The organism is Microcoleus sp. Pol10D4, assembly GCF_036701555.1.
Classification (GTDB): domain Bacteria; phylum Cyanobacteriota; class Cyanobacteriia; order Cyanobacteriales; family Microcoleaceae; genus Microcoleus.
Genome location: NZ_JAUBRA010000040.1, coordinates 1 through 57,671, shown reverse-complemented (window position 1 = coordinate 57,671; position 57,671 = coordinate 1). Strand labels below are relative to the sequence as shown.

The window sequence follows — 57,671 nt, the reverse complement described above, 5'->3', positions numbered from 1 at the left end:
CCATCTCCAGCCAGTGCCTTTGAGGAAAACTTGGTCTCAAGTGGTTTGCAACAGAGGGTTTTGGCTTCCGCACGGCTCTTTGGGTCATAGTATTTGCTCGTTGTTGGTAAGGTTGCGAGACTGGGTGGAGCATCGATTTCTATCCTTTTTCAGTTATATGTTTTAGATTATTTCTTGGCACTCTTCTATTTTTACCTTTGTGAGTAAGTTAAGGATGACTGCCATATTATTATGTATTTGGGAGCCTGTGGCGATCGCGCCCAATTCCGGCTGTTAAAAGGTTCGCCCCAACGCGCTCTCTATTTTACAGGAGTTAGCGCGATCGGGTTCGGGCGATCGACAATAGCTGCCCAGGCTAACCGAACAATGCCTAAGACTATTTTAGATTTTAGATTTTAGATTAAAAGTTAAAAAAATGCGACCTACTGAGGGCGATCGTCGTTTGGAGCTTGTCGGGAGTTGCCTTGTTGTTCGCGCATTGGTATAATCTACTCTTTCTCAATTGCCCCTCTCAAATTTACTGTAAAAATTGACCAATGAACTCAGAAAAACCCAGAATTGGCGATCGGCTAAAGTCTATTTTCAGTATCGCCATCTTTATCATTCTCGTACTAGGGGTAGGCTTTTTAAGCGTTAATTTTATTTCAGCTCTCTATGCCAAATTTTCTTAAAATTAGGACTGAGCACGGCCACCCAGAAATCGGTTTTTTTGCGATAATATTTCGTCGCAGCCACAGATTCGCTAAAAAATCCGGTTTCTTTAATCGGAGTGAGTCCCAGACTGTTTGAGATTCCCAACTGCTTCAAGCAGTCTCGAATCTTAAGCACGAGCTCATTTGTTTGAATTGCATTCTCCTTCTTCCTTCTTCCTTCTTCCTTCGGCTATAATTTCAACTGTAAAGATTGTGGTCTGGGTCTAGCCAGACAATATAAAAAACATTTTCACTAAAAAAGCCATGCACCCTGCCGTATTCATTAGCAGATATTTGAAACTGGTAGGGAACATTTACTAGCTCGTCTTCATTGGGAATGCCAAAGCCATTAGGTTGAGTAGTATTTTTCCAAACTATACCATGACAGCGCAGACTTTTACTCTGATTATTGATGATTTCTTGAGCATTCAATTGTGACAAATCGCGCAGCCTTCTCAATAGAGATGCTAGATAATTAGCATCTCTACCACCAATTAAAAACTGATCTTTGTCATCCTGATAATACCTGAAAGAAAAACTAACTCCTTCCGGTATTTGTATTTTCACAACCTCTCTCGGTGCTGAAGATGGCTGACGACGAATATCTGTATCTTGTCTTTTTTTATGCTTCTTCGATGACACGGGTTTTGTAAAAACTTCTCATTGATTCCTTCGTAATAATAGCATGAGAAGGTTCATCTCTTGGCAACTCACCTCTAGCATTAATCCAAGGGTCTTCACGTCGCACCATCAATTCTAACTCATAGGCATCCAGGAAGAAATAATCGTCAGCTAACTCGTCTAAAAACTCTTGTACTTCTTCGGGAAACTCTGGTTTTTCGACTTCTTTCAGAATTGGCTTCCAGTCAAATTGTTCTTTGTATTCATAAAATAAAGCCGGGATAGTCGGCCCGTGCATCCAAGCTTCAAAATCTTCCTCAAACAGCGGTGTATCCTCAAATGCTAAATACCATGCTTGGGCGTAGTACAAGAGTTTTTGTAGCTTGTGGTTGCTGAGATAGGAGCCTACATCATTCGCAAACCAGATGTAGTAATCAGCGAGTTTTGAGGCTGTTGTGACTGTAGTTATTGTGGTCATATAACTCGACTCAATAAGTTTTGTATTCTATGATAGCACAGTCTTAGGTTTTATAATTTTTGGGGTAATGCTCAATAGGCTATGATCTGTTTATTTGCAGTTCAGTTTTTCTCAGGTAAGGTTAAAGTTGATTTTTGATGAAGGTAGGCAATTAGAGATTGTGCAGGCAATTGAGGGGGTGAGAGACGGAATTTTCTGGAAACCAGGAAAAGCAATGTCTCATTTACTCAAAAGGATTAATTTAGGTCATTTCGGGCCGGATGCGACCCTTGAAGAATATAATGGAGTTATCAGTTTAATTGTCAGGGATGCTGATGCTAAAGTTTATGTGTATGTCTACGGATAAACGTTTTATCCGACAGTTACCAGCAGTGTAAATAACACAATAGGGCTGGTAATGATGGGCTTGGATGGAGTTGTAGAAACGGCTTTTCCTCCAAAGGAACCGGAAAGCTACCTGGCTAATTCAATGTTTATTTATGTAGGTTTAGTTAAGGATTTGTTATGAATACTTTGGTAAAAAACTATTGTGTAATGGTTGAATTTCCTGATGTGAGTGGGGCTGAACATTTAGAAATGTTGCAACTTAGAGATGAGTTGGCAAAAGTTGAATCTCAACTGAGTGAGGAAGAGAAAGGTTTATTAGCAAATGCCGATCGACGGTTAGTTGAACAAGCAAGGGAGTTTTATGAGGAGTTGTCGAGATTTGTGGATTTAATGCAGAAGCGCAAATTTGAGGAGATTACACCTCAGCGTTGGTGGTGGTATTTGGATGTTTTGGCATTGTTGCCGAATTTGAGGAAACAAGAGTTGACAAGCGGTGTTGTTTGAAATGTTTATTCACTGTCGATGTTTGTTAAGTGCGATCGTCTAGTTTTGATATACTGCTTTAGTACAGGTGACAAAGTGTAAAGACTTGCTTCTTTTTCAATCAAGCAGCGCCGCGATAGAGATTGCAAGGCGTTTAGCAAATCGGATGATGATATTTGTGCATTTTGTAGCAATTTAGCGAAGTTGACTGGCTGGTTTTCTGTCGCCAACAATGACATAACTTGTTTTTCTAGTTCGGAAGTGCGATCGTACTGCTGCTGTAAAACATCTTTCAAATCTTCGGGTAACAATATAGTATCATCTATTAATAACTCACTCGCGCCGATTCCCAACTCTTGAATCAAAGTCGCCACGCTTTTTAACCATAAGGGATTGCCTTGGTAGCAGTGAATGAGTGCTTCGCAGTCATCGATTTCTGTTAATCCTTTATCTCTGAGAATTTCGGCGTTGCTGATTCACGGTATGAATCAACTTTTCGCTTGATGTTAAAAAACTCACCATACTTGGCTTATAGCAATTGGGAAATCTGAATTCCTACCTGTATTCAGCAACGCCAAAATCCCATCTCTTCTTCTCATCACAATCTTATCAATAGCCACCCTTCCACTGCGACGATTGTACCGAGATTGATCGCCCCTCACGCATCAAGAGCGATCGCCTCTCACAGCAAATACCAAACACTGCGATGATTCTACGAATTGCGATCGCCCTTCGCCCATAAAGATCGATCGCCCTTTCTTGTTTCTGATGAGCGATCGATCGCATAAAATGAAAGATCGATCGCCCTTCACACCAAATACCAAACACTGCAATGATTTTACTGAGATCGATCGCCCTTCACACCAAATACCAAATCGATGTCTGCGGTACAATCAAGATAAAACTTATGATTAATTGTTCAAAATTTCACACGCTCAACTGACTGCTGACTAACTAATGCAAAAACTTGCGGACTTGATATTCGCGACTTTCGGCGATCGCAATTTGCAAATCCCCCATTTGAGCATCCAACTCATCTATTGTGCTTTGTGGCACAGACTTCCACTTCTCCCTAGTTTCCCAGCGAATCAACATCACCACCTCATTTTCCACCGGATCTACCCAAATTTCTTTGCCTAAAAAACCGTCCAAACTTTTTAGTCCCGCCGTCCAAACTTCCTGATCTCGCTGAATAAACTGCTCCCACTTTTCTTGAGGTACTTTAAATTTTAGCCACTCAATTACCATCTTATTTCCTATTTGTAAATAGCTAATTAATCGTTGCCGATCGCAATTTTAATGATCAACTCCGTTCCCTCTCCCGGACGCGAAACACAGTGCAACTTACCGCCGTGCTTTTCTACTACTAAATGCTGGGATATTGCTAGACCCAAACCTGTGCTCGTGTCCTGACCTTTAGTGGTAAACAAAGGGTCAAAGATGCAGTCGAGGACTTCCTCAGTCATGCCAGGGCCGTTGTCACTAATGGCGATCGCAACTTCGTTTTCCCCTACCACGGAGGTCCGAATCCGAATTTCGGGATTGAATATTTCAGAGTTCGGCTTAGCTGAAGACAAGTAAGACTGATTTTGAATTTTACCATAATTTTCGGCATTTCTCCCCCCTTCTTCCAAAGCGTCGATCGCATTTGTCAACAAGTGCATGAACACTTGGTTTAAGTGCCCCGGATAGCAGTGAACTCGCGGCAACTCTCCGTACTCTTTAACTAGAGAAATCCCCGGCCTTCCCCCTTTAGCTTGCAGGCGATTTTGCAATATCAGCAAAGTGCTGTCCAAACCTTCGTGGATATCTGCAGGCTTCATTTGGGCTTCGTCGGTACGCGAGAACAAGCGGAGCGATCGCACGACATCGCGAATCCTTTCAGAACCGACTTTCATTGAATTTAGCAGTTTGGGCAAGTCTTTTTTGATGAAGTCTAAGTCTAATTCTTCTATCAAATCTTGAATTTCCGGCACGGGATGGGGATAATACTTTTGGTAAAGGTCGATCGTTCGCAGCAGTTCTTGAATGTAGCCGGTGGCGTGGCTGACATTGCCCGAAATAAAACTAACTGGATTGTTAATTTCGTGCGCTATTCCTGCTACCAACTGCCCCAGGGATGACATCTTTTCTGTTTGAATCAGTTGAGTTTGAGTTTGCTGCAAAATTAACAGCGTCTGCTCTAATTTAGCCGCTTGTTGTCGCAGGCGTTCTTCGGATTCTTGCAAAGCCACAAGAGACTGTTTGCTGTCTGTAATGTCCAATCCCACAAATACCGCCGCCGTATTGTTATGGTATTTTTGAGCTACTATTAGATAAGTTTTATTTTCTCCTCTGATGCTCGCTGTTACTTCTTGAGATGTTTTCTTTTTATGGTTGGCAAAGAAATCGTATACTAAATCGTTAAATTTGGGACTTGTATCTAAAAAACCTACTTTTTGACCTATAAATAGTTCGGCAGGCATTTTGTAAGCGCTAGCTAAATGTCGATTTACTCCCAAGTAGCGCAAATCGGAACTTACCCAAGAAACTAATCCCGGCACCGCGTCCAAAACAGCTTGAAGTTGCTCTTTTGCCTCTACGAGCGCTGATTCTGCTGCAAGGCGAGCGGAAATGTCGCGGGCGATCGCGCAGCGGTATTCGCAGCCACCGTATTCTAAATAATTGACCTTAACTTCGACGGAAAAACTGACGCCGTCTTTGGTTTTGTAACTGGTTTCAAAAGTGAGGTTGGTTTGCTGCTTGAGTTGGGCCCAGTGTTCTCGCCAATCCGATGCTGGCAACTGCGAATCGATGTCGCTAACTCTCATGTTTAGCAGTTCCGATTGCGAGTAGCCGAAAAGATGGCAAGCGGCTTTATTCGCGTAGCAAATTTGACCGTCGGAGGTACTAAAAAAGATTGTATCAGCAGCATTTTCGAGGGCAATTTGAGTTAGTTGTGGTATTGTTTCTAACTGCTTGCTTTTGACCTCTGACTGAAATTTATTATAGCAATTCGTTTGAGCGGGAGCCTCACCTATCTTAGATGTCAACAAAATCAAACCGCCGATCGCACCTTCGTTATTTTTCCAAGGCTGAAATACCCATCTTACCGACTCGCTGACAGAGCCACTTGCGGTTTTTCCTGATACAGATGCGATCGATCGCCCTGCCACAAACTCGCTGTATTCCAAAACTCCCGTCAAACAAGCCTGGGCATTTTGCTCCCAATATTCCGGGAGATTCGGGAACAGTTCCCAATGAGATCGGCCGAGTGCCTCGCCGTCGCCCCACCCGCAATCTGTTTCCCAGCGACGGGAAACCGACAGATAGCGCATTTCACAATCTACCATTGCCACGGCCTCGGCGGAGCGCTCTACAAACCGCCGAAATCTGTCTTTACTCTCGGACACGGTTGCCTCTGCGGGTTGTTGGGCGATCGGGAAAGTCCCGTCAACGTACCTTCCCAGTCCCTGACTTTTTTGCTGAACTGGCTTAGTGTGCACGGTTTGGGATTTCCTCCATAGCTGTCAAGTTTGAAAAATTCTGTTTGAGACCAAAAATGCTGTTTTTCCCTGATTTCCTCTCTCGGACAATACCCTTAGAGGGTATCACCCATCATTGATATCATTTTTGATGGGGATATGTCTATAGGCATTAGTGTCAGTTTAAGACCAAAGCTAGTGCCCGGTTGCTGTTTGACGATTAGGCATAGATCGCCCTGGCGCCCCCCGAATAATAGTTGGAGGGGACTGGAGTGCTCTGTTGTGTCCCCCGACTATTCCGGGGCGCAAGAGGGCAGCGAGACTAGGCAAAAAACGAGAGAGACAAAGGGTTTTAGGCGATTGTTGACACCAATGTTCTATAGGTACTCAAGAAAGTTTCCCCCAAACTTTGATATTCAGAAAATTTCCTGGTGATTGTTCGGTATTTTATACAAGTTCCAAAAAGAACGCAACTGTAGACCCGTGAGCCAAACCTAGAGCTTCATCAGTCATTCTCAATTCTTTAATTGGAGATTCCACATCGAACATCGTATGAGATCGTGTAGCCAGTACGATCGCCAGATAGCTTGAGAATGCAAGAGAGCGCTCAAACAAATTTGTGCGTAAATTCACTGGTAAAATCCACTCTCCCTTTCCGTAACATTGCAGGATCTAATCGTTCCGTCGTGTTGCAAGTCATCAAAACTACGAGTTTTTGCTGAAATTGAATGCCTTGATCGTCGATGACGCTTTGATACAAAGTTCCGTCCAGCAAACTCAAAATATGTTCAGTTTTGTTAGTGCGTTGGGCCTCTGCGGTCGATCGATCTTGAGCCAAATTATCAGCCTCATTGATAATAATACAAATCCGCTCTAAATAACTCGGTGGCACAAAATTTTCCACAGCATCGTGGTCTAAGATAAAAATCACATAACCCAGCGGCACTAAAATTTCCTTTGCTACCGCTTGCGTCCAAGCAGTTTTGCCCGTTCCCGGTTCGCCACTAACCAAAACAGCCAACTGATTTTGATCCAAAATTGCCTGCTGAACTTTATCGGTAAAACTTTGAACCTCCGCAGAAAACGTGCGAATTGGGAACTGGCTGTGAACCTGTCCGACGCGGCTTTTGTACCCGCCCAGAATCACCGCTAAATTATAAGTTGCCTTGCTAACTAGCGGCGCCATATCTTGGCAAATTAGAGTGTAACAGCGTCTTCCCCTGTCGTAACTGTCAATTTGCAGCCAGCAGCCGAATCGAGTCCAAGAAGCATAAACAGTACCCAAAACTTCCAAGCGTTCCCAGCTAATAAATCGCTCCGGGGGATAAGAAAAATGTCTATCCATAAAAGACTGGGTAATTGCATCGGGTTTCCCTAGCAAATCCATAACTTTGAAAACAGTAATCTCTTGGAGTTTGTTGAGAACGTAGTCGATGGGAATGCTAGCGCGGCTGACCAATTGCACCACCGGCGTTTCGGTAACTAAAACGTCTTTGTAGCGGTAATCCGGGTAAACAGGCTGCGGAGTAATGTAATCCCAAAATTCATCAATTTCGTAGCGAGTATTTTCCGAGAATACATTTAAAATATTTGCCCACCAAGTATATTGGTGTCGTCCCATTGCGTCGGCAATGTCGCTAGCTGCCCCTAAAGTTTTTTGAGCTAGTTCTAATGGGTCGCTAGACGCTAAATGTACCAAGTGTTCCAAATCAAGTTGACGGTAAAAAGGTCGCCAACCCGATCCTAGCAGACCTCTATTTTGAGAATTGTTTTGATAAAAATTGTTTTCGCGATCGCCCATATCTGCCGCACTCATTTTGCAAAACTCCTACTTACTCTTATTTTACAGTTTTTGTGGTACACATTCTACAAAAAAAGTGAAAATTATCAACTTATTTTGAGATAAGCGGGCGGCACAAAATCTACTAGCCAAACTTTGTTTTCCGAGCAGTAAAATGTATGACCATCGCGTTGCATGGCTGCGGCATCTACAGTAAAGACTGCCGGGATGCCATGTCTTGCACCTACTTGGCGCGCCGTCTCGATATTCACCGACAAATGAACATGATGCCGCGACATTTTCCTAATTCCTTGACTGAGAATAGACTCGACGGCTGTGCTACCTGTTCCGTGATATAAAATATCCGGGGGAACCGCGGGTTCTAACTGCAAGTCAACCTCTACGCTGTGTCCTTGGTTGGCACGAATTAGAGTGCCTGTGGAGTCAAAGGAAAAGCGCTGCTTGTCGTTTTGCGCGACTACTTTTTTGAGTTCTGCAAGCTGAAGGGTAAAGTTATTTTTTTGGCACGCATCGAGGAGTTCGCTAACAGGAACCCAGCCACCGGGAGCGAGTTCAATGCCGATGCGCGAGGGGGCGTGACGCAGGTGTTTGCTGAGATATCTGCTGATTTTTTCTAATCGAGAATCGTTCATAGTTTTACTTTATTTATTGAGCTTTTAAATCACCTTTTACAAAATCTCAATAGCGGGTTATCTTGTTGATGGGGTGCGGGTTTGTTGAATCTGTTTGCACTGCCAGAGGGCGCTTGAGTGAACCTGACTAAACAGGTTTCCGGAAAATGCTTCCCGGACGTAAAAAATGGTCTTACGCGCGAATTATAGCGGTAAGGTGCGGCCTTACGCACCTACATAATTAGGTTAGGCGACCGGGAACCAGAAACTGTTCTGGGTGCAATTTTCACGAGTTTTATCTTTTGATAATTATCAAAAAATTTGCCTTCTGCCGAATGCCTTCTACCTTGGAATAACTCCGCCAAAAATAGCAAAATTTAGATAGCGCCAGTGACATCCTACTTCGGCAAAACCAGCTTCTGCAAGCCAGTTTGTCTGCTCTTCCACAGAGGAGGGAATATCTTCTTCTAAATATTTTTGAAACCAGGCTGCATCGTCTTCTCCGTTAGCTTTCATGTACTGCCGCCACAACTGTTCGTATTGCTCAGTCAGCCGGGGAGTAGCACCTGTCACAATATCTCGAATTAGCAAGATTCCCCCTGGATTCATCGAGTGGAAAAGTTTGTGAAATAGCTGTTGTTTACCTGCGCTGTCGAGGTGGTGAATTGCCAACCCTGAAACTACCAAATCGTAACCGCTGCCGAAATCATCTTCGGCAAAGTTTCCTTGCTGCAAGGTCAGCCGTTCTCGGAAAGCGGACAAGTTAGTTTGGCAAGTTTTCAGCATATTTTGGGCCATGTCAAAGGCTAGGACTTTTGCTTGAGGAAATGCTTGCAGAATCATAGCCGACAGTATGCCAGTTCCCGCGCCTAAATCCAGAACTTTTATGTTAGCATTAGTTTCAGAAGGGATGAGCTGCAATATTACATCGTGTTGCTCGCCATAGCGCGGAATGAGGCGGGGAATTAAGCCGTCATAATCAAAGGCTCTTTGTTCAAATTGGTCGCGTACAGCGTCTAAATTCACAGACGATTTTCCTCAAATTGTTAATAGTTGAGTGCGTCAAGCCAGTTGAGCGGTTTTCTTCTCTGAAGGCATATTACATTTGATAATACAAAAAATATACAAACCTGTCAAGATGTTGAAGAAAATAATTTAAAAGAAGTTACGGACGATCGCCAGACAGGGACTTTGTGCGCCAAAACCCGCCCGTGATTTGGGAACTGTCTAGCCCTGCACATATATCTCCTTCAGTGCAGATGAGGCAGAATGCCACACACCCGAAAGCCTGCCGAAGACGAGACTTTGTGCCAGATACTAGGAGTAATTGTGAGAAAAAATTTGACGGTTATGATATCCGTTTCAAACAAAAATGTAACTGTCGGTGTGTGCTCCCCACTATCAATTCCTCAGTAATTCCCCCTAGTAAAATATAAAAGATAACAAGATAAAAAGGAATGAGCCAGCAGCCGATGATCGGCTATATCTGAAAAAATCAGTCCTCAGATTGACAAACTTTAGCCAACTATAAACAAAAATTGAGTTGACTTCCGAGTGGATGTGATACCTACCAATTTTTCAGGAAAATGAAGAGATACAAAATATTACACCAGTCGGTGCGGGAAAGAAAATTGTGATAATGAATCAGGATGCGAGTAGATTAGGTGTCAGCCGTCAGGGGAAGATAGAAGCAATGGAAATCCAACAACGGAGTAAGGATAAGCCCGATCGCCCGCAACAAAACGCGTCCGATCGGCTAGGTCAATTTTCTACGACCAAAGAACTAGATTGGTCGCTACAAGAATGTTTAGATTTTAAAAGAGCGATCGACCGATCGGCACTTGCGATGAGGACTGACGCGCGAGGAATTATCAACTATGTCAGCGAACGAGTTTGCTCAATCACCAACTATTCGCAAGCCGAACTAATCGGCTGCCACTTCGGCATCCTCCATTCGGAATATAAATCTTCGGAAATCATCAAAAATCTGCTATTAACTGTTGCCAAAGGTGAAATTTGGCAAGGAGACATTCAGAATAAAGCCAAGAATGGAAGTGATTATTGGGTGTACGCAGCAGTAGTTCCACTGTTGGACTCTAAGGGAAAACCCTATCAGTATTTGGCGATCGGATTCGACATCACCGATCGCAAAGCCGTTGAAGCAGCCCAAGCCGAAGCCAACCGGGCAAAAGACGAATTTCTGGCGATCGCATCCCACGAACTGCGATCGCCCCTGAGCGCGATTTTGGGATGGGCGCAGCTAGCTCGATCGCGCAATTTCAACGAAGCCACCACCAGCCGGGCTTTGGAAATCATCGAGCGCAACGCCAAATTACAAAACCGACAAATAGACAATCTCCTCGACCTCTCGCGGTTGCTGCGAGGGAAAGTGTGCCTGAACATCGGCCAAGTTCACCTCCCATCTATCATAGAATCTGCGATCAACACCCTCCGTCCCGCCGCCGATGCCAAAAACCTTCGCGTAGAAAAACATTTCGACCCCGCCGTCAGCTACGTTTTGGCAGATGCAGAACGCTTGCAGCAAGTAGTCTGGAACCTCCTTGCCAACGCCATCAAATTCACCCCTGAATCGACACCATACCCAGTTCAAGTGCGGATCGAGTCTACTGAGTCGGGCGTCTTGATTCGGGTCAGCGACAGCGGTTGTGGCATTGACCCCAAATTGTTGCCGCACATCTTTGACTACTTCCGCCCTGCAGACAGCTTCCAGAACAAGGAACAAAATCGGCTTGGGCTCGGGCTCTCAATTGTGCAGCAGTTAGTGGAACTGCACGGGGGAAGTGTTTGGGCTTCGAGTCCCGGTCTCGGTCAGGGGGCGACCTTTGGGGTGCGGCTACCGATTGCCAAGGAAAATGCACAGGACGATCGCACTGCTGCGATCGCCCAAAGGGAAAGCAGACCCGGATCGGTTTCCAAACCCCTAGCGGGAAAGCAAGTCCTGGTTGTCGAAAGCAGCGCCGAAATCCGCCAATTTCTCAAAACAGGCCTCGAAGCATTTGGAGCCAAGGTAACAGCGGTGGGTAGCGCCGCCGAAGCGATGGCCGAGTTGCAACAGTCGCGACCCGACGTGTTGGTCAGCGATATGACGGTATCGGGAGACGACGGCTGCGATTTGATCCGCCGCATCAGAGCAATGGAAATGTCCGAGCACAGGGAACTGCTGCCGGCTGTGGCGCTGACGGGAGGCATCGAGGAAGAAGATTCGGCATCGGCGCTGGAGGCGGGGTTTCAGAGGCATTTGTCGAAGCCGGTGGAAGCGAATCAGTTGGTGAGCGCGATCGCCCAATTGGCTGGACTGACTGGATTCGGCTCCGGAGAGTGGGGTTCGGCAAATGTCCGGGCGACCACACCCCAGGCCCCGCTGCCGGAACCTAACAATTTTGACGACAAAAATCATTGGGAACAATTAACAAGTGACAGCCGAGAATTACCGCTGTTGCTGGTAGTAGAAGACAACAATTTTCTGCAGGCTTACCTCCAAACTTTATTAAGTCCGTACTATCGAGTCGCCGTGGCAAGTGACGGGGTGGAAGGTTTAGAAAAAGCCAAAAGTTTGCAGCCAAATTTGATTGTTAGCGACCAAATTATGCCCAGACAAAACGGACTAGATTTGCTTAAGGAGATTCGGAACACGCCAGAATTGAAATCGACTCCGGTAATCTTTTTGACAGCGCGAGCGGGGATGGAATCTCGGATCGAAAGTTTGGATGCGGGTGCTGACGATTATATCTCTAAGCCTTTTGACGAGAGGGAATTGCTCGCGAGGGTGAGAAATTTGTTGCGATCGCACTCAGCCGAACAGCAGTTGGCGGAACTCAACCGTCAGTTGCAGCAGCAGAAACAGCAGCTAGAAACAGTGAATCGAGCCTTGCATTATTTGGCAAATTACGACAGTTTGACTGAGGTAAGAAACCGCCACTCTTTTAATGAATATCTCGATACGGAATGGCGACGTTTGGCGAGGGAAGAAGCACCGCTGTCTTTGATTATGTGCGACATTGATTATTTCAAACTTTACAACGACACTTATGGTCACCAAGCGGGGGATGAATGTTTGCGGCAAGTGGCGGCGGTGATCCAGCATTCGGTAAAGCGAGCGGCAGATTTAGTAGCGCGTTACGGTGGAGAAGAATTTGTAGTAGTTTTGCCGAATACGGATATTGAAGGTGCCACTTGCGTAGCTGAAATGATCGCACAACAGGTGCGGGGTTTGCACATAGCTCACGCTAAGTCTGCTGTCAGCGAATATGTGACGCTGAGTTTGGGTGTAGCTTGCTGCATTCCGGGGGCGAAGTCGCAGCCGGGGGATCTAATTGCGATGGCCGATGAGTCGCTTTATCGGGCGAAAGAAGCAGGGCGCGATCGGGTTTCGGTTGCCACATTTCAAGGATAATATAATAGTTAAATCAACTTGTATGGTGCGTCTGACATCGATCGTTTCAATTTAAACAAGTTTTTTGGATCAGACGCACCATACCAATGTGATTCCAAAGTTGGGCGAATTCAAATTACTATAAAATAGTTAAACGAGGTCGTGCCATGACAGCAACCTTAGACAAACCAAAAGACCAGCGCCTAATTCACTCCGGGATTGATTGGCAACAATTCAAGCTAATCGAGCAGGGGTTTTCTGATTCCCCCGGCATCCGACTTTTTTATCTCAAAGGTGAGGTAGAAATCTTCGCAGTTTCGCAAGAACATGAAGTCTTCAGCGGTGTCATCGCCCTGTTGCTGGGTACGTATTTTGTAGAAAAAGAAATCGATTTTACTACCACAGGAAGCTTTACCCAGGAAAAAGAAGGAAAAGCCTCCGCACAAGCAGACCAATCCTACTTAATTGGCAAAGCATCGGGAGGCATTGCAGACCTCTCGATCGAAGTTGTATTTACTAGCGGTAACGAAAGCAAGTTGAATCGTTACCAAGCCTTGGGAGTCCCCGAAGTTTGGTTTTGGGAGGATGGAGCATTTTGCCTGTATCATTTGCGATCGCACGGATATGAAAAAATTGACCAAAGCGAAATATTGCCTGATTTAGATATTAATTTATTGTCTCGCTGTCTGCTGATTGCTTCAAGGGTGGAAGCGGTTAAAGAATGGAGGCGAGGCATTTCGGGAGATTAGATGAAAAGTGTTTTGTGAGTGCGACACCGCTTGCAGCCCGAGTTCCAGATTGCAATGCTGGCGATCTCGATCGGGTGGTTAATAAGTGCGTGCGATCGCTGGCATAATCCCCAAAACGCCAGAGATATTTTATTTAAGGTAGATACCGACATCAGATTTTAGCAACTTTTCTAGGAGGTTATTGCCCTATGTCCTCTCAACAACCAAACCCTACGACCACTTCTGACTGGCGCTTGCACTTTGGCAGCCTTTCACAAGAAGCGAAGCATACAGTTAAGGTGCTGTTGTTAATAGCACGAAAGTCTGGCTTTTATAAATTGGAACAAATACTGTCAAATTTGACTAATCTGAATCTGGAAAACAATCAAATATCAGACCTAACACCCTTGCAATCTCTGACCAATTTGACTAATCTGAATCTGGGCAACAATCAAATATCAGACCTCACACCCCTGCAATCTCTGACCAATTTGATAGAGCTGAATCTAGAAAACAATCAAATATCAGACCTGACACCCCTGCAATCTCTAACCAGTTTGAAATATCTGAATCTGTCTCACAATCAAATATCAGACCTAACACCTCTGAAATTTCTGACCTGTTTGACATATCTGAATCTGTCTCACAATCAAATATCAGACCTAACACCCTTGCAATCTCTGACCTGTTTGACATATCTGAATCTGGACAACAATCAAATATCAGACCTAACGCCCCTGAAATCTCTGACGATTTTGACATATCTGAATCTGGACAACAATCAAATATCAAACTTAACACCGCTGAAGTCTCTGGTCACCAATTTGATTAATCTGAATCTAGACAACAATCAAATATCAGACCTCAAACCCCTGCAATCTCTAACCAGTTTGAAATATCTGAATCTGGACAACAATCAAATATCAGACCTCACACTCCTGCAATCTCTGACCAATTTGATAGAGCTGAATCTGGACAACAATCAAATATCAGACCTCACCCCGCTGCACTCTCTGATCGATTTGAAAAAGCTGTCCCTGCCTAACAATGTTTTATCAGACCTAACACCCCTCCAATATTTGTGGAAAGCTATCGCCAATTCCACAGAGCGAGTCGATCGCACTCGTGCCGCAGCCGCGATCGAATTTGCCTACACAGCTCTCGGCAAGACTTGCCCGAAAATTATTTTTTGTTCGAGTCCCCACTCTGCCATCACACAGTTAAAAAAATTGAAATCTCCCACTAATAAAAATGATTTTTTTCAGCGCATTTACAAACAGCTAGAACCAGCCTGTCTGCCGTTTAGGTATATATATTTTTTGTGCGTGTATTATTTCGCACTAACAAGTGAGCAACCACAGCCAAAAACAGCTTTTTTCCAGCTTATTTACGAACAGCTAGAATCGGCATATAAGCCTTTTAACTTAATAAGATATAGTAGTTCGTATTTGCCACAATTAATAGAATGGGAGCGGCAGATCACACAAGAATTGCAACGTGATTTTTGGGAATATTGTAGAGACAACTCAACGTCGATCGTTAATCGGGCATTCCTGTGGGATACAATCTGTGTGGCTGACTTCTGTGTCTCTGTACTTAGAATTGTTCTCAACCCAGATGCACAAAAAGCTTTTGAATGCTTGAAGCAGCTTTTAGTTGAATGTGGCTGGATTTTTGCGTTTGACAAGGTTTGCTATGTGTGCGATCGCCCTTTAAGACTCTCCCTCGACAGCGAACATCGACTGCACGCAGAAGGAGAAAGCGCGATCGAATTTAGTGACGGCTACAAACTCTACTCCTACCACGGCGTCACCTTGCCCGAAAAATACGGAGAAATTCACCCCAATCAGTGGGAATCTACCTGGATTTTAGAAGAAGAAAATGCCGAATTAAGGCGAGCGTTAAGCTGTCAAACATCTAAACTGCATTAACTAAGTTACCTTTATTTTTTACTTTTCGGTTCCATTTTATAATTAGTTCTCCTTCATTTAATAATTTATTTAACAGTGATTCTAGTTTTTCAATGGATTCAAATAATCTATTAGCAACATATTCCTTAGCCGAATGCCATACCAATTCAACTAAGTTGTAGTCCGGGCTATACTTGGGCAGAAACTCTATGATTAGATTAGGCATCTCTGCTGCTATTTTCTGCAAAATCTCTGCTTTTTTATGAAAACTAGCATTGTCCAAAATAATGACAAACTTACAGCCTTTATCTTGAAAATCTTCCGCTAAATTCCCTTGCAATATCCACTCTTCTCTTAAATCTCCATAAAAATTTTTCAGCACTGCATAAAAATTAGCAGAATTTCCAGATGGAATAAAATCTACCCATCTTTTCTTGTCTGAATACCTCACTCCACCCATGACATTAATACGACCCTTTCTTCGGTCTCCTTTTTTCTTTCTTCGAGTCCCTTTTTTACACCAGTTTTTCCTTCTAATTACTCTTAAACTAAATCCACTCTCATCCCAAAACCATACCTGTAGAAGAGCTGGAGATTCTTTGGCTATTCTTAGATACTCAGCTAATTTATCTTTAAATAAACTCCTCTGTACGGTATCTTGCTTAGACTCTAAGCTATATTTAGCCCAGAGGTAAACATACTTTTTTGATTTTAAAATCCTCCTTACTTGGGTACTACTCAACTCGATTCCTGTCTTCTCTCCTAGATATATTGCCAGTCTGGCTGTCGTCCATCTCCCGAATTCATAGCCACATTGTTCCGGCTCTAGTTCAATTGTCTCTAAAAGTAAATTAATGTATTCTTCTGTAGCTTTTCGGTAGTTACCCTTCATTCTCTCATCTTTAAAGCTATCTAAATTATCAGGGTCGCCCTGAATGCTCCAGTAAGCGACTTTTCTTAGAGAACATCCAATTAATTCAGCAGTTTGAGCTTGTGTATTTCCGTTATTTAGTAACAAAAAAATTAAAGCTCTTTGCCGAATGTCTGGATGTTCATGCTCTTTTAATGCTTGTTGCAGAGTTTCCTTTGTCTCGGAACTGAGGAAGTTTTTAGTAGGCATTGACTTTTTATAAATATCCTCATATTATACTATACAATATGCGTTTTAGATGCTGAACAGCTTAGCAGCTTTCCCTTGAACATTGCCAATCTTTTCCTGGCGTTGTTGAATTGAGGTACGATAGAGCGAGTGAGCGATTCACAAAAACCAATTAACTGAAAGTCAAAGCCAATAAAATGTCCTGAAGGTAAGTCAACTCATGTTAATAAAAATGCGCCGAATAAAGGCAAGCAAAATTATATTTGTGTTGACTGTGGCAGGCAATTTAGAGATTGCTATCCAACCCACCCGTGTTACGCGCAAGAAGTTAAATATCAATACCTAAAGATATATGTCAATGGGATGGGTTTTCGTGCGAGCAAGAGAGTCAAAGACCTGCATCACACGACAATAATTAATTGGCTCAAGCAAGTTGGAAAGCTGCTACCATCCGCTTACGATTTAGAGACAATTCCAGAAGTAGGAGAACTAGATGAGCTACAAACCTTTGTCGGATAAAAAAAACACAATCTGGGTGTGGACAGCAGTAGATTACTTTAGACCAGGTATTCTAGGATGGGTATTAGGAGACCGAGCGTCCTAAAATGTTTGAACCTTTGTGGGATGTAGTTAGTAGATGGGGATGCTATTTTTATGTGACGGATGGCCCGAAAGTTTATGCAATGTTTATTCCAAAGAAAAACCAAATTATGTGCCAAACTTACATGGCTTACGGTTGAAGGTGAAAACACAAGATTAAGACAGTATCTGGCTCGGTTAAAACGAAAGACTCTTTGTTATTCTGGCATCAGACAACAAGTTGCTCAGAGCTTCAATTAAACTACTTATTCATTATCTCACATTTAATGATGTTCCCCTTCCCTAATTCAATTAATTATTGCGCTCGAGCATTAAGCTGTTCACCATTTAAATCTCAGAGGCTATCTAAGCCAGTAAAGAGTTTCAGCCTCTGAAATACGCACTTTAAATGCTAAACAGCTTACTCACCGCACGCGATCGCTAAACCATACCCCTATTCAGCAACGCCTTATCAGAAATTATACCAGCATGAAGGTGTGTAAAAGCTTTGAAGCTTCTGACTTATGAAAACAGATTTCTGTAATAGCGACAATACTCATCAATCAATTTCAAGGTTGAATTAGCTTGGCGAGGGTTAACCATAGACCTAGCTATGGTTTGAGAGATTTGGTTCTATTATACTCTGCCGCTTAGTGACAGAAGAGGGGGAAGCAAGTGGGTTAGCAACAGCGTATTCCATCGCAGCTTGGAATTTGGGTAGAGAACGCGAAATCATTTCTTCGTTGGCAGTAAAGGAAATTCGGAAGTAACCGGGTATTTCCTGGGGAGTTCCTGGTAAAACAAATATATCTTGACTTGCTAATAACTCCGCAAAAGCAAGGTCATCATCCCAAGGTGATTGCACCAAGAGGAAGAACGTCCCATCAGGGTTATACAGGTTGTAACCCATATCCCGCAGTGCCTTCACCATCCGATCTCGCTTGTTTTGTAAATGCTCAATATTTATGTTTAGTTGCTCTAAGTCTCCTAAGGCATACTGCATGAGCACACTAGGATAACACCAACCAAAAGGACTTTGTTGTAGGTAGGCAATGATTCGTCTTATTTCTTCCCGATTAGGCATAGTGGGAGGTAAAGCAATATACCCTATACGTTGACCGGGTGCCATTAAAGTCTTACTATAGCCATATACTAAGAAAGAAAATGGGTAAAACTGAGTAGGGCTGCAACAAGCCTGGTTGTCGAAAACAATGCTGCTGAAGGCTTCATCGGAAATAATATAAATTGGCTTGCCATAGCGCTTAGAAGCCTCGTTAAGTATACCACTCAAACCCTCCAGGGTACTAGCTGAAAAAATCTTACCTGTAGGGTTGTGGGGTGAATTTATAATGATTGCTCGAGTCCGTTCTGTAATTGCAGAGGCGATCGCCTGCAAATCCATATCAAAGGTGTTTGTATCCACAGGCACACCCACCGGAACCGCACCGGTAAAATGCACCATACTCCTATAACCTAACCAGGGTGGAGTCAAAATAATTACCTCATCTCCCTCACCAGCTAACATTTGCAGACAAATCGCCAAACCAACTACAGTACCATTGGTCATAAAAATATCTTCAGGCAATATAGAAAGTCCGCGTTTATCCTGAAGAGCAGCGGATACAGTGATCCGTGATTCTGGAATATTTCCCTTGTAGCCATACCACCCTTGATTTTGCGGTACACTCCAACGCTGTAAGGCTTCTACAAACCCGGGAGGTGGTATTTCATGGGCATCACCGAAAGTAAAATCAATACTTTCCGGCTCAGTTCGGCGACTCATATAGGTCGCTTGGGCAAAAAATTGACTTATAGGGGTCTGGCAATCTAATAACTTTAGTAAGCGTGGTGAGATAAAGTGAGTGTTCCCTTCACTTGTTAGATCTGGGATAAGCTTATTTCGATTACTTCTGTCGTTCATAGTAATTGGGTAGTAGTGTATAGTAATTGCAGGTCACGGAACTCGCCTTAACGATAAATTATACTGATGAACAAAATACCGTCGCCCACATTCTTGACATTTATATCCTTGTTTACCACCTGTTGGCCATAAGTATGAGCGTATTTAATAATTTTTCCATATCAATCGCACTTAAACCTCCCTCTATCATGCGATCAATTCCCTCTCCTCCAACCAAACATCCACCCAAACAGCATCGGTTTCGGACAGTGGGGGAACTGGTGCGGCGGTATAATCTATTCTAAAGTCATAGGCGGGGCGATCGTAAACCCCATTTAATAACGCTTGTAAATCTACAATTGGTTCCGCATCACCCGCGCGCAAAGGCAACGCAGAGGATTGTGAAAATTAAATACACAACAGCTTATCATTTGCCTTAATTGTGGAACGGGGGTCTCGCCCGTTAAGTGAATCGTGGAACGGGAGAGACGCCCATTAAGTTAATTGTGGAACGGGCGTCTCGCCCGTTCTAAAATATGCGGTTAAAATGACCTAAAAATCGCCGTAACTACTAATAGCCGCCTGCAACCTCCCAATCACTTCATCAACCGAAATCGCCCCCAACTCCCCAGAAGCACGAGTCCGAATATTCAAACTATTCGCCTCAACTTCCTTCGCACCCACAACACCCATCACCGGAATTTTATCCTTCTCAGCATTGCGAATCAACTTGCCCAAACGCTCGCTATTCTCATCAGCTTCAGCGCGCATTCCGAGCAGTTTCATCTTCGCGGCCACTTCCTTCGCAAACGGCAAAAACTCCGCGCTGACAGGCAACAACCGCACCTGAATCGGCGCCAACCACAGCGGAAAATCCCCCGCATACTGCTCGATCAAAATCCCGATCAAGCGTTCCAAAGAACCGAAAGGAGCGCGGTGAATCATCACCGGACGCTTGCGAGTGCCGTCTTCAGCAACGTATTCCAAATCAAAACGTTCTGGCAAATTGTAATCTACCTGAACAGTTCCTAATTGCCATTCTCTATCCAAGACATCTTGGAAAATGAAATCGAGTTTCGGCCCGTAAAAAGCCGCTTCCCCAATTCCTTCAAAATAATTCATTCCCAAAGTTTCCACCGCGCGGCGGATTGCACCTTGAGCCTTTTCCCAAGCTTCATCGGAACCGATGTATTTCTCTAAATTGTTCGGATCGCGGAAGCTCAAACGCGCCTTAAAGTTTTTCAGTTGGAGACTCTTGAAGACTGACAGAATCAAATCCACCACATTCAAGAATTCAGCATCTAACTGTTCCGGCGTGACAAATAAGTGGGAATCATCCACCGTAAAGCCGCGCACCCGCGTTAAACCGCCCAATTCTCCCGATTGTTCGTAGCGGTAAACTGTGCCGAATTCCGCTAGACGCATCGGCAATTCGCGATAGGAACGCAATTCGCTTTTGTAAATTTGAATGTGAAAAGGGCAATTCATGGGTTTCATCACAAAACCCTGTTCGTTTGCTGCCGCTTCCTCATCCTCCGCCATCAGCGGAAACATATCTTCTTTGTATTTCTGCCAGTGTCCAGAAATTTTGAACAAATCGACTCTGGCAATGTGCGGAGTCACTACTTGCAAATAACCGCGCTTGATTTGTTCTTGTTTCAAGTAATCTTCTAAAATACTTCTCAAAACAGTGCCTTTGGGCGTCCACAAAGGCAAACCTGGCCCAACTGGATCGGCAAAGATAAACAAGCCTAATTCTTTGCCTAATTTGCGGTGATCGCGCCTTAATGCTTCTTCTTTGCGGTGTTTGTATGCTGCTAATTGTTCGGGAGTTTCCCAAGCAGTGCCGTAAATGCGCTGTAATTGAGCTTTGGTTTCGTCGCCGCGCCAGTACGCACCTGCTAGGCTTTCTAGCTCGATCGCCTTTGGATTCAACTCACTGGTATTATCCAAGTGAGGCCCGGCGCACAAATCCCACCATTCCTCGCCCAAATGGTAAAGAGTAATCGGTTCGATCAAACCTTCTAAAATTTCTAATTTGTAAGGTTCGTTAATCTCCTTAATTCTGCGTTCCGCTTCCTCGCGGCTGACTTCTTCCCGAATTACAGGCAATTTACGGTTGATGATTTTGATCATCTCTTTTTTAATGGCTTTTAAATCCTGTTCCGTAAAAGGTTCGGGAGTGTCAAAGTCATAATAGAAACCGTTTTCAATCCAAGGGCCAATTGTTACTTGCGCCTTGGGAAATAACTTCTGCACCGCCATCGCCATAACGTGGGAGGTGGTGTGGCGAATTTTTTTTAGTGATTCCGACTCACTCGTGCGGGGCAACTCAATTTTAGCGGACTCTTCTGGAGGGGACATGGATTCTGAGCTAGACATCGGCTGAATTAGCAATTAATTTAGTGGCAGTTGCTTCTATATTACTCAGATTGCGACAGCAAGCGCCGACTTCAGGTTGGGGGACACCCTGGGAAATTAGGTCATTCTGGGCATTGGGCATTGGGCATTGGGCATTGGGCATAGTTTTTTTCTTCCTTCTTTCTTCTTCCTTTCATCTGTTACATCGGAAGAAAGCGAATCCTTCGCCGAACTTCCTTCTGCTATGAGCTATTGCTAGCGAGTCTGAGCCGATATTGCACAATTTGGGGATTTCGACTCAAAAATCGCTGCTGGCACAGTTAAATTTATTCACACCCACCGGCTAATTGTTATTAAATTATTGAATTTTTGTTAAAAAAATGTTACAATTTGTAAAGACCGTCTAAGACTATAATAGATAAATAACCCAATTTTGATCCATGCTTAATTCCAACTTGCCCGAATCAGAATTGCTCAAAGCGTTACTGGAACCGCTGTTAGAGGATTTCAATTACTGGTTCGACCGATCGGCAAAACTCTTAGAAACTGAGGAAATTCCCTTTCTCAGCGACGAAGATCAATCTGACTTGCTGGCGCGAGTCAAACAGGCTCAGCAAGAAGTAGGCGCGGCTACAGCTCTATTTCAAGCAACCGGAGGTCAAGTTGGGATTGAAACAGCAGCACTGATGCCCTGGCACCGACTACTCGCCGAATGCTGGCAAGTATCGGCGCGCTTTCGCTCATTGCAGTCAGCTCCCCCTGGAAAATAAGGAACCGAGTTCAAGTTAAATTTGCAGTCAAATCCCCAACTTTTGGAAATGTGGCTGCTGACTTGACAACCTCAAACAGATTTCCAGTTAATAAGTTATTACTTGCTGAAACACTTTTGTAAATTGCTGTGTGGCTGTTTAGCCCGGAGGAGAAGAGAATGTTGCACTTGCTTTATATTTTAGCTTTTACCGTTCTTGCCTTTCTGGCAGTCGGTAACTTAATCCGCAGTCTAGTCACCGTAGGTATGGAGTCCCAGCGCCCTCAACAGTTTAGGGCAAATAATCCCTACGCATCCTATCCTCGCTATCAATCGGTACCGCATCCAGAACTTTTAGATGAATACGGAAACATAGTTAATGAGCCGCTTTTAGTGATGCGTTCGCTGACTGTCCAAGACGCCCGCGAACAATTAGATGCTCTCTACAAATCATCTCCGGGCGGCAGCGATGAAGGGGGCGAACTAGCCTAAGACAACCACAGCCACAGCATTTATACTTAGGCGCGATGCCTCAAAAAAAATATAGGACTTACAAGCTAGGTGTCAGAAGCCCGATTTATTCATAGATGGTGGGTAAAAACCGGGTTTCTTGGGCTCAGTCGTCAAAATAATTGGTCGTTAGTTTTTAACTAATGGCTAATTATTTGCGCTTTTTTAAAGTTTAATTACCGATTAACCAGATCGATCGCCAAAAACCGGTTCGCCAAAAACCGATACAGATGGCACTGATATCAAATACCTCAAGAATAGTATAATGCAAGAGATCCGCAAGCGGTGCCTAACAAGTCTGAATGGTGAGAGTGCTAACGCCCGAATCGAAGCCTGAATAGATGAGTTGGCGTCAAAACCTAGAGGTAAAAACAGGTGACTTTGGGATGAACTCAAGGTCTTGGAGGCATACCTCTGCTTAGATTCGTCTAAATGATATGGCTAGCATGATATGACTTAAACAGTCGTGTTATGAAGCATAAATGTATCAGATACTGAAAAGGGATCGCTCTAAACCTCCTATCGATCCTGTTTTGTCATCGGCAAAAATGCACGTTTAAGGCTAGATGATCGTCCCTATTTCGCTACTGGCAGAACTTCTGCAAGCTTTGCCCCAACTGCGGGCACAAATTTATTTCAAATCTTCCATGACAGCCCTGTCTCACGCGATGGAAGACTTAGTTTTGGCGGGTTCCGACGACGAACCGCTAGTCATTGCAAGCTTTCAGCGAGAGCGCTTCTACCGCCAGGAAGCTCACCGCTACCGGCGAATTGCCTCACGCTCGTCTCAGGTATACGTGCTGGCAGCACCGGAAACTGACTTTAAAAATGCTTCGGAGTGTCACGAAACTGTGGCGTTTGCACCGGAGGACGGATTGAGTAAAGAGTGGCACTTAGTGATCCTGGGCGAACAATACTCAACTTGCCTGATTTGTCAAGAAAAAATTGTGCCGATCGACAACCAGGACGATCGCGGGCCACTGTTGATGGATCAAGCTCGCAGATTTGAAGGAATTTGGACGTTCGATCGCGAGGTAAGCTCCAAAGCTGCCGCATTGTTGCTCGATAGAATTGTCAATTATCGCCCGGAATTGGCCGAAAAGATCGATCGAGCCCGAACTACTTACAAGCTCAAAACACCGAAAAAAACGCGGAAATCCGCCGCTTCCAAAGCGACCAAACCCGACATCAGTAGGGGGAAAAACTCAAAAATTCCCAATCCCAAATTGAGCGATGCTTTTACCGAACGCTTAGTAACCTACTTGCAAGCAGGCCAGCACAAACTGCTTAAAGCATACGCCGCCATCGCCGCCCAGGAACGCAAAGAACGCCTCGTAAACTTAATTACAACGGCAATGCGGCAGTCTCTCAACCCACAAGAAATCGTCGAAGTTGCAGTCCAAGAACTCGGCACTGCCCTGTCAGCAAGCCGATGTTTGATTTATCGCTGCAAGGCCACAGATGTGGCGGTCAAAATCGATCGCGAGTTTTTGGCTCCCGGCGCTAGTTCCATGCTGGATCAGACTTGGCTGTTGCAGGAAAATCAAATATGGAGCGACGCGGTGGGGCGGCAAGAGCGAGTTTACATCCAAGACACAGCACAACACCCGTTGATTGTCAATACACAATTCCTGGAAAAAACTGTAAAAAATTGGCAAATTGTCTCTTGGTTAATGGTGCCAGTGCTTTATCAGGGGCGGGTTTTGGGAATGGTGGAAATGCACCAGTGCCGATCGGTTTTGCCTTGGGAAGAAGACGAAATTGCATTAGTAGAGGCGATCGCCACCCAACTCGGAGCCGCCTTAATTCAAGCCGAAACCTACGCTCATTTAGAAGAACTTAACCAACAATTAGAAGCATTAGACCGCACTCGCAGCAATCTAATTGCCATCACCGGACACGAACTCCGCACTCCGCTTTCTACGATTCAAGTTTGTTTGGAAAGTTTGAACTCCGAACCGGATATGCCCCCAGAATTGCGGCAAATCATGTTAGAAACTGCCCTCGGTGATGCCGATAGAATGCGGAAACTCGTGCAGGATTTCTTAACTCTTTCTCACTTAGAAAGCGGGCGAGTCCAATGGAATGTAGAATCGCTGACGCTGCAAGAATGCGTTGATTTGGCCCTCAGCAGCGTGCGATCGCGCACGGTCGATCGACAGTTACCGGAAATTATCGCCGAAGTGTCCGCAGAATTGCCTTTAGTGCAAGCTGACGGAGAGTGGTTGGTGGAGGTTCTCTCCAAACTATTAGACAACGCTTGCAAATTCACCACACCTCAAGGAAGCGTGACAGTGCGAGCCAAATGCAACGGTTCTCAGATGGTGGAAGTGCTCGTAGCTGATACTGGGAGGGGAATAGAGGCGAACAGTTTAAAAATAGTGTTCGATCGATTTTATCAAGAAGAAGGAGCGCTGCGCCGCAGCGCCGGCGGTACCGGTTTGGGATTGGCAATTTGCAAGCAGATTGTTGCTGGCTGGGGCGGTAAAATTTGGGTAGATTCCGCAGGGAAAGACCGAGGAAGTGAATTTCACTTTACTATTCCCACTGTTTAGACTCAATTGATACAGCGTATTCCTGGTTTATGAATTACACCGCGCAAAACCTGGTTTCTCTTTACAGTTCTCGCATCCTTACTGATTCTGTTGCTCGAAACCCGGTTGATCGCGATCTACATCTACATGAAACATAGTGTAAAAAACCGGGTTTCTGGGAGTCTGATCGCGCAAGAATCGATCGAGTTATATCAAATCCGCGCTTCATCGTCGGACGTAAAGCCGAATCAAGCTGCCAACAAATAATTCGCGCAATTTTGATTTTTTTGACCCTTCCTTCAACAGTCAACAGTCAACAATGGTGAGGAGTGCAACTGAAATCGATATTAATTGATTGACCCAGATGCGATAGCACAGAAAAGTTTTCACTGCAGAACCAGGCTCCGCTGCTACACCCTCTCCCACCCTGTGATATCGGCCTTAAAGGTGAGGTGGCCACGCGGTGTTCAGCTTTAAAATAGAAAGTATCAAAGCAGATTCAGGATGCGCTTACCGTCTTAAACCCGGTTTGGCGACAGAATATCTAGGGAGGCTGCCGAAAATTAATACCAGTTTAAAATAAGAATCCAACTGTAGGTACGCTGCAAACCCCGATAGTAATCAGTCATGCCGAATCTAAAATCTAAAATCTAAAATCTAAAATGGTATAAGTCTCTTGTCCACAAGTCGTGAGATGGTAAAAGGCGCTCGAATCTGTTGAGGCACTGCCGACGCCAGTGTTGATTCGTGAAAAGTTGAAAATGCAAATGTTTCGCCCGGAAAAACTTTTTTTCCAGAAGAATACTCAAACCTAGAGGGGAGGAAAATCGATTATGTCACCTACAACCCAGATGAAATCTACTCAACCTATGGCCAACAAGCCACAACTACAATTAGGTTCTGAAGGTAAAGCGGTATTGGAACTCGAACAACTGCTAACAAAGTTGCAACTTTATCGGCATCCTGCTAAAGGAATTTTTGACAAAGCAGTTGAATTTTCTGTGAAACTGTTTCAGTTTCGGGTTTTCTTGTCGCCGGACGGTATTGTCGGGCCGCTGACTTGGCAGGCGCTTTATACTGGAGCCCCAGTTAATATGCCGGTACTCAAATTCGGCAGTTCTGGGGAAGCAGTCGCTACTGTTCAGGAAGTTCTCAAAATTTCCCAGCATTATGGCGGTAAAATTGACGGCGACTTTGCTACTTTGACGGACAAAGCTGTTCGCGCATTTCAAAAAAGCTTTGGGATTGAGGCCGACGGGATTGTCAATCAAGAAACTTGGACTGCTTTGAGCCAAATTCCGCGCGGCTATGACCCTAATTGGTTCTTGACTTAGGGTTGACGCGGTAAATTGTTCGATCGTGTGTGGGGAGAAATGGGGGGAATGTGCGATTATTCGGGTGCCCCACAAGCACCAGAATAATTGCTGTTTTTTTTGGATTATTTTTTCGGAATTCGTGCTGCCTAATTTAGTTTTCTAAGTTTGGTGGAAATTACCAATTATCAATTATCAATTATTAATTACTAATTATCAGAAGAGATCGATCGCCAAAAAACTGTTAACTTTCCTTACAATTTCTACAGCCGTGTCGCCTCATGATGATACGATGCCGTAAAAATCCTTTGGATATGTTTATGGCAGAAGAACTCACTGGACAACCCCCTCTTTTCGGCGGCAGCACAGGCGGCTTGCTGACCAAGGCGCTAGTTGAAGAGAAGTACGCTATCACTTGGACTAGCCCCAAGGAGCAGGTGTTTGAAATGCCTACGGGTGGCGCTGCGATTATGCGTCAAGGCGACAACTTGCTGCATCTGCCCCGGAAGGAGCAGTGCATCGCTTTGGGCGGCCAGCAACTGCGGGCTAAATTCAAAATCACGAACTACAAAATTTACCGCGTGTTTCCAGACGGTACTACTGAGTACCTGCATCCCAAGGATGGCGTGTTCCCTGAGAAGGTGAACGAAGGTCGTCCCTACAACGGTAAGATTGACCGCAATATTGGCAGCAATCCAAATCCGGCTAAGCTGAAGTTCAGCGGTAAGAAGACTTTCGACCCTTAGACCATGACTGCATGGCTGAGCAAAACATAGGTAATCTTCCCTGTAAGGCTCAGCTTGTAAACTTGTTTTTGCAGTAGTATTCTGACGCGGGAGGCTTAGCCCGCAGCGCCAAAATACTACTGCAAACTTCTAATCTTATTAAAAGTTAATAGTTAAATTAAAAATGAATGTCGTAATCAGGCGAGCGCAGCCTTCTGATATCGATGTTTGCGCTGGCATTACTTATGAAGCTTTTAAAGATATTTCCGATCGCCATAAATTCCCTACAGATTTTCCAACGCTGGATTTTGCAACCGAAATAACGGGCTTGCTAATCGAGAGTCCGGTATTTTTTGGGATCGTAGCCGAGAGTGAGGGTGCGGTTGTCGGCTGCGGGTTTATGGACGAACGCAACCCGATTCGCGGTATTGGGCCCGTCAGTGTCGATCGAACTTTTCAAGGCCGCGGCACGGGACGCGAAATCATGAAAGCTTTGCTGGAACGGGGACAGGACGCTGTGGGTATCCGTTTGGTTCAGGAATCTTTTAATATGGCGTCGCTGTCGCTGTACGCTTCCTTGGGTTTTGAGGTGAAGGAACCTTTCGTGTTAATGGAAGGGAAGTTTCGCAGCCAGCCGCAGCATGGGTTTGAGGTGCGGCCGCTGGCTAGTGAGGATGTTGGTGAATGTGCGGCTTTGTGCAAGAAATTATACAGGTGCGATCGAACTAGCGATATTGAGTACGCCCTGAATTTCTTTTCTCCTTGGGTTGCTTGCAAACAAGGTCGGATTGTGGCTTATACTTGTGCGGTGTCGGCTTTGAGCCACAGCGTCGCAGAAACTGAGGCGGATATCCAGGCTTTACTGTTGGGGGCGGCCGCGTCGAACTCCGAAGCACAGGTTTCTTTCCACTTGCCGGTGCGTTACGCAAGTTTGTTTCGCTGGTGTTTGCAAGAGGGGCTGCGCGCCCTCAAGCCGATGGCGGTGATGGCACTTGGCGAGTATCGGCCGCCGGAGGGATGTTGGTTTCCGTCTTTTGTTTATTGAGCACCAAGACGGTTAGGACGCTTTTAATCGCTGAAATCCTAGGATTGCATTTTCCTTCTTCCTGACATCCGTTACATCCGTTACATCCGTTACAGAATCCGTTGCCGAACTTCCTTCTTCCTTCTGATATATATGATATTTCCCGATTTCTCACAATTCTCGGAACTGGCGAAACAAGGCAATTTTGTACCCGTGTATCAAGAATGGGTTGCTGATTTGGATACGCCGGTGTCTGCGTGGTATCGGGTTTGTGCCGGTCAACCTTACAGTTTTCTGCTGGAGTCGGTGGAAGGTGGGGAAAAACTTGGGCGTTATAGTTTCTTAGGGTGCGATCCGTTGTGGATTTTGGAGGCAAGGGGATCTCGCACAACTCAAGTTTACCGTGACGGTTCCGAAAAAGTATTTACGGGCGATCCGTTTGTAGCTTTAACTGAATGTTTGGAGTCTTATCAACCGGTAAAATTGCCGCAGTTACCGCCGGGAATTGGCGGGTTATTCGGTTTTTGGGGTTACGAGTTAATTAAGTGGATAGAACCGCGAGTTCCCGTGCATCCAGCAAGCGAGAATGATTTGCCGGATGGATTGTGGATGCAGGTTGATAATTTGCTGATTTTCGACCAGGTGAAGCGGAAAATTTGGGCCGTCGCCTATGCGGATTTGCGCGAGGTTGGCGTTGATTTGGCCGATGCTTATCAGCAAGCGTGCGATCGCGTTGGCAAGTTAGTTCAGAAGCTGCAATCGCCGCTTTCCCGGCAATCTACTCTCATAGAATGGACTCCTCCCAATAACGGGCAAGATTCCCGTTCCACAACCGGAAATACAGAATTGGCTTACACTAGCAATATTACCCGTGAAAAGTATTGTGCCAATGTCTTAAAAGCGAAGGATTATATCAAAGCCGGAGATATTTTTCAAGTAGTTATTTCGCAGCGACTAGATGCTGAATACAGTGGCGATTCTTTTGCACTTTACCGCTCTTTGCGTCTCATAAATCCTTCTCCTTACATGGCTTATTTTCATTTCGGAGATTGGCAGATAATTGGTTCGAGTCCTGAGATTATGGTAAAGGCGGAAAATACTGCTGACGGCAAAAAGATAGCAACTTTGCGACCGATTGCCGGCACTCGCCGCCGGGGTAAAACTCCTCAAGAAGATGATGCTTTGGCTGCTGAATTGCTGCAAGATCCCAAGGAAATTGCGGAACACGTCATGTTAGTTGATTTGGGCAGGAACGATTTAGGAAGAGTTTGCCGAAACGGTACTGTAAAAGTTGACGAATTAATGGAAATTGAGCGTTATTCTCACGTCATGCACATTGTGAGCAATGTGGTGGGAGAATTGGCTGAGGATAAGACAGCTTGGGATTTGTTGAAAGCTGGTTTTCCTGCGGGTACGGTTAGCGGTGCTCCGAAGATTCGGGCGATGGAGATTGTGCACGAGTTGGAAGGTTGTCGCCGGGGGCCGTATTCTGGGGTTTATGGGTATTATGATTTTGAGGGGCAATTGAATAGTGCGATCGCCATTCGGACTATGGTTGTTCGCTCTCAAGGAGGCGATAAACATTCGGTTTCTGTGCAAGCAGGTGCTGGTTTGGTGGCAGATTCTAACCCGGATATGGAGTACGAAGAAACGCTGAATAAAGCCAGGGGAATGTTAGAGGCAATTCGCTGTTTGAAATAGTGAGGCGGAGCCTCTGGATCTGTGTTACCAGGCAGAGCCTGGTAACAAGAAAACAGCAGTAATTATTGCATTATTGTCCAATTTACCTAAGCCCCTAATATTCGAGCGACCAAAACTGCAACATCAGGAAATGCCAGCGGATTAATATTACCCTGAGTCAGAGTTTGTCTCGATTGATATCCTTCATTGGTAGGCTCTCGAAATACTATTAATTCCCTAGTTCGCAAATTGACAACCCAATACTCAGAAATGTCGGCTTCCGCATAAATCTTGCTCTTGATTCCCAAGTCTTTGCTCAGAGTATGATCCGAGTATTCTATCAGCCAAAAGATGTTTTCTGGATAGGGATGATGTTCTCGGTAATCTTGTCCCAAACGTTGAATTACAGCGATATCGGGTTGTGGCTCGGAGTTGCTTGGTGGCAAGATAATCGGTTTACCTTGGCGGATTTTAGCCCGATCACCCAGCAAATAAATTAGGTACTCTCCAGCCTCATCGCTAGAGTAAGCATGAGATTCTCCTTCGGGAGCCATTTCAATTATTTCTCCACCTATTAATTCAACGTTTCGCCCTTCCAGAATGCCGGCTGCAATGATGCGGTGGTAGTCTGCAACCGTCCATTTTACAGTCGTGACGCTCACGGCGATTACTCCTATGTTTTTATTGTTATTTTAACGGCTGTCTTGCGATCGATGTAAAATATCAGTTATTGACTTTTACTAAAGGCATAATTATGAATTTTTATATAGTTGACGTGTTTGCGGAGTCAAAATATGCTGGCAACCAGCTAGCTGTATTTTGCGGTGCTGAAGTTGCCGAACTATCTGAGGCCCAAATGCTGCTGATAGCGAGGGAAATCAATTATTCAGAAACTACGTTTATTCGATCGCCCGATCCGCGAGATGGCGGCTATGACGTGCGGATATTCACGCCCAAGAAGGAATTACCCTTTGCGGGTCATCCGACTTTGGGCACTGCGTTTGTGTTGCAGCAAGAGATTATTCGCGAAAAGGTCGATCGAGTAATTCTCAATCTAGCCGTCGGTCAAATTCCAGTTACTTTTAATTATCACAATGAATCGGCAGATATTTTGTGGATGCGACAAAACCCGCCTAGTTTTGGTCAAGTTTTATCAGCAGAAACTCTGGCCAATGTCCTGAATTTAGCACCCGATGAAATTGATTCCAACTTCCCAATTCAAGAAGTTTCTACGGGAGTGCCGTTTATAATTGTCCCATTAAAAACTCTCGCCTCGCTCAAAAAAACTCAAGTCAACTTAGATAAATATTTTGAGCTAGTTGATACAATGGAAGCGAAAGAAATTTTGATATTTTGCCCAGAAACCTACAGCGATCTTAATGATTTAAACGTGCGAGTTTTTGCCCATTCATTAGGAATTCCAGAAGATCCGGCGACTGGCAGTGCTAACGGCTGTTTGGCTGGATATTTGGTAGAACATGATTATTATGGGGAAGCAAAGATTGATGTCAGAGTTGAGCAGGGTTATGAAATAGATCGACCTTCTTTGCTGTTGTTACAAGCCGCCAAAAATGAAGGGGAAATAACAGTTTTGGTTGGTGGTAAGGTGGTGATGGTTGCTAAGGGAGAATTTGTGTAGAATATTTAATGGCAAATTATTAGTCGCAGATGCAGACACCTAGATTTAGATGCTTATTTGGCGATCGAGATGTTACAATTTTGCTAATATGAGGTAGCTCATATTCATTGATTCCCGTGATTGTTAGGCTAAAAGAGTCATCCATACCAGAGACTTTCCAATGCTGCAAACATTTTCGCGGACTTTAAATGTATCCCCTGACGCTTCAGAAGCCCTGCTTTCACTGCCCTTAACCAGCTTGCTCGATTCACCGGAATTCAATCAATTATTAGGAAGTCTCGATACTGCTTTACTCAAAGAAACTTTGCCAACTGCTGGAACTGTTTTAGCTCAAAAGTTGCCGCCTTTTTACGACTGGTTGCAAACAGAACTAGGAATTAAAAACGTCCCTGAAAGTCCAGATCATACTACGAAATGGGTAGTCGGTTTTTTGAAGAATCAAGAAAGTTTAACTCGTTTAGTTGATCTGCACAAATCAATTCCTAGACAGGCATTAGAACGAGCGATCCCTCGTTTAGTTAGCGCCTTTGATGAGGTTCAACCCACCGCTGTAAAGCAAGAATGGGAAAAAGCGATCGCAGCACTTTGTTTGGTTCTCGCCGTCGCAGCGCGGGAAAACCAGCCCTCTGCGACTTGAAGCAATTCTGTCTGAGTTTAAACAAAGCGCTTTTTTCGGAAAATTTGCAATTGAGTACGATCGATCTGAACGACTACTGGCCGCCGTTTGTTCAGGACGATCGCATTATGTCTGTTGAGCAAAAGCAACTGAGCCAATATTGCCACAATTGCGCGTCTTTTGAGAAACTTGCCTTCAAAACGGGCGATTCGGACGATCGCCTCTTCGATTTTATAACAACAGTTGTTGCCTTTTGGGGAAATCACAAAAATCGTTCCCGGTATGTAATCCCCTTCATTTGCCCAGAAAGCATACCTTTCGCCTAAAGTAAAATAGTGAAAAACATTCTTAGCCGTGGAAGTTTTAGCTAACTTTTCCGAAACGCCCAAAGAATTAAAAATTACAGTGGATCTAATATAATCCGGGTATTTTGCTGCTATTTGCTGAGCAACTTTGCCGCCCAAACTTTCTCCGATGACATCCGGCGGATTCCCGCTGTGAAATTGCTGCTTTATCCAATCAATAGCACCCGCAGTTTGCGCCGATTTTAACTGGCGTTCTAGTTTGGCCATAAATACATCGGGCGTATCTTCCAAAACGCGCTCGAAAGGATACCAAGAACCGTATCCGCGAATCACGAAAACAGGCGGATTATTGCCAGAAATGGGGATGCGACTTTCAGCATAAAAACCAGTGCGAGAGTCTTCAAACACTTTTTTTATGATATAATTTCCATCAATAACTTGCCCTTCTTCGTGCCGAATGTAAATTGAAGGATTATTGGGTTTAAAAGTATCGTGCAGTTGGGGTTTGGCAAATTTTTCATACAGGTAATCTAGCAAGTGCCTTCCCGTTTGGCGATCGACAAAATCGAATTCTGTTCCTTTCATTATCTGGTAGCCGCCGATTTTACCAACAATATTTAATGACTACAAACAATCTACATAAACTCGCCCCCGCACAACAGATAACCCACATCAAATTTTACTTATATCAAAGGCTAAAAATGTACATCGGGATTTACCGTTGGGCGAGCGGGTTTTATAGATTGTCAATGATTGGCAAATATTGTCTGTGAAACCCGCCCCTACCACATCTGCCAAATGTACATCGGGATTTATCGTTGGGCGAGGGCGGGTTTTAGATATTGTCAATTATTAGCAAATATTGTATGTGAAACCCGCCCCTAGCAAATCATTTTTACAAAACTCGCAACGTGCTAGCAACACTATCGACTGCTTCCATCGCTCGAATTTCATCGAGTGCTTGTTGAAAATTACCTTCCCTAACATCGTGAGTCACGACTACAATTTCTGCTAAATCGCCGTGAATTCCCGTCTGGACAACTGATTCCAAACTAACTTTGTGGTTGCCGAAACAAGTGCCGAGTTTGCCAATTACGCCCGGAGTATCGCGCGTCAGAAAACGGGCATAAAAGCGAGTAACAAGTTCCTGCATCGGAGCAATTTTGCAGTAGTGTTGGTGACTGCAACTCAGCAAAGGATGGGGAATCGGAACAGTTTCGGTTTTCAGGATGGCCGCGACATTCATGATGTCGGATACTACGGCGCTAGCTGTGGGGCCCGCACCGGCGCCGCGCCCGTACAGCATCAATTGCCCGATCGGCTCTCCTTCGACTAAAATTGCATTGTAAACCCCGTTAACACTCGCCAGCGGATGAGTTTTCGGCACAAAACTCGGATGCACTCGAATTGACAGCAGTTCGCTTTCTTCCTCCGCTTGCTTGCCATTGTAGTGGGAGGTTTCTTGAGCAATAGCCAACAATTTAATCACAAATCCCAGCTTGTCGGCGTAGTTAATATCCGCCGCACTAACTTTTCTGATACCTTCGCAATGAACATCAGCTAATTTGATGCGTCCGCCAAAAGCTAGCGAGGCTAAAATAGCAATTTTATCGGCAGCATCTAACCCATCTACATCTGCTGTGGGGTCAGCTTCAGCATAACCTAATTGCTGAGCGTCGGCGAGCACTTCGGCAAAGTCTGCACCTTCTGTTTGCATTCGCGTCAGGATGTAATTAGTTGTGCCGTTGACGATGCCGGTGACAGTTTGAATGCGGTTTGCACCTAAAGATTGTTTGAGGCTTTGAATGACTGGAATGCCGCCGCCGACAGCAGCTTCTAGCATTACGTAAACGCCTTTTTTGTTGGCGGCCTCGAAGATTTCATTCCCGTAGCGGGCGATAACTGCTTTGTTGGCAGTGACGACGTGCTTGCCGCTAGCAATAGCTTGCAGAATGAGCGATCGCGCCGGTTCCAATCCGCCAATCAATTCTACTACAATATCAATTTCCGGGTCAGTTGCGATCGCTTCTAGGTCAGTTGTCAGCACATTTTCTGGCAATTGTAAAGACCGAGTTCGAGAAATATCGCGCACTCCCACCCGATAGATTTCCAATTCCTGCAACAGCGGATGGCGGCCGTCTGGGGAGAGCAAAATCTCTGCTGTTCCCGCGCCAACTGTACCCAAACCTAGCAAACCAATTTTGAAAGCCACGACTTTGACCCGTTGAAACTCACTTCATCTAGAATCATTGTATGATAACCGCGGCTTCACTGAATACCCAGAGACCCGACTTCTTAAAAAAGTCCGGGATCTACATGACTAATGAATCCAGATTTTACATGGCAATTTAAAGTTCTGTATCCATCTCTATCCCCATTTCTCGCAGCCGCTGCGCCAATCTTTCGGCCCGCTGCCTTTCGGCATTAACTTGCTGTTCTAGTTGCTCATTTTGCTGTTCTAGTTGCTGATTTTGCTGTTCAACTTGCTGTAGCTGTGCTTGTTCTTCTCGAATTAAATCTTCAACTAGGGGCGGACATAGCACTTGATTAACCGATAAAATAAATTCAGCGAACTGTACAGACTGAACTTGCTGTCCCGGCAAAAATTCCTGATGAGAATAACTGCCTTCATTTTCCGGGCGACTGCATACTCGTATTTTCGGTTGATTTGGGTCTACAATCCAATATTCAGGGATATCAATTAAGTCATATTCTGCCCGTTTGCGAATGTAGTCGTCCCGCCAATTTTGACTGGTAACTTCGATAACTAACAGCGGTTTTTCTTCAAAGTCCAAGACTGCGGAACCAGGTTGGGCACAGACTTGTTCCCACAGACTCTGAGTGCAAATCACCACATCAGGAATGCGAGAAGAGTTTTCTTCGGTTCGGACTGCGGTAGTCACAATTGCAACTATGGGTAGGTTGTGTGCTGCAAAGAAGCGCCGGAACTGATAAACTAAAAATTCACAAATTTTGATATGTATTGCTGTAAGTGTTGGCATTTCGATCAGATTGCCCCGATATAATTCATAACAAACACCCGATTCTCCCTGATAGTTCAGATATTCTTCAAAGGTGAGTTTTTGGGTAGAAGTTATAACCATGTCAGTTATCTCCCTTTTTCGGTGAGCTTACTGTATATTTTACACTTTTTGTGGGTCGTTCAAGCTTTTCCAAACTAAAAACTTTTTAAAACAATTGTAGGGCGAGCAAAGCCCGCCCTACAAATCAGATTAAATCAGGTAACACATTAATAAGTTTCAACGTGCCAACGGTGCTCTTTCTTCAACTGTTTCTGATAGGCAGCCCACTCAACGCCATACTTGCCAGCCGCGGCCGACATTCCCTCATCAATTCCGCCTTCCATGCCCTTCAAACCGCAGATATAAGTGTGAGTATTCGGCTTTTGAACCAATTCCCACAATTGGTCTGCGTTCTCTTGAATCCGGTTTTGAATGTACATCTTGCCGCCGTCAACATTTTTTTGCTCGCGGCTGATGGCATAAGTCAAGCGGAAATTATCGGGGAACTCGCGCTGCAATTGCTCCAACTCTTCCTTATAGAGAATGTTGGGAGTGTAAGCAACTCCAAAGAACAACCAAGCTAAACCTCTGAATTTGTAACCGGGATTGTTTTCTTTAAACATCCGCCACAAATAAGCCCGGAAAGGAGCAATACCCGTACCGGTACCCATCATAATCACGGTGGCTTCCTCGTCGTCGGGCAACAACATTTCCTTGCCTACGGGGCCGGTGATTTTGACATCATCTCCAGGTTGTAAACCGGTGAGAAAAGTCGAACAAACACCAAAGACTTTTTCACCTGTTTCTGGGCTTTTGTACTCTAGGCGGCGGACGCATAGAGAAACTGTTTTGTCGTCTACATCGTCTCCGTGACGGGTGGAGGCGATCGAATACAGCCGAATTTTGTGAGGTTTGCCGTTTTTATCCGTCCCATCGGGAATAATCCCGATACTTTGACCTTCGAGATAGTGTAACTTGCCTCCAGAAATGTCAAATTTGACGTGACGGACTGTACCCTCGCCGCCTTCTCTGACCAATTCTTCTGTAGAAATGCACTTACCAATATAGGGATTGGCCGGCTTGTAGAGGTTAACAGGAACCTGAACTTTTTCCTTGGCTTGAGTCATGGGCTTAGTTTTTTCTCCAGATTTCTGACTCTGTAGCCCTGCTTCTGGTGCGACTTTGCCATTTGTTTCGGGAGCGCTGTTTGAGGGGCGAATGCTGACAATTTTGCCACCCATCCGAGCAATCCGGCGCATTTCCTGATTCATGCGCTCGTAGGGCACGGAGATAAATACGCTGCCACTACGGCGAATCGGGTTACTTGTTTGGTCAGTTGCTTGGCTCTGACGCATACCCTCCACTTCGTAAACAAAGATGCGGCTGCCTGATTCTGAGTTTGCCGCAACACCAGATATGCTTGGGCTGTACATTTGTTGCTTGTCCTTCACGATACAGAGTTATAAAGAAAGAGAATGTGACGTTAGACTCAATTTACTTTTTTCTTAAGGCCATCGGGACTAATTGGCCGCGCCAATTTTTGGGCCTCGCCACGCCGGCGGGAGTGTTGAAGTTGCGATCGCTCGCGTATCAAATCCCTACTAGCCGAACGCCGCGCTCACCGAGCCCTGTTGCGTTCGGCTGTTGACCTATAGCTATTGTTGTCTGCGTACTGCAAATATTTTACCCGATCGGGGGATCTGCCCCGATAAGTCCTTCTGATTTGGGGAGCGCCCCACCAGAGAAAGGAAAATTCGAGGAGTTTAATGAGGCTGAGCTTGTAGGGGGCGAACGCATTCTGGTAAGATTAACCACTAAAGTTAGTATTAATTACTTGCCTTGAAGATTGCTTGGGTCTGCCCGGGCAGGCAGTCAACTCACTGCTGTATGCTGGTGAGAACTCGATCCTCTCGGGGTAGCACAGCAGCACAAAGCCTGCTTGCGGCTACCTGCGGGCTGAAATTTTGTGGAATCTAGACTTGAGTTAGTTAGTAAACAGTGATTTTGTTAGAGGGAAACTATGACCAGTAAGCCGGATCGCGTGGTTTTAATTGGCGTTGCCGGAGATTCCGGATGCGGAAAATCTACTTTTTTACGCCGATTGACAGATTTGTTCGGGGAAGATTTCGTTACTGTAATCTGCCTCGATGACTATCATTGTCTCGATCGCAAGCAGCGCAAGGAAACAGGGATTACAGCCCTTGACCCCAGAGCGAACAATTTTGACCTGATGGCTGAGCAAATGAAGGCTCTCAAAGAAGGTCGGGCGATCGACAAGCCGATTTACAACCACGAAACCGGTCTGCTCGATCCTCCAGAGCGGGTAGAGCCGAATCACGTGATTGTGATTGAGGGGCTGCATCCCCTGTACGACGAGCGAGTTCGATCGCTCATCGACTTCAGCGTCTACCTCGACATCAGCGACGAAGTAAAAATTGCTTGGAAAATCCAGCGCGACATGGCGGAACGGGGCCACCGTTACGAAGACGTGCTGTTTGCGATCAATGCTCGCAAACCGGACTTTACCGCCTACATCGACCCGCAAAAGCAATATGCTGATGTGGTAATTCAAGTGTTACCGACCAACTTGATCAAAGATGACAAGGAGCGGAAAGTTTTGCGCGTGCAAATGATCCAGCGCGAAGGCATCGCCAATTTTGAGCCTGCGTATTTGTTTGACGAAGGTTCAACAATTAACTGGGTTCCTTGCGGCCGCAAGCTGACTTGTTCCTATCCCGGAATTAAGATGTACTACGGGCCTGACGCTTTCTACGGTCACGAAGTCTCGATTTTGGAAGTAGATGGTCAGTTCGAGAATCTCGAAGAAGTTATTTACATCGAAAGCCATTTGAGCAAAACTTCTGCGAAGTATGAAGGCGAGTTAACTCACCTGTTGCTCCAGCACCGCGAATATCCTGGTTCTAACAATGGAACTGGTTTGTTCCAAGTGTTAGTCGGATTGAAGATGCGGGCGACTTACGAGAAGTTGACTGCGAAGGAAGCGAAAGTGGCTATGAGTGTTTAGAACGCAGACATGAAAGATTTGAGAGGCGCAATTGCGCCTCTTTTTTTGTGGAGAAATGAACCGCAGAGGGCGCAGAGGGCGCAGAGTAGAGTTAGGGGCAATACAGTTCAGTTAAGCCCGATCCCCCCTAGCCCCCCTTAAGAAGGGGGGGACAAGAACTTACTCAAAGTCAACCCCTACTCCCCTTCTTAAGGGGGATTTAGGGGGATCTCCGAGGAATAAACACTTTTAACTGAACCGTATTGGAGTTAGGGCAGGGTGTTTGGAAGTAGAGATTTTAAGAAGGTTTTTCCGGCTTCATTCAAGTCGCTATCTAGGGAAAAAGTTAGACTGCGAACTCGGATATCGTCATTTTTTATGTCTAGTGGCTGTTTGAGGTTTTGCGGGTAGATGAGAATTGCATTTTGGCACTTTAAGGCATTGGCGTAAGCAACTATTTGATGACGGTCATCACTGCCTACTTTATCGGGATCTTTGTATTTGGTATCGAGGACATACTGGACTTTTTTTGTTTCAATATCGCCTAGAATTAAGTCAATCTTATCGAAATAGTTTTGGTCATGTGTGACTCGGTGTTGTTGTTTGACAAAAAAGGCTTTTGGTGTATTTGCTTTGAGCCATTCAGCGACAAATTGTTCATATAAATTAGCCATGTCTATGAGAAAAGGGAGCATTTCGCGATCGCCAGTTGCGTGACTGGGCCCTGTGTAATCTAAAAAGAATCGACATAAGGCGTGTAAAAGTTGATAATCTTCATTCAAACGGTGATAATTTCTATCAATACAAGCTTCTGATTTAAAAGGTTTTAATGTAACAAATCCTTGGAGTGCGTGAAAGGCTTTTCGCACAGTGGATGAAACAGATTCACCGCACAAACCGCTGCGGCCAATGATGAAAAGTGTCCAAGCCAGAATTTGATTATCTTCGATATCCCCTGTTTGTTCGCTATAGTGGCATTTTAGTTTAACATCCCAAGGTTTTTGCAGGGCTGACCGCAAATCGACGCGGCCGCGAATGTAGGCGAGTCTTTCGGTTTTGGATAAGTAATCGCGATATAATCCTTTGCGACAGCGTTCTAGGATTTTTTGGGCAAGAATGTTAGCTAATCTCTCGTAACTTTGTTCTAAAAATTGGCACTGAATCGCTCCTTGGGGAAATTTTATCTTAAGGTTGTAGGCATAGTCAAGCATTCCGAAGAGGTTGTTTATGGGAACCTTGGGGCGGATGGCGATGTGAAATTCTGGAGTGATTGGAATGTTGCCAACTCTGCCTTTAGATTTTAAGTGCCATTGATATTTAGTTTTAAAGTTGGGAAATTCTATCTCGATTTCCTTGGCATAATTATGGTATATTTTCTGTCCTACTGATTCGGGGATTGAGTCTTGTTCAAAAGTGGCTAATTGATATTCTGTAAGCTCGATAATTCGGCGGGATTCTGGTTTCATAATTGTGGTGGATGCAGTAACGCCACGGTATCGGCGTTAATGACGGCGTTAGATTGTCAATAGCCCAATTTTGTCTTGATATTATCCCAGAGAAACTCATCCATTTTTTCCAGGTTATCAAAGAAGTATTCTTCAAGGTATGGCTCAATTTCCATTTGCCAAATATCTTGGATATCTTCAGTTAAGGTTTTTGTCAAAAAGAAGGAGATGCCTAGTTGATAGTGTTTGTTGTTAATTGCGCGATTGACATCTTCTAGAATGCTAATTAATTTCTCAACGGGAAAACCTGGTTCCTCTCTTTGGTGATACTGTCGCAGCACTTCATAGTTTGGATAGACGGGAATGAATGCGAAACGGCGGCGGAGTGCATTATCAACTAAGGCAATAGAACGGTCTGCTGTGTTCATTGTGCCGATAATGCGGACATTTGTAGGAATCTTAAAGGGTGTACCGCTGGCTAGTATAATAGAGCGTTTTGTGTCTTGTCGGTCATCTAGAAGATACATTAACTCGCCAAAGACTTGAGAGAGATTGGCGCGATTAATTTCATCAATAATGAGAACGCAAGTGTCTTTATAGGCTTTGGCTTTTTCACAGAATTCTAGAAATTTACCGGGAACTATTGAGTAGGTTAATTGTTCGTTTTGAGTTGTTGGGCGGAGGCCTTCGATAAAGTCTTCGTAGGTGTAGATAGGATGAAATTGGATAATGTCTGAGAAACCATTACCGCCGCCGTCACCGATTAAATGTTTGGCTAGTTTTTCGGCTATAAAGGTTTTTCCGGTTCCGGGTGGGCCTTGGATGATGGTTTGGCCTTTGCGGTGGATGGCGCGTATATAGCGGTTTAGTTCTGTTTCGTCAAAGCCAGTTTCTTCGGCACACTTGGATAGAGTATATTTGGGATTTAGCTTAGTAGATTCATTGACTAAGGAATACAAGTGGTCATTGATAGCTGTCTTTTTATCATCTAAAGTTGCCAGCAAAATCAGATCGATGTGATTGAAAAAAAATTGTGCTATTTGATGGCTTAACTGACTGGTAGATAGGTTAATTAATTCATTTTTAGTAATGAAAACCTCATTGTTTGACACATCGAGTATATCATATTTATTTTTGTTTTTAATAATAATTTTTTCGAGCTTATCAGCTTTAGTTTGCAAAATATTAAGAAAAATGGAACGATAGATTTCTTGGGAATAGCCAAAGGTAATATAATTACGATTAAGGCGGATATAGCAAAGTTTAAAATAGCCAAATTTCTTCTCTAATTCACCTTCATTCCATTTTGCATCTCCCGGCAAGGCAGAAAGCTGTGATGGTAGTTTAGCCGACACTAAATAGCACAGCCTATTAAAGGGTTCCTCTACATATTCAACTAATTTAGCGTAATTTCTATAAAGTAGAGAAAGCGAGAATTGACGTTTATTTTCCCAATAGCCTATCAATTCAAAAGTAGACAGTGAGAAGAGGTATTTAGGAGATATGGTATCATATTTCATATTTCTAAATCTATTTGTTTGAAAATCATTGTCGCCCAGATTAATCATAGGTTTTATTTCTTCTTCTAGATCAATAATTTCACCTTGAAAGTAATGAGCTAATTTGAGAGCAGCTTGTCTAACCTCATCACCTTCTATTTCTTCCCATCTTTCAGCAATCATATCTATTTCCATTAGGTCATTTAGAGTTTCAGTCTCAGTCCGGTCAAATGTGTCATCTTCCTCACATAAATCGTAGTCGGGCTGAATACTTTGAATACTTTTTTGGATAGATTCAGACAACTTTAATGTACTCCCAAAATTTTCTATGAGGATTGCTACTACATCTCGACGCACATTGTTGATTAAGTCGATTATTTCTCTGTCTAAATCATAGGCATAAATTTTGTTTTTAGGAAATTTATTTTCATAATCTTCATCTATTACTTGTTTTAAATTGCAAATATTGATTCCCAAAATATCAGCAACATCCCAAAACTTTTCATAACCAACCATTCCTAATCCGCTATATTCAGCGTATACATAAAAAAGAGCTATACAGTAAAGTGATGCCTGAAAGTATTCAATTTGAGTGCGATAATTAACAATTCCTGATTTGACAAATGATTTCCACGCATTCTCCAGCCATTCTAAGACTCTAAACTTTGCCCGTTCTTCGGTATATTCATCAATTAATCCCCATTTATGTTCAGGAATAAATTTATAAAATACTTCATAGAAATCCAGGAATTCACATATCATAGATTCCATGCTATCTTCTATCTCAGACCAGGTAATAATATTTGTGTAATTCATAATCGATACCCTAAAAACAAAATAAAGCTGCTGTATCAAAAACGACTTATTTCATTAATGTCGTCTTTTTCTTTAAACCCCCTCCATTTCCAACCTCTACAAGTACCTATAATTTTAAAGTCAAAACCGTCAAAAAGCAATTTTTAAAACAATCAGTGCTAACCCTTAATTATTGTCTTGTTCTTCCTTTCAATAAAATTGATAGGGCTTATGTACGTCTGGTCAAAAACCCGGTTTATGCGTCAATATCTCTCGGATAAATCCACGATTTTTCGGAGAAACCAGGTTTTTTTTGCCTTAGTCCTAATTAATTAACTTATTGTAGCCGATCGCCCTTCCCGACACCAGATATCTGAGATACGATCGCACCCCCATCCTTACCGTCATCAACAGCCCTCCCAAACCAGTAACACTGGCCAAACCTCTAACAACAGTTGCCGGAAAATTTAAACTTGTGTCGAAACTATCTAAACGTGCTATATTCAACTCCGTAAACCCTGAAGTACGCTTTCAGGTATTGCAAATTTATAAACGAGTCAACTGAATGCTCTCTAATTTCAAGAAATTAGCTTCAATTGCAATCTTCTTTGTCGCCGTAAAACTTTTAGTTAACTATCCCCCTTTCAGAGAAATAGAAAATTATATCGCAAATAGAAACCCAGCAAGTGCCACCTTAGACGCTGGAACTCAGCAGCAAAAATCCAGCAGCCCGCCTCCGGTAGTTCCCAAAAAATCACCGGAGCAAAAGTTTGATGTAGTAGTATATGGTGATGAAGTACCGGGGATATGTGCGGCGATATGGGCTAAGAAAACTTTAGGCGCAAAGGGCAAAGTTGCGATCGTGCGATCGAACTACGGAAGAGATCCTTTGGGCGGCTTACTCACCCGCGGCGGTTTAGCTTACATAGATTTAGATAAAATCCCCGGTTGGTACCGCCAACCCTACGCCCAATGTTTTAAGGAATTCTTAGATAAAGCGAATGCGCGCGAATCTTGCTTAGACCCAAAAAGGGCAGATCAAGCTCTCAGACAAATGCTTTCAGCAGCAAAAGTCAGAGTTATTTCCAACTCAACTCTTACTCCCCACGTCGTAGATAAAAAAATCGAATATGCCTCAGTAAAAGGCAGCACATTAAGAATTAAAGCCCACTCTTTTATTGACGTAACTCAAGACGCGGAATTAGCCAGAAAAGCCGGATTATCTTATTATACAGGATATGAATCTCAAAATATAAAATCTAAAAATGAAACTTTAGCAGTCTCTGTAGTTCCGACAATTACAGGTATAACGATGTCCGAATTCCGCAGAATAGAAGATGAAATTCTCTACAACCGGCCTTTGGTAAAAAAAATTAAAGAAAGCATTATGAAATCAAAAGATCCGGCTAGTACAAAATTCTGGATGAGGAATTTCTGGAGTACGATTTATCAGCCATATACAGACGGCTACGACATCAGAAGCGTAGCCATAGGTGCAGCGTATCACATAGACAGAAAGCTGCCCTTTAGCCAAAATAAAGGATTCTTTTTTGATAAAGGCAATGTCTGCGTTTATAACAAAAATGTGCTGTCCTGGAACGGGTTTCTGTTTAAATACCAAGTTGACCAAATCATGAAGATGGAAGCTAACGGCAGAAAACCGACTCCTGAAATGATTAGAGAAATGTCATTTCTCCAATACTGGCTACAAAAGAAGTCTGGTAAAGATGTGAGAGTCTTTATTCCCGACGAGATTTATATCAGGCAAAGTTTGAACGTTCGCGATGTGGTAGATCCGCTGACGGGGAAGGAGATTATCAAAGGGGGAACAGTACCCGAAAAGTCGATCGGCAGTTTTTCCTACGATTTCGATATGCGGGGCGGAGTCAAGAATTTATCTGCGAGAATTCCGCCGCTGCCAGTGTATAATTTCGGGATAGAAAGCGCTTTGGCTAGCAAAGTCAAGAATTTAGCCATTGTCGGGCGATCGTCCGGTTATGTCGGTATGGCTGTATCCGTCGGGCGAATTGCAACGGTGAATATTTATCAAGGACAAGGTGTGGGCGTGGCGGCTGGTTTGGCTAGCAAGTTCGGCGTACCGCTGAATTCGATTACTTCGGCTGAAACGAAAAAAGCTCTGGAGACTTTAACGGGGAAAACGACGTATTTGTCGGGGAGAGATACGAGTTATGGAGTGGATTATAAGGAAGTGAAATAATTAGAGATATTAAGAGGAATGAACCCCAGAGGGCGCAGAGAGGAGAGGGATGAGAGGGTTTTTTAGGAGAGGATGAGGCGGCGGATTCCTTCTTTTAAAAAGCGGACATTGAAGTTGATGAGAAGGGCTAGAGGATAACCAGTCATTTTGAGGTAGGAGATAACTTGAGCCTCATGAATAGGAAGTAGAGTTTGGACTGACTTTAATTCAACTACGATAGTGTTGGCAACCAGCATATCGTATCTGCCTTCCCCAACCACAACACCTTTATAAGTTACATTTACTGTAGGTTGAGGTTGAAAAGGAATTCCCCGGCGCGAGAGTTCTTCACGCAACGAATTCTCATATACCGCTTCCAAAAACCCCGGCCCCAACTCCTTATGAACCTCCATCGCCGCCCCAATCACAGCATAAGTCAACTCATTAAGATCCTCTGCCAACTCCCCTCTCCTCTTCTCAAACCCATATCAAAATCATAACCCAAAACCCTCGCAACACTCTTCCCTCTGCGCCCTCTGCGCCCTCTGCGGTTCAAAACTCTTCTCTTAATGGAGTGGATTGTAAAGACGTGAATAGATATTAAGAGGATTTTACCGCAGAGAACACAGAGAGCGCAGAGAGGGGAGGGATAAAAGGTTTTTTTACGACATCCAAAACCCTCGCAACACTCTTCCCTCTGCGCCCTCTGCGCCCTCTGCGGTTCAAACCTCTTCTCTTCCCCCCGCTGTGGCACAATCTTATATATAAAACCTGCACCCTCTCGCCAATGACCGCAAACCTACCCCCGCAATACGACCCCCAAGCCACCGAAGCCAAGTGGCAAAAATACTGGGAAGACAACCAAACCTTCAAAGCTGACCCCGAAAAAGGCGGCGAACCTTACTGTGTAGTTATCCCGCCGCCCAACGTCACGGGCAGCCTCCACATGGGACACGCTTTTGAAGAGACGCTGATTGATGTCCTCGTCCGCTATCACCGCATGACTGGACGCAATACCCTGTGGTTGCCGGGAACGGATCATGCTAGCATCGCAGTTCAAACTATTCTCGAAAAGCAACTCAAAGCAGAAGGCAAAACTCGCCACGATTTAGGTAGAGAAAAATTCTTGGAACGGGCCTGGGAGTGGAAAGCTGAATCTGGCAATACTATTACCAATCAATTACGCAGTTTGGGCGTGTCTGTTGATTGGTCGCGTGAACGCTTTACGATGGATGAAGGCTTATCCGCTGCGGTTTTAGAAGCGTTTGTCCGCTTGTACGATGAGGGGCTGATTTATCGCGGTAATTACCTGGTGAATTGGTGTCCGGCGAGTCAGTCTGCTGTGTCGGATTTGGAGGTTGATCAGCAGGAAGTTGACGGGCATTTGTGGCATTTCCGCTATCCTTTGACGGACGGTTCTGGTTATTTGGAGGTGGCGACGACTCGGCCGGAAACGATGTTGGGCGATACTGGGGTGGCTGTGAATCCAGAGGACGATCGCTACAAACATCTTATCGGTAAAACTGTGACTTTGCCGATCGCCAATCGCGAAATTCCCATCATTGCTGATGAGTTTGTAGATCCGACTTTCGGAACAGGTTGTGTCAAGGTGACTCCCGCCCACGATCCGAATGACTTCGAGATGGGTAAACGTCACAATTTGCCGTTTATTAACATTATGAATAAGGACGGCACTTTAAATGAAAATGCCGGAGATTTCCAGGGACAAGACCGATTTGTTGCCCGGAAAAATGTGGTAAAACGGTTAGAAACGGACGGGGTTTTAGTTAAAATAGAAGATTATAAGCATACTGTTCCCTACAGCGAACGCGGCAAAGTCCCGGTCGAACCTTTGATATCTACACAATGGTTTGTGAAGATCGATCCTCTTTCTCAACGAGCTTTAGAAGCATTAGATAAAAGTAACTCACCAGTCTTTGTTCCTGACAGATGGACAAAGGTTTATCGCGATTGGCTGGTGAAGCTGAAGGATTGGTGTATCTCCCGACAATTGTGGTGGGGACACCAAATCCCGGCTTGGTATGCTGTTAGCGAAACCCAAGGAGAAATTACTGATACAACACCTTTTATAGTTGCAAAAAATGAAGCTGAAGCTAAGGAAAAAGCTACGGCTAAATTTGGTCAGGATGTCAAGCTAGCAAGAGATCCAGATGTATTGGATACTTGGTTTTCGTCCGGGTTGTGGCCTTTCTCAACTTTGGGATGGCCGGACGAAACTAAAGATTTGGAGTTTTACTATCCGACAACTACTTTGGTTACAGGTTTTGATATCATCTTTTTCTGGGTTGCTAGAATGACGATGATGGCAGGACATTTTACTGAAAAGATGCCTTTTGATACTGTTTACATTCACGGTTTGGTGTTGGATGAAAACGGTCAGAAAATGTCTAAGAGTAAAAATAATGGTATCGACCCGCTGCTGTTGATTGGTAAGTACGGTACTGATGCTTTGCGCTACACTTTGGTTAAGGAAGTGGTTGGGGCCGGTCAAAATATTCGCATGGAGTACGATCGCAAAACTGATGAATCGAAATCGGTGGAAGCTTCGCGGAACTTCACGAATAAGTTGTGGAATGCGGCCAGGTTTGTGATGATGAATTTGGAGGGACAGACGCCGCAGCAGTTGGGAAGTCCTCACCCCCCCCAACCACCCCTTACCGAGGGAGGGAGAGAAGAAGGGTTAGAATTGTGCGATCGCTGGATTCTTTCTCGCTATTATCAAGTTGTGCAACAAAGCTGCAATTGTTTGGAAAATTACGGTTTGGGGGAAGCGGCGAAGGGACTTTATGAGTTTATTTGGGGCGATTTCTGTGACTGGTATATTGAGTTAGTCAAGTCTCGCTTGCAACAGGATGCTGAACAAAATTCTAAGAAAGTGGCACAGCAAACTTTTGCTTTTGTGTTGGAAGGGATTCTGAAACTACTGCATCCTTTTATGCCACACATTACTGAGGAAATTTGGCACACTCTGACTCAAACAGGTGACGATCAATGTTTGGCTTTGCAAGCTTATCCTGAAGCAAACGCATCACTCATTGATTCTGATTTGGAACAGCAGTTTGAGTTGTTGTTCGGTACAATTCGCACTATTCGCAATTTGCGGGCGGATTCTGATATCAAGCCAAGTGTGAAGGTGACGGCGATTTTGCAAAGCGAAAACGAGAAAGAACGCCAAATAATCTCAGATGGAGGCGTTTACATTCAGGATTTGGCAAAAGTCGAAAATCTGACAGTTACTGCTAGTTTGGATACAGATTTGGGACAGACAATTGCTGGGGTTGTCGGTACTGTGCAAGTATTGATTCCTCTGGCTGGGGTGGTGGATTTGGCGGCTTTGCGTGCTAAATTAGAGAAGAAGTTGAGCAAGGTGGAAGCTGAAATTAAGCATACTGCGGCGCGTTTGACTAATCAGAAGTTTGTGGATAAGGCTACTCCTGATGTTGTTCAGGGGGCGAGGGATGCTTTGGCGGAAGCCCAAAAACAAGCGGAAATTTTGCGCGATCGGCTAAAGGTGTTTTAATAGTGTTGACTGTTGACTGTTGACTGTTGACTGTTTTTAGTCAATTTGTAGGGTGCGTGAGGTTGAATAATTTGGAATGGCAAGGAAAATATTGACTCTCACGCACCGCAGGCGCGATCGGCTAAAGTTGTTTTAATAGTTGACTGTGGACTGTAATCTTGTTCCCAGGCTATGCCCATTAGTGACAACAAACACGTTAAACAGACCGTCTCTTTTGTTTTTATCGAAGTCTAGATCCCCCCTAACCCCCCTTATTAAGGGGGGGACAAGAGGGTTCAAAGTCCCCCTTCTTAAGGGGGATTTAGGGGGATCGATACTCGGCTAGAAGCGAGATATACAAATAACCAATAACAAATAACCAATAACCAATAACCAATAACCAATAACCCTCATGTTATATTTAGCCCAAGTACAAAATCAGGAAAATTTAGGCGAGATAAGTCTGCAATTGCTGGCTTGCCAAAATTCTGACCATACTTGGGCTATTCTTAGTGAAGAAAGTTTCTTGACATTACAGAAAGATTTTGCTCAAAATCCAATTAACTCTGCAACGAATGTATTAAATGAAGGGATTTTAGTATTAGCAACTGTTGACGAAAATAGCCAGGTTTTGCATATTCAAGCAGCTACAAATTGGGTACTACAATTAGTAGAGAAATATTTAACAACAGGCTTTACTCCCGATTTTTTGCAGCAAGAAGCCCAGAAAGCAGAAGATTGGCGGCAATCTCTCACTTTGCAGAGTCAAGAATTGTCTCGCCGCTTGATTGAAGTTGAAGCCCGCCGAGAACAAATTCAAAATTTAGAAGCAAAACTCCAGCAGGAAAAGCAATTGTTGGAAAGTTCGATCGCCCAATTGCCAATTCCGCCCGCTACTCCACTAATATGACTTAGAATTTGACTTAAGTTAACATACCAAACTTAGGGACACGGCACTACCGCATCCCCACAAACCTAATATGCAATTTGCTGGACATCATATAATTTGTAACTTGACAAATACCCCTTACCCGTTGCCGAATCGCCAGCAAAATTGCCTGCGGTTAAAGCACTTTTGACTTCATCCAAGCGGCGGGGAGACACAGCAGTTTCTGAGAATTGGTAACATAAGCCCGCTTCTGAAACACATCATATTGATTACGTTCGATCGCATTTAAGATTCTGCTGTACAGCATTGTAGCCGCCCAAACAGTCCAGCGGATATCGGGACTGAGCACTTTTATTCCCGGTTCGGCGCTGGCGTATAATTTGCGAGCTCGCTGAATTTGAAAACGCATCAATTCCCGCCAGCGGTTGTCAATGACACCGTTGAATAAATCTTCTTCGGTGTAGTTAAACAAGGCTAAGTCTTCTAAGGGAATATAAATGCGGCCGCGGCGGGCGTCTTCTCCGACATCGCGCAGAATATTAGTCAACTGCTTGGCAATACCCAGGGAGATGGCTTCTTCTTTGGGAATTCTATTCCCCCAATGCCAATTCCAGTTAGCAGCGGAGCTCGATTCGCCTACACCCATGACAGACATCGACATCAGCCCTACAGTACCAGCTACTCGATAACAGTAAAGATTGAGCTCTTCAAAAGTTTCGTAGCGGCTGCGGTACAAGTCCATTTGCTGGCCCGCAATCATCTCTCGAAACGGCCCAATGTCGATCGGGAAACGAGACAGGGTATCCACCAAAGCTACGTCGTAGTCGTCGTGAGGATGGCCGGCAAACACAGATTCTAGCCGTTTTTCCCACAGATTGAGGGTTTCAGGGGTCGTTGCATCAGAACCCGGCCCGTCTACGAGTTCGTCGGTGCGGCGGCACCAGACGTAAATAGCCCAAATCGCCCGACGCTTGGCTTCGGGCATGAGTTGAGTGCCTAAATAAAAATTTTTGGCATAACTCGCCGTGACTTGGCGGCACAGTTCGTAAGAGTCATCCACAGAGGCCAGAGTTCTCATGCACTGGAGTTTTGACAGTTGCAGCATCCGAGAATAAGAAATTTAAAGATTAGAACTGATTTTCCCCCGTTTAGAAAACGGGAGATTTTTTACGTCTTTATGAAAAATTCTTAATTTTTCATTGGTTATTGGCCGTTGAAATAGCCTGCGCTGTCAGCTTACCAGAAAGCACGGCACCTTCCATACTCGCAAGATAACGCTGCATTGTATAATCCCCCGTTAGATAGAAATTGCTAATGGGAGTTGTTTGTGTGGGACGGCACTGCTGGCGTCCGGGAGTGGCTTTGTAGACGGAACGAGGGGTTTTGACTACGTGATATTTGAGCAGTTTGGCTGGTTCTGGGATTTGATCGGGAAAGAGTTTTTCTAACTCGACCATTGTGGCTGCGACGATATCTTCGTCAGATTTGCCTATCCAGTCTTTGGCCGGTGCTAAAACCAGTTCCAGCATTGATTTGTCTGGGTTGGCATATTCGCGGCAGGTGTTGCTCATGTCGGCGTAGACGCTCAGCAAGGGTGATCGCGAGAACAGCAAATGGTCGATGTCAGTTAATTTGCGATCGAACCACAAGTGTACATTAATGACGGGTACTCCCTCCAAACCTTCGAGCTGTTTGAAATAATCCATTTCGCCCCAAGGTTTCGGCATCATCAGCTTCAGCGGGTCAACCGGCATCGCGGAAACGTAAATATCGGCCGTCAGAATTTCTGACTCTGCCCCTTTTACTCCCCGAATCTGGAAGCCACGCACCGTGTTGTCATCGTTGAGCAAAAACTCCCCGATAGGTGCATTCAGCCGTACTTCACCGCCGCGCTCAGTTATGTAGTCTACCATCGGCTGACACAACCTTTCTGTGGGGGAACCGTCTAAAAAAGCCATTTTCGAGCCGTTTTTCTCTTGCAAGAAGCGGTTGAGGGCTGTCAGCAGTATGGTTGCGGATATTTCGTGGGGATCGATGAAGTTGAGCGCCTTGGACATGGCGATGAATACTTCTTTTTCGACTCTGGGGGGGACGTTTTGCTTTTTGAGCCAGTCGGAAAACGAGTATTTATCCATTTCTTCGACGTATCTTTGACCCTGAAGCATCGCCGGAATCAAACCTATACCGAAGCGGATTTTTTCGGGCCAGGTGAGCATATCGTTGTTGCTCAGGATGGCTGCGACGCCGTTGAAGGGAGCCGGAAGGTCGGGAAAGTCAAAGCGGGAATAGGTTCCGGGGGTTTCCGGCTGATTGAAAATCATCGAGTGTTCTTTCCATTGCAGCCTGTCTTCAATGTCAAGTTCTTTGAAGAGTTGGAGCATATTCGGGTATGCACCGAAGAAGATGTGGAGGCCGGTTTCATACCAGTCGCCGTCTGCATCTTTCCAGGCGGCGACTTTGCCGCCGAGTACGTCCCGACTTTCTAGGAGGATGGGGGTGTGGCCCGCGTCGGTAAGATATTTAGCGCAGGAAAGTCCTGCTAAGCCTGCTCCGGCGATCGCAACTCGCATTTGATACTACTTGGCCTCTGTGTTCGCTTCGGTTTAATTATACTTTACAACTCGTTACATTTTTTTGGGAAATCTGTAGGGACACGGCTGTGCTTGGAGGTATCGGCTTAGCACGAAAGTCCGCCAGGGACTGAAAGTCCCTGTCTCATAGCGCAAGTCCTCTGAAAGAAGACTAATGAGTTCTTCATTCCTCTTTTATAGGACTTTAGCTTTGAGGCAGGGGTTTCAACCCTTGCCGGACTTGCCGGACTGCGGGTCTGACCTTAATTGCGTTTCTTAGGGCATACGGCACTAGGAAACGCAATTAACAGAAATTTAGCAAGTTTTGCTATCATTAATTATGAGGCAAATTTCAATAAATTAGTTGCATTTATGGTACAAACAATTCAAGCTAGAAATGTCGCACTAAACGATTTGGAAACCCAATTCAAAATTGAATGGGTTGAAGATGACCAATTCTTTCGCGAGTGGCAAGATGATTTACCAGAAATCTCGGAAGCTGAGAAACAGCGGCTGGACAGAGTGAAGGCAAGTTACAGGAATTTGCTCAAACATCCGCCACTTCTCGAAAATACAGTCAAAATGGTTGTGCTGTCTCCGTTTTTGGATTTAGCTGATTTCTATCTTGCTCCTTTTCATGTTACTTCAGAAAAGTCTGTAGAAATTATTGACGAAGATGAAGGAATGATTGTCAGAGGACAGTTGGATGTTTTGGCTTTGTTTCAGGAGTTTTGGGTAGTGGTGATCGAGTCCAAGAAGGCTGCGTTTTCTTTGGAGGTCGGGATTCCGCAGTTACTAGCTTATATGTTAGCGAATCTGAGTGCCGATCGATCTACTTACGGATTGTTAATGAATGGCTCTAGTTTTTTATTTGTCAAGTTAGTTAAGCGGGAAACACCGCAGTACGCTTTTTCTCGCTGGTTTTCTATGTTCAATCCGGGGAATGATTTGTACAGCGTGCTGAGTATTTTGAAGCGCCTCGGTCAGTTGAATGTTGGCAATACAGTTTAGAAAGCGATCGCACTCTTCTGTGAGGGCGATCGCTCAGAGATGCGGTTGTACTTCGTTTCAATAAAAAAGGAAGAATGAACTAATTAGAAGAGGGAATAGGTGCTGGCGGTAATTTTTTGTTCGGTACAGGCGCGGTAGAGGGAATAGGAACTGGCGGTAAACTTTGGCTAGGTACAGGTAGGGAAGTTGGTTGGGGTTGCGGTTGAGGGAGACCGGGAACACGGATATATTTCCAATTACCAGTAAACAATAGGTACATAACACCCGCAAGCACGACGCCGCTAACAACAGCAGCAGTAATTTTCCAAACACTGTAGGGACGTTCGCCTTGAACTTCAGCGGTGCGTGCATTAACCATTACTTGATATCGCTGGTTTTGATAACGATAGGCACACAGCCACACAGGTAGCAAAATATGCTTAAAAGTGATAGCATTGTAATCAGTAGAAATGCTGTGAACCCGCTGCTCGTCGCCACCAATATTCCTGCAAACATCGAAATGAATAGTAGAGGCCATGACATTTTTAGCAGATTCAAATCCTTGAGTGAGAGAAACTTGCGATCGCTGTGCTTCAAACCCAGCTAAATAAGATGAATTGTAAGCGCGCAGCGACTCCTTGAGATGCCAAGGTTCTAACGCATCCAGACGCGGGCGATCGACTGAAGTTGTAGCGGGAATCAGAATATCGTCAAAAAAGCGATCGACTCTGCCAGAAACAGGCCACCACCTGGTATGTTGGACTTCGCGAGTTTTAGTTTCTGTTTCGCCCTGCGCGTTTGTTTCCGTATAAGTCTCAGTCACGTAGTAGTGTTCTCCGCGAGAACCCTGATAGTAACTAACCGTATAAGTGTCGTAAGTCCAAAACGGCAAATAAACCCCTTGAATTTTCTCCTGTTGCGCTAGGGATTTCAAAGCAGAGGGAGCAAACCAGCGATTGCTGAGCCACTTCTGAATGCTTTCTCTGGCCTGTTTATCACTAACTTCAAAGGGTACAATTCCCTCTGGATGCACGGTAGGGCTAGCCTTTGCAGGTTGCGTCACAATTGGAGAAGCACAAAATGGGCATTTACCCGCTACTTTCGGCGGTTCAAAAGTAACACTTGCTCCGCAATCATTGCATTTTACTTCAAGGGCTGTTGTTGATAAAGTTGTCAGCGTTGTTTCGTCGAATTGTAGATATTGTTCGTAAGAATTTTCTTTTACCTCTTCAGCAGTTTGGGGAATTGCATCTTCCCAGCCGCAGTAAGCACACTTGAGCTTTCCTGCTTGGGGGTTGAACTCTAAATAAGCCCCGCAGCTAGGACAGGGAAAACGTTTAACAGCAGGTTCCGAAGTATTCATCAGAAAATTGGGTAGAAACCTCGTCCTTTTAGGACGGCTTTATATTACAATATAATTGGTCAGCGACCCACCCGAGACGATGGATCAAACAGCCTATACGAGCGAAGTTCAGCCTTGTGCTGGCGGCGAAGCAAAATCGGTAGACCGGGAAAAGAGGATAGGGCAATGGTAAACATCCCTAGAATCAAAACTACGAAGAATTCCGTTTGGTATTCGATACGTAAAAACCGCAGGGCTTGCGGGGTTAGTCTGTGGAGCGAACATAAGACCAAATCTCTTTTAGGGTGGAGGCAGTTGCGAAGAAGCAGAAATTCAAATCGTGAGGTTTGGGAATCCCCGTCCGCGACGGTCGGGGTGGATGTCAAAATGGTTAATTGGTGATGTAATTGGTAACTGGTAATTTGGAAAGCAGATCAATTGCCAATTACCAATTAACTAAATATGCAAAATTTTATGCCGCGGCTGGCGGGGGAGGCGGCGGTACAGTCGCCAACAAAGATGCTAATTCCGGCACTTGCGATGCCAACTTCCAGCCGTCAAAACCCGCACGCCACACCATTACCTGATGTGTCAAACCATTTTGCAAAAGTTGCTCCAATCCAAAAGGGCCTAATTGTTGACCATTTTGGGCAATATACCACTGAGTTTGTGTTGGCGGGGGAGGTGGTGGCGGAGTTTGCGATGCTGGTGACTGCATCATATTTGTCATTTGCTGACCTAGTGCCATTCCCATGCCAAATTCTAATGCTTGATTGCCGCCGCTAGGGTTATTTGCTGAGGCTTCTATAGCGTTAGCAGCTTGATATTGGGTATATTGCTGCATATTTCCCAGAAGTCCGATCGAGGCTCGTTTGTCGAGTGCTTCTTCAACTTCAGGCGGCATCGAAATATTTTCAATTAATAGCTGAGTTAATTCTAACCCAAACTGCTGGATACTTGGCTCTATGGCAACTCGCACCTGTTCGCCCATGTGGGTGTAATTGGCTGCAAAGTCTAGCAGGGGAACGCGGGAATTGCCAACCCAATTGGCAAAGGCACTGACTATTGTATTGCGGAGTTGATCGCTGATTTCATTTACTTGAAATAGTCCGTCAGTGCTGATTAGTTGTTTTAAGAGTTGTTCTGGATGGGAAACTTTAATGTTGTATGTGCCAAAAGCCCGCATTCGCACTGGGCCGAGTTCTGGATCGCGGATAATTACAGGGTTAGAGGTTCCCCATCTCAGGTTTGTAAATATTTTGGTGTTAAAAAAGTAGACTTCTGCTTTGAAGGGAGAGTTGAAACCGTAGGGCCAACCTTTTAAGGTACTCAGAATGGGTAAGTTGCGGGTGTACAGTTCGTGCATTCCCGGAGCGAAGACATCGGCCACTTGGCCTTCGCTGACAAAGACGGCTATTTGTCCTGGTCGTACAGTTAGTTTAGCACCTTGTTTAATTTCGTTTTGGTGACGCTCGAATCGATAGGCAATGGTGTCGCTGGTATTGTCTAACCATTCGATGATATCGACAAATTCGCCGCGAATCTTGTCAAAGAGTCCCATAGATTTATTTTGGGTTGTTGTTTGATTTTAGCTTCAAGAGGAGCGATCGGAGTTCCGGAGCGAGAGGCATTATGTAAATGTTAGGTTCGGTTGCGGGCTCAGTTGCGATCGCCCTTGCAAGGAAATAGAGCAGCCGAGTGCGATCGTCCTTAATTTCCTCAGTCAAAAAATCCGATGGTATTTAGTTCTCACTTATTATAATAAATAACCTCACAATTGCTTTAATTCGGGTCGATCGCAATTTGACACTGCGTTGGTGGCAGTCATTAAGAAGGCAGAGATGATAGGAGGACATGGCAATGGCGTTTTCCTACCCCAAAATAATCAATCTTCCTCGATGAAAGATGTAATCATCCCCCGATTAATTGTGGCAACGGAGGAGACGGCAATGCCCTTTCCCTACCGCAAAATCCTCAATTTTCCGATTAATTGTGGCAACGGAGGAGACGGCAATGCCCTTTCCCTACCGCAAAATCATCAATTTTCATCCACGAGATATGTAACTATCGCCCAATTATTTGTAGGGAAACGGCACTGCCGTCTCCTCTTCTTTCTATTCTTTCCCGCCTTTATGGTTCGCCTGATTTTGGTGCAAAGGTGCGATAGGCTGCTAATGCTGCTTGTTTGACGGTTTCTGGCACAATCGGAAAAGTAGTCAGGATATAGGCAAATTCTGCGTCGGTTAAGCCGTAAAGATGAGCGATGATGCCGTCTAATTCGGCGCGCAATTTAGCGCGTTCTGTTTCATCGGTAACGCCTTCTCGGTGGGAGTTTAAGCCGACTTCTTGGGCTAATTCGTCAAATTCTGGGGCGGTACAGATTAGTTTGGCGGCGCGCTGTACGATGTCCCAGAAGTATTTGTCACCTGATGTTAATCGCGGGACTGGAGTCTGGTAAACATAGAAAAAGTTGATATTAGCTGAAATTCTAGATCGAAGTGCATAATCTAAAACAAAACTATTCCAAACACCTACTAAATACAAACATTGATGATTATTAGGTGGAGTCTCAATACCTTGTGAGTAACGCAACACAGATTGAAAATTTTCTGCTTTAAAATAGGGTGGGATAACTGTTGCTATCATTGTTCTTGTGTCTGTATTCCTTGCAATCTTACGAAATCCCGATCTATAAGTCTGATAATCTAGAGTTTGACCTCTATCCTGTTCTTTTCCAAGTATCGCAGCTCGTCCTTGTGATTCCTCTATCCAATAACGCGGTTGGCAAAGAGTATGAGTAAACTGCTCAATCATTTTTCCTTCATAAAGTGGCAGTCTCCCTTTTCCAGGTTCTTGCTGGAATAAATGACTGTCATTAGTCATGTCAAATTCACGAGTTAACCGCAGATTCCATTTCCCCTCAATCTGTTCGCCAAGTAAAGGGAATTGCAGCATTTTCTCAGCAATCCGAATATCTCCCTGATTTTTAAACTCCATCACCGACAGAGAGTCAGGAGATAACTTCCTCACTAATTCAATACTAATTTGCAAGCTCTCAGCACTAGGGAACCTTTGCAGTTCATCCACATCAAGACGCATAAAAGCTGAGGGAAACTCAGTTGTTATCCCATCCTTCTCAAAAGTAAGGACAACTATTTTGAAACTCTTATGAACTCCTTCAAAAATTGTTTTACGATTTTCCAGACAAAATAAACCCGTGACTTTGGTTTGACTGAATAACATCTCCCGCAGTTGCTTAGTACCCAAGTCAGTGTAAATTCCGCTAGGAATCACAATCCCACACTCGCCACCACTGCGTAACAGATTAAAACATTGTTCTACAAATAGTTTATAGAGGTTAATATCCGTACCTGCTTTTTTACCGTTGACAATCGAAATCTGATTTTTGTACTGTTCCGCTGAACGATAATAAGCACTGATATGAGGAAAATTGCTCTGATATTCCAACCAAGCATTAGAAACCTCAATATCTTGCAAGAGTTTCTTTTGCTCTTTCTCGAAACTCTTAATATCCATCTTCTTTTTCGTCACCAAATTGCTATGCTCAGCAAAAAACTCCTTAGCATCTGGCTTAAAAATTTCCCAAGGTGGATTGGTAATAATTGCATCAAATCCGCCACGTTGATGCAAAATTTCATCAAACTCATAGCCCCAGTGAAAAGGCTTCAAAGCTTCAATATCAGCTAGAGTCATGGTACGCTTAATCGGCTTAAGCTGTTGTGCATTTAAAACGCATATTGGTATAATATAACATAATAATATTCAGAAAAAGTGAATGCCTGCTAAAAACTTTCTCAGTTCCGAGACAAAGAAAACTCTGCAACAAGCATTAAAA

The 57,671-nt window shown here is 44.5% G+C and carries 51 protein-coding genes and 1 pseudogene (1 of these 52 running past the window's edge); 21 read left to right on the top strand and 31 right to left on the bottom strand.

The annotated features are described in order from the left end of the window. On the bottom strand, positions 1-88 hold the beginning of the coding sequence (locus tag QUA36_RS19450; RefSeq protein WP_333458775.1) for a hypothetical protein. The gene continues 749 nt to the left of window position 1, outside the view; 88 of the gene's 837 nt are visible here — the first part of the coding sequence; the start codon lies at positions 86-88; the stop codon falls past the left edge of the window. 143 nt (positions 89-231) lie between these two features. Here QUA36_RS19450 and QUA36_RS19445 point away from each other — a divergent pair, with 143 nt between their 5' ends. Then, positions 232-399, top strand: coding sequence for a hypothetical protein (locus tag QUA36_RS19445; RefSeq protein WP_333046170.1), 168 nt, complete (start codon positions 232-234; stop codon positions 397-399). A 240-nt stretch (positions 400-639) separates the two neighbouring features. Here QUA36_RS19445 and QUA36_RS19440 read toward each other — a convergent pair whose 3' ends face one another. The 3 genes from QUA36_RS19440 to QUA36_RS19430 form a co-directional block, all read right to left on the bottom strand. Then, positions 640-828 carry a hypothetical protein gene (locus QUA36_RS19440; RefSeq protein WP_333458774.1) on the bottom strand — a complete coding sequence of 63 codons (189 nt, stop codon included), beginning with the start codon at positions 826-828 and terminating at the stop codon, positions 640-642. Positions 829-890: 62 nt separating this feature from the next. Next, on the bottom strand, positions 891-1,259 hold the full coding sequence (locus QUA36_RS19435; RefSeq protein ID WP_333458773.1) for a hypothetical protein: 369 nt from the start codon (positions 1,257-1,259) through the stop codon (positions 891-893). A 55-nt stretch (positions 1,260-1,314) separates the two neighbouring features. Continuing rightward, complete coding sequence (locus tag QUA36_RS19430; RefSeq protein ID WP_333458772.1) at positions 1,315-1,791, bottom strand: type II toxin-antitoxin system antitoxin SocA domain-containing protein; 477 nt, start codon at positions 1,789-1,791, stop codon at positions 1,315-1,317. 127 nt (positions 1,792-1,918) lie between these two features. On the opposite strand from QUA36_RS19430, the gene QUA36_RS19425 reads away from it, so the two are divergent. After that, positions 1,919-2,137, top strand: a complete 219-nt coding sequence (locus QUA36_RS19425) for a hypothetical protein (RefSeq protein WP_333458771.1) — start codon at positions 1,919-1,921, stop codon at positions 2,135-2,137. Between the two features lie 158 nt (positions 2,138-2,295). Then, positions 2,296-2,622 (top strand): hypothetical protein, encoded by a 327-nt coding sequence (locus tag QUA36_RS19420; protein ID WP_333208113.1) that lies wholly within the window; start codon positions 2,296-2,298, stop codon positions 2,620-2,622. Between the two features lie 5 nt (positions 2,623-2,627). Here the strand turns inward: QUA36_RS19420 and QUA36_RS19415 are convergent, their stop codons facing one another. The 8 genes from QUA36_RS19415 to QUA36_RS19380 all read right to left on the bottom strand — a co-directional run bounded on the left by QUA36_RS19415 (position 2,628) and on the right by QUA36_RS19380 (position 9,503). After that, positions 2,628-2,975: a hypothetical protein gene (locus QUA36_RS19415; RefSeq protein WP_333164850.1), complete on the bottom strand. Its 348-nt coding sequence runs from the start codon at positions 2,973-2,975 to the stop codon at positions 2,628-2,630. A gap of 291 nt (positions 2,976-3,266) precedes the next feature. Then, complete coding sequence (locus QUA36_RS19410) at positions 3,267-3,494, bottom strand: hypothetical protein (RefSeq protein WP_333458770.1); 228 nt, start codon at positions 3,492-3,494, stop codon at positions 3,267-3,269. 61 nt (positions 3,495-3,555) lie between these two features. Then, a complete protein-coding gene (locus QUA36_RS19405) occupies positions 3,556-3,849 on the bottom strand; it encodes a TIGR03792 family protein (RefSeq protein ID WP_333164845.1) in 294 nt (97 codons plus the stop codon). A gap of 26 nt (positions 3,850-3,875) precedes the next feature. Further along, positions 3,876-6,086: a PAS domain S-box protein gene (locus QUA36_RS19400; protein ID WP_333458769.1), complete on the bottom strand. Its 2,211-nt coding sequence runs from the start codon at positions 6,084-6,086 to the stop codon at positions 3,876-3,878. A 426-nt stretch (positions 6,087-6,512) separates the two neighbouring features. Beyond that, the gene (locus QUA36_RS19395; protein WP_333458768.1) at positions 6,513-6,698 is read right to left on the bottom strand and encodes a hypothetical protein; all 186 of its coding nucleotides are present in this window, start codon (positions 6,696-6,698) and stop codon (positions 6,513-6,515) included. Beyond that, positions 6,673-7,881: an AAA family ATPase gene (locus tag QUA36_RS19390; RefSeq protein ID WP_333458767.1), complete on the bottom strand. Its 1,209-nt coding sequence runs from the start codon at positions 7,879-7,881 to the stop codon at positions 6,673-6,675. The genes QUA36_RS19395 and QUA36_RS19390 overlap by 26 nt, the downstream gene beginning before the upstream one ends. A gap of 71 nt (positions 7,882-7,952) precedes the next feature. After that, a complete protein-coding gene (locus QUA36_RS19385; protein ID WP_333458766.1) occupies positions 7,953-8,498 on the bottom strand; it encodes an RNA 2'-phosphotransferase in 546 nt (181 codons plus the stop codon). A 321-nt stretch (positions 8,499-8,819) separates the two neighbouring features. Then, entirely contained in the window at positions 8,820-9,503 is a 684-nt protein-coding gene (locus QUA36_RS19380) for a class I SAM-dependent methyltransferase (RefSeq protein ID WP_333458765.1), read from the bottom strand. Between the two features lie 613 nt (positions 9,504-10,116). On the opposite strand from QUA36_RS19380, the gene QUA36_RS19375 reads away from it, so the two are divergent. The 3 genes from QUA36_RS19375 (at position 10,117) to QUA36_RS19365 (ending at position 15,529) form a co-directional block, all read left to right on the top strand. Beyond that, on the top strand, positions 10,117-12,891 hold the full coding sequence (locus tag QUA36_RS19375; RefSeq protein ID WP_333452868.1) for a diguanylate cyclase: 2,775 nt from the start codon (positions 10,117-10,119) through the stop codon (positions 12,889-12,891). A 146-nt stretch (positions 12,892-13,037) separates the two neighbouring features. Then, positions 13,038-13,619 carry a Uma2 family endonuclease gene (locus QUA36_RS19370; protein WP_333458764.1) on the top strand — a complete coding sequence of 194 codons (582 nt, stop codon included), beginning with the start codon at positions 13,038-13,040 and terminating at the stop codon, positions 13,617-13,619. A 188-nt stretch (positions 13,620-13,807) separates the two neighbouring features. Beyond that, positions 13,808-15,529 carry a leucine-rich repeat domain-containing protein gene (locus QUA36_RS19365; protein WP_333458763.1) on the top strand — a complete coding sequence of 574 codons (1,722 nt, stop codon included), beginning with the start codon at positions 13,808-13,810 and terminating at the stop codon, positions 15,527-15,529. Here the strand turns inward: QUA36_RS19365 and QUA36_RS19360 are convergent. Then, positions 15,516-16,628, bottom strand: a complete 1,113-nt coding sequence (locus QUA36_RS19360; protein WP_333373191.1) for an IS630 family transposase — start codon at positions 16,626-16,628, stop codon at positions 15,516-15,518. The genes QUA36_RS19365 and QUA36_RS19360 overlap by 14 nt on opposite strands. A 171-nt stretch (positions 16,629-16,799) precedes the next feature. Here QUA36_RS19360 and QUA36_RS19355 point away from each other — a divergent pair. After that, positions 16,800-17,493: pseudogene (locus tag QUA36_RS19355) on the top strand (IS1 family transposase). 300 nt (positions 17,494-17,793) lie between these two features. Here QUA36_RS19355 and QUA36_RS19350 read toward each other — a convergent pair. The 4 genes from QUA36_RS19350 to QUA36_RS19335 form a co-directional block, all read right to left on the bottom strand. Beyond that, positions 17,794-19,107: an aminotransferase class I/II-fold pyridoxal phosphate-dependent enzyme gene (locus QUA36_RS19350; RefSeq protein ID WP_333458762.1), complete on the bottom strand. Its 1,314-nt coding sequence runs from the start codon at positions 19,105-19,107 to the stop codon at positions 17,794-17,796. A 186-nt stretch (positions 19,108-19,293) separates the two neighbouring features. Further along, positions 19,294-19,476: a DUF4058 family protein gene (locus QUA36_RS19345; protein ID WP_333453227.1), complete on the bottom strand. Its 183-nt coding sequence runs from the start codon at positions 19,474-19,476 to the stop codon at positions 19,294-19,296. 162 nt (positions 19,477-19,638) lie between these two features. Next, a complete protein-coding gene (gene thrS / locus QUA36_RS19340; protein WP_333160103.1) occupies positions 19,639-21,468 on the bottom strand; it encodes a threonine--tRNA ligase in 1,830 nt (609 codons plus the stop codon). Continuing rightward, positions 21,461-21,610 (bottom strand): hypothetical protein, encoded by a 150-nt coding sequence (locus QUA36_RS19335; RefSeq protein ID WP_333160101.1) that lies wholly within the window; start codon positions 21,608-21,610, stop codon positions 21,461-21,463. The genes thrS and QUA36_RS19335 overlap by 8 nt, the downstream gene beginning before the upstream one ends. Before the next feature lie 277 nt (positions 21,611-21,887). Here QUA36_RS19335 and QUA36_RS19330 point away from each other — a divergent pair, with 277 nt between their 5' ends. From QUA36_RS19330 to trpE, 7 genes are all read left to right on the top strand, one after another. Further along, the gene (locus QUA36_RS19330; protein WP_333160099.1) at positions 21,888-22,217 is read left to right on the top strand and encodes a DUF2605 domain-containing protein; all 330 of its coding nucleotides are present in this window, start codon (positions 21,888-21,890) and stop codon (positions 22,215-22,217) included. A 158-nt stretch (positions 22,218-22,375) separates the two neighbouring features. Further along, positions 22,376-22,687 (top strand): DUF2973 domain-containing protein, encoded by a 312-nt coding sequence (locus QUA36_RS19325; protein WP_333160097.1) that lies wholly within the window; start codon positions 22,376-22,378, stop codon positions 22,685-22,687. A 584-nt stretch (positions 22,688-23,271) separates the two neighbouring features. Next, positions 23,272-25,260: a DICT sensory domain-containing protein gene (locus tag QUA36_RS19320; RefSeq protein WP_333458761.1), complete on the top strand. Its 1,989-nt coding sequence runs from the start codon at positions 23,272-23,274 to the stop codon at positions 25,258-25,260. 812 nt (positions 25,261-26,072) lie between these two features. Beyond that, positions 26,073-26,573, top strand: coding sequence for a peptidoglycan-binding protein (locus QUA36_RS19315; RefSeq protein ID WP_333160091.1), 501 nt, complete (start codon positions 26,073-26,075; stop codon positions 26,571-26,573). A 299-nt stretch (positions 26,574-26,872) separates the two neighbouring features. Beyond that, a complete protein-coding gene (locus QUA36_RS19310; RefSeq protein ID WP_333160170.1) occupies positions 26,873-27,298 on the top strand; it encodes a photosystem I reaction center subunit II PsaD in 426 nt (141 codons plus the stop codon). A 163-nt stretch (positions 27,299-27,461) separates the two neighbouring features. Then, positions 27,462-28,322, top strand: coding sequence for a GNAT family N-acetyltransferase (locus tag QUA36_RS19305; protein ID WP_333458760.1), 861 nt, complete (start codon positions 27,462-27,464; stop codon positions 28,320-28,322). Between the two features lie 132 nt (positions 28,323-28,454). Next, positions 28,455-30,002, top strand: a complete 1,548-nt coding sequence (trpE, locus tag QUA36_RS19300; protein ID WP_333458759.1) for an anthranilate synthase component I — start codon at positions 28,455-28,457, stop codon at positions 30,000-30,002. 86 nt (positions 30,003-30,088) lie between these two features. Here trpE and QUA36_RS19295 read toward each other — a convergent pair whose 3' ends face one another. After that, positions 30,089-30,643 carry a Uma2 family endonuclease gene (locus tag QUA36_RS19295; RefSeq protein WP_333160085.1) on the bottom strand — a complete coding sequence of 185 codons (555 nt, stop codon included), beginning with the start codon at positions 30,641-30,643 and terminating at the stop codon, positions 30,089-30,091. 92 nt (positions 30,644-30,735) lie between these two features. Here QUA36_RS19295 and QUA36_RS19290 point away from each other — a divergent pair, with 92 nt between their 5' ends. Together QUA36_RS19290 and QUA36_RS19285 are read left to right on the top strand one after the other, a co-directional pair. Next, the gene (locus QUA36_RS19290; protein WP_333458758.1) at positions 30,736-31,620 is read left to right on the top strand and encodes a PhzF family phenazine biosynthesis protein; all 885 of its coding nucleotides are present in this window, start codon (positions 30,736-30,738) and stop codon (positions 31,618-31,620) included. A 160-nt stretch (positions 31,621-31,780) separates the two neighbouring features. Continuing rightward, on the top strand, positions 31,781-32,257 hold the full coding sequence (locus tag QUA36_RS19285) for a hypothetical protein (RefSeq protein WP_333160081.1): 477 nt from the start codon (positions 31,781-31,783) through the stop codon (positions 32,255-32,257). A 17-nt stretch (positions 32,258-32,274) separates the two neighbouring features. Here QUA36_RS19285 and QUA36_RS19280 read toward each other — a convergent pair whose 3' ends face one another. From QUA36_RS19280 to petH, 4 genes are all read right to left on the bottom strand, one after another. Then, positions 32,275-33,126 (bottom strand): hypothetical protein, encoded by an 852-nt coding sequence (locus tag QUA36_RS19280; RefSeq protein WP_333458757.1) that lies wholly within the window; start codon positions 33,124-33,126, stop codon positions 32,275-32,277. 310 nt (positions 33,127-33,436) lie between these two features. Then, entirely contained in the window at positions 33,437-34,753 is a 1,317-nt protein-coding gene (locus QUA36_RS19275) for a homoserine dehydrogenase (protein WP_333458756.1), read from the bottom strand. A gap of 136 nt (positions 34,754-34,889) precedes the next feature. Further along, complete coding sequence (locus QUA36_RS19270) at positions 34,890-35,645, bottom strand: Uma2 family endonuclease (protein ID WP_333458755.1); 756 nt, start codon at positions 35,643-35,645, stop codon at positions 34,890-34,892. Between the two features lie 146 nt (positions 35,646-35,791). Continuing rightward, positions 35,792-36,997 (bottom strand): ferredoxin--NADP reductase, encoded by a 1,206-nt coding sequence (gene petH, locus QUA36_RS19265; protein WP_333451623.1) that lies wholly within the window; start codon positions 36,995-36,997, stop codon positions 35,792-35,794. Between the two features lie 587 nt (positions 36,998-37,584). Here petH and QUA36_RS19260 point away from each other — a divergent pair. Then, positions 37,585-38,589, top strand: coding sequence for a phosphoribulokinase (locus QUA36_RS19260; protein WP_333165098.1), 1,005 nt, complete (start codon positions 37,585-37,587; stop codon positions 38,587-38,589). A 248-nt stretch (positions 38,590-38,837) separates the two neighbouring features. Here QUA36_RS19260 and QUA36_RS19255 read toward each other — a convergent pair whose 3' ends face one another. The 3 genes from QUA36_RS19255 to QUA36_RS19245 form a co-directional block, all read right to left on the bottom strand. Further along, positions 38,838-40,034 (bottom strand): 5-methylcytosine restriction system specificity protein McrC, encoded by a 1,197-nt coding sequence (locus tag QUA36_RS19255; RefSeq protein ID WP_333458754.1) that lies wholly within the window; start codon positions 40,032-40,034, stop codon positions 38,838-38,840. Positions 40,035-40,090: 56 nt separating this feature from the next. Next, a complete protein-coding gene (locus QUA36_RS19250; RefSeq protein ID WP_333458753.1) occupies positions 40,091-42,328 on the bottom strand; it encodes an AAA family ATPase in 2,238 nt (745 codons plus the stop codon). A gap of 303 nt (positions 42,329-42,631) precedes the next feature. After that, positions 42,632-42,814: a hypothetical protein gene (locus QUA36_RS19245; protein WP_333458752.1), complete on the bottom strand. Its 183-nt coding sequence runs from the start codon at positions 42,812-42,814 to the stop codon at positions 42,632-42,634. 58 nt (positions 42,815-42,872) lie between these two features. On the opposite strand from QUA36_RS19245, the gene QUA36_RS19240 reads away from it, so the two are divergent. Beyond that, positions 42,873-44,525 carry an FAD-dependent oxidoreductase gene (locus QUA36_RS19240; protein ID WP_333458751.1) on the top strand — a complete coding sequence of 551 codons (1,653 nt, stop codon included), beginning with the start codon at positions 42,873-42,875 and terminating at the stop codon, positions 44,523-44,525. A gap of 62 nt (positions 44,526-44,587) precedes the next feature. Here QUA36_RS19240 and QUA36_RS19235 read toward each other — a convergent pair whose 3' ends face one another. Next, positions 44,588-44,965, bottom strand: coding sequence for a GxxExxY protein (locus tag QUA36_RS19235; RefSeq protein ID WP_333458750.1), 378 nt, complete (start codon positions 44,963-44,965; stop codon positions 44,588-44,590). A gap of 326 nt (positions 44,966-45,291) precedes the next feature. On the opposite strand from QUA36_RS19235, the gene QUA36_RS19230 reads away from it, so the two are divergent. Then, on the top strand, positions 45,292-48,045 hold the full coding sequence (locus QUA36_RS19230) for a valine--tRNA ligase (RefSeq protein ID WP_333458749.1): 2,754 nt from the start codon (positions 45,292-45,294) through the stop codon (positions 48,043-48,045). A gap of 391 nt (positions 48,046-48,436) precedes the next feature. Beyond that, positions 48,437-48,934: a hypothetical protein gene (locus QUA36_RS19225; RefSeq protein ID WP_333454240.1), complete on the top strand. Its 498-nt coding sequence runs from the start codon at positions 48,437-48,439 to the stop codon at positions 48,932-48,934. A 154-nt stretch (positions 48,935-49,088) separates the two neighbouring features. Here QUA36_RS19225 and crtB read toward each other — a convergent pair whose 3' ends face one another. Both crtB and pds read right to left on the bottom strand, forming a co-directional pair. Further along, positions 49,089-50,018 (bottom strand): 15-cis-phytoene synthase CrtB, encoded by a 930-nt coding sequence (gene crtB, locus QUA36_RS19220; RefSeq protein WP_333228290.1) that lies wholly within the window; start codon positions 50,016-50,018, stop codon positions 49,089-49,091. A 91-nt stretch (positions 50,019-50,109) separates the two neighbouring features. Further along, complete coding sequence (gene pds, locus QUA36_RS19215) at positions 50,110-51,483, bottom strand: 15-cis-phytoene desaturase (RefSeq protein WP_333458748.1); 1,374 nt, start codon at positions 51,481-51,483, stop codon at positions 50,110-50,112. Between the two features lie 372 nt (positions 51,484-51,855). Here pds and QUA36_RS19210 point away from each other — a divergent pair, with 372 nt between their 5' ends. Continuing rightward, on the top strand, positions 51,856-52,494 hold the full coding sequence (locus tag QUA36_RS19210) for a restriction endonuclease subunit R (RefSeq protein WP_333458747.1): 639 nt from the start codon (positions 51,856-51,858) through the stop codon (positions 52,492-52,494). A 79-nt stretch (positions 52,495-52,573) separates the two neighbouring features. Here QUA36_RS19210 and QUA36_RS19205 read toward each other — a convergent pair whose 3' ends face one another. The 3 genes from QUA36_RS19205 to QUA36_RS19195 form a co-directional block, all read right to left on the bottom strand. Continuing rightward, on the bottom strand, positions 52,574-53,836 hold the full coding sequence (locus QUA36_RS19205; RefSeq protein ID WP_333458746.1) for a hypothetical protein: 1,263 nt from the start codon (positions 53,834-53,836) through the stop codon (positions 52,574-52,576). Between the two features lie 451 nt (positions 53,837-54,287). After that, positions 54,288-55,376 carry an SPFH domain-containing protein gene (locus QUA36_RS19200; protein ID WP_333458745.1) on the bottom strand — a complete coding sequence of 363 codons (1,089 nt, stop codon included), beginning with the start codon at positions 55,374-55,376 and terminating at the stop codon, positions 54,288-54,290. Positions 55,377-55,945: 569 nt separating this feature from the next. After that, positions 55,946-57,529: an Eco57I restriction-modification methylase domain-containing protein gene (locus QUA36_RS19195; protein ID WP_333458744.1), complete on the bottom strand. Its 1,584-nt coding sequence runs from the start codon at positions 57,527-57,529 to the stop codon at positions 55,946-55,948. Positions 57,530-57,671: the final 142 nt, after the last annotated feature.

What these genes read in the sequence shown, in the direction of transcription:
- QUA36_RS19240 (WP_333458751.1), top strand. Translation starts at nt 42,873, where the DNA reads ATGCTCTCTAATTTCAAGAAATTAGCTTCAATTGCAATCTTCTTTGTC.
- QUA36_RS19385 (WP_333458766.1), bottom strand. Translation starts at nt 8,498, where the DNA reads ATGAACGATTCTCGATTAGAAAAAATCAGCAGATATCTCAGCAAACAC.
- QUA36_RS19370 (WP_333458764.1), top strand. Translation starts at nt 13,038, where the DNA reads ATGACAGCAACCTTAGACAAACCAAAAGACCAGCGCCTAATTCACTCC.
- QUA36_RS19360 (WP_333373191.1), bottom strand. Translation starts at nt 16,628, where the DNA reads ATGCCTACTAAAAACTTCCTCAGTTCCGAGACAAAGGAAACTCTGCAA.
- petH (WP_333451623.1), bottom strand. Translation starts at nt 36,997, where the DNA reads ATGTACAGCCCAAGCATATCTGGTGTTGCGGCAAACTCAGAATCAGGC.
- QUA36_RS19305 (WP_333458760.1), top strand. Translation starts at nt 27,462, where the DNA reads ATGAATGTCGTAATCAGGCGAGCGCAGCCTTCTGATATCGATGTTTGC.
- QUA36_RS19230 (WP_333458749.1), top strand. Translation starts at nt 45,292, where the DNA reads ATGACCGCAAACCTACCCCCGCAATACGACCCCCAAGCCACCGAAGCC.
- QUA36_RS19290 (WP_333458758.1), top strand. Translation starts at nt 30,736, where the DNA reads ATGAATTTTTATATAGTTGACGTGTTTGCGGAGTCAAAATATGCTGGC.
- QUA36_RS19205 (WP_333458746.1), bottom strand. Translation starts at nt 53,836, where the DNA reads ATGAATACTTCGGAACCTGCTGTTAAACGTTTTCCCTGTCCTAGCTGC.
- QUA36_RS19325 (WP_333160097.1), top strand. Translation starts at nt 22,376, where the DNA reads ATGTTGCACTTGCTTTATATTTTAGCTTTTACCGTTCTTGCCTTTCTG.
- pds (WP_333458748.1), bottom strand. Translation starts at nt 51,483, where the DNA reads ATGCGAGTTGCGATCGCCGGAGCAGGCTTAGCAGGACTTTCCTGCGCT.
- QUA36_RS19430 (WP_333458772.1), bottom strand. Translation starts at nt 1,791, where the DNA reads ATGACCACAATAACTACAGTCACAACAGCCTCAAAACTCGCTGATTAC.
- QUA36_RS19260 (WP_333165098.1), top strand. Translation starts at nt 37,585, where the DNA reads ATGACCAGTAAGCCGGATCGCGTGGTTTTAATTGGCGTTGCCGGAGAT.
- QUA36_RS19250 (WP_333458753.1), bottom strand. Translation starts at nt 42,328, where the DNA reads ATGAATTACACAAATATTATTACCTGGTCTGAGATAGAAGATAGCATG.
- QUA36_RS19390 (WP_333458767.1), bottom strand. Translation starts at nt 7,881, where the DNA reads ATGAGTGCGGCAGATATGGGCGATCGCGAAAACAATTTTTATCAAAAC.
- QUA36_RS19335 (WP_333160101.1), bottom strand. Translation starts at nt 21,610, where the DNA reads ATGCCCAATGCCCAATGCCCAATGCCCAATGCCCAGAATGACCTAATT.
- QUA36_RS19285 (WP_333160081.1), top strand. Translation starts at nt 31,781, where the DNA reads ATGCTGCAAACATTTTCGCGGACTTTAAATGTATCCCCTGACGCTTCA.
- QUA36_RS19445 (WP_333046170.1), top strand. Translation starts at nt 232, where the DNA reads ATGTATTTGGGAGCCTGTGGCGATCGCGCCCAATTCCGGCTGTTAAAA.
- QUA36_RS19420 (WP_333208113.1), top strand. Translation starts at nt 2,296, where the DNA reads ATGAATACTTTGGTAAAAAACTATTGTGTAATGGTTGAATTTCCTGAT.
- QUA36_RS19350 (WP_333458762.1), bottom strand. Translation starts at nt 19,107, where the DNA reads ATGAACGACAGAAGTAATCGAAATAAGCTTATCCCAGATCTAACAAGT.
- QUA36_RS19270 (WP_333458755.1), bottom strand. Translation starts at nt 35,645, where the DNA reads ATGGTTATAACTTCTACCCAAAAACTCACCTTTGAAGAATATCTGAAC.
- QUA36_RS19320 (WP_333458761.1), top strand. Translation starts at nt 23,272, where the DNA reads ATGATCGTCCCTATTTCGCTACTGGCAGAACTTCTGCAAGCTTTGCCC.
- QUA36_RS19310 (WP_333160170.1), top strand. Translation starts at nt 26,873, where the DNA reads ATGGCAGAAGAACTCACTGGACAACCCCCTCTTTTCGGCGGCAGCACA.
- QUA36_RS19210 (WP_333458747.1), top strand. Translation starts at nt 51,856, where the DNA reads ATGGTACAAACAATTCAAGCTAGAAATGTCGCACTAAACGATTTGGAA.
- QUA36_RS19195 (WP_333458744.1), bottom strand. Translation starts at nt 57,529, where the DNA reads ATGACTCTAGCTGATATTGAAGCTTTGAAGCCTTTTCACTGGGGCTAT.
- QUA36_RS19225 (WP_333454240.1), top strand. Translation starts at nt 48,437, where the DNA reads ATGTTATATTTAGCCCAAGTACAAAATCAGGAAAATTTAGGCGAGATA.
- QUA36_RS19330 (WP_333160099.1), top strand. Translation starts at nt 21,888, where the DNA reads ATGCTTAATTCCAACTTGCCCGAATCAGAATTGCTCAAAGCGTTACTG.
- QUA36_RS19405 (WP_333164845.1), bottom strand. Translation starts at nt 3,849, where the DNA reads ATGGTAATTGAGTGGCTAAAATTTAAAGTACCTCAAGAAAAGTGGGAG.
- QUA36_RS19365 (WP_333458763.1), top strand. Translation starts at nt 13,808, where the DNA reads ATGTCCTCTCAACAACCAAACCCTACGACCACTTCTGACTGGCGCTTG.
- thrS (WP_333160103.1), bottom strand. Translation starts at nt 21,468, where the DNA reads ATGTCTAGCTCAGAATCCATGTCCCCTCCAGAAGAGTCCGCTAAAATT.
- trpE (WP_333458759.1), top strand. Translation starts at nt 28,455, where the DNA reads ATGATATTTCCCGATTTCTCACAATTCTCGGAACTGGCGAAACAAGGC.
- QUA36_RS19200 (WP_333458745.1), bottom strand. Translation starts at nt 55,376, where the DNA reads ATGGGACTCTTTGACAAGATTCGCGGCGAATTTGTCGATATCATCGAA.
- QUA36_RS19375 (WP_333452868.1), top strand. Translation starts at nt 10,117, where the DNA reads ATGAATCAGGATGCGAGTAGATTAGGTGTCAGCCGTCAGGGGAAGATA.
- QUA36_RS19255 (WP_333458754.1), bottom strand. Translation starts at nt 40,034, where the DNA reads ATGAAACCAGAATCCCGCCGAATTATCGAGCTTACAGAATATCAATTA.
- crtB (WP_333228290.1), bottom strand. Translation starts at nt 50,018, where the DNA reads ATGCTGCAACTGTCAAAACTCCAGTGCATGAGAACTCTGGCCTCTGTG.
- QUA36_RS19315 (WP_333160091.1), top strand. Translation starts at nt 26,073, where the DNA reads ATGTCACCTACAACCCAGATGAAATCTACTCAACCTATGGCCAACAAG.
- QUA36_RS19280 (WP_333458757.1), bottom strand. Translation starts at nt 33,126, where the DNA reads ATGAAAGGAACAGAATTCGATTTTGTCGATCGCCAAACGGGAAGGCAC.